General features: G+C 65.1%; 51 protein-coding genes and 4 tRNA genes (2 of these 55 running past the window's edge). 19 read left to right on the plus strand and 36 right to left on the minus strand.

Annotation, left to right across the window (positions count from 1 at the left end; all coding sequences use genetic code 11):
- Positions 1-468, plus strand: the end of a protein-coding gene (locus tag ITX31_RS14855; protein WP_194784148.1) for a metallophosphoesterase. 4056 nt of this gene lie to the left of the window's left edge; only the last 468 of its 4524 coding nucleotides appear in the window; its start codon lies beyond the left edge, outside the window; its stop codon occupies positions 466-468.
- 100 nt (positions 469-568) lie between these two features.
- Here the strand turns inward: ITX31_RS14855 and nrdF are convergent, their stop codons facing one another.
- The 4 genes from nrdF to nrdH form a co-directional block, all read right to left on the minus strand.
- Complete coding sequence (gene nrdF / locus ITX31_RS14860; protein ID WP_091604277.1) at positions 569-1543, minus strand: class 1b ribonucleoside-diphosphate reductase subunit beta; 975 nt, start codon at positions 1541-1543, stop codon at positions 569-571.
- Positions 1544-1582: 39 nt separating this feature from the next.
- Entirely contained in the window at positions 1583-3721 is a 2139-nt protein-coding gene (gene nrdE / locus ITX31_RS14865; RefSeq protein ID WP_194784340.1) for a class 1b ribonucleoside-diphosphate reductase subunit alpha, read from the minus strand.
- On the minus strand, positions 3718-4266 hold the full coding sequence (gene nrdI / locus ITX31_RS14870) for a class Ib ribonucleoside-diphosphate reductase assembly flavoprotein NrdI (RefSeq protein WP_194784149.1): 549 nt from the start codon (positions 4264-4266) through the stop codon (positions 3718-3720). The genes nrdE and nrdI overlap by 4 nt, the downstream gene beginning before the upstream one ends.
- A 172-nt stretch (positions 4267-4438) precedes the next feature.
- Positions 4439-4684 (minus strand): glutaredoxin-like protein NrdH, encoded by a 246-nt coding sequence (nrdH, locus tag ITX31_RS14875; protein ID WP_091605847.1) that lies wholly within the window; start codon positions 4682-4684, stop codon positions 4439-4441.
- A 345-nt stretch (positions 4685-5029) separates the two neighbouring features.
- On the opposite strand from nrdH, the gene ITX31_RS14880 reads away from it, so the two are divergent.
- Complete coding sequence (locus ITX31_RS14880) at positions 5030-5992, plus strand: LysR family transcriptional regulator (RefSeq protein ID WP_194784150.1); 963 nt, start codon at positions 5030-5032, stop codon at positions 5990-5992.
- A 63-nt stretch (positions 5993-6055) separates the two neighbouring features.
- On the plus strand, positions 6056-7150 hold the full coding sequence (locus tag ITX31_RS14885; protein ID WP_194784151.1) for an FUSC family protein: 1095 nt from the start codon (positions 6056-6058) through the stop codon (positions 7148-7150).
- Here the strand turns inward: ITX31_RS14885 and ITX31_RS14890 are convergent.
- A complete protein-coding gene (locus ITX31_RS14890) occupies positions 7147-8235 on the minus strand; it encodes an App1 family protein (RefSeq protein WP_228529369.1) in 1089 nt (362 codons plus the stop codon). The genes ITX31_RS14885 and ITX31_RS14890 overlap by 4 nt on opposite strands.
- Positions 8236-8370: 135 nt before the next feature.
- On the opposite strand from ITX31_RS14890, the gene ITX31_RS15935 reads away from it, so the two are divergent.
- Positions 8371-8859, plus strand: coding sequence for a helix-turn-helix domain-containing protein (locus tag ITX31_RS15935; protein ID WP_228529132.1), 489 nt, complete (start codon positions 8371-8373; stop codon positions 8857-8859).
- A gap of 44 nt (positions 8860-8903) precedes the next feature.
- Positions 8904-9710: an IS3 family transposase gene (locus ITX31_RS14895; protein WP_228529133.1), complete on the plus strand. Its 807-nt coding sequence runs from the start codon at positions 8904-8906 to the stop codon at positions 9708-9710.
- Between the two features lie 85 nt (positions 9711-9795).
- Here ITX31_RS14895 and ITX31_RS14900 read toward each other — a convergent pair whose 3' ends face one another.
- Positions 9796-10866 (minus strand): fatty acid desaturase family protein, encoded by a 1071-nt coding sequence (locus tag ITX31_RS14900; RefSeq protein WP_194784152.1) that lies wholly within the window; start codon positions 10864-10866, stop codon positions 9796-9798.
- A 226-nt stretch (positions 10867-11092) separates the two neighbouring features.
- Here ITX31_RS14900 and ITX31_RS14905 point away from each other — a divergent pair, with 226 nt between their 5' ends.
- From ITX31_RS14905 to ITX31_RS14920, 4 genes are read left to right on the plus strand one after another with little or no spacing between them, the layout of a single operon-like run.
- Entirely contained in the window at positions 11093-11431 is a 339-nt protein-coding gene (locus ITX31_RS14905) for a hypothetical protein (RefSeq protein WP_194784153.1), read from the plus strand.
- A 42-nt stretch (positions 11432-11473) separates the two neighbouring features.
- Positions 11474-12259: a MerR family transcriptional regulator gene (locus tag ITX31_RS14910; protein ID WP_194784154.1), complete on the plus strand. Its 786-nt coding sequence runs from the start codon at positions 11474-11476 to the stop codon at positions 12257-12259.
- A 28-nt stretch (positions 12260-12287) separates the two neighbouring features.
- Positions 12288-13574 carry an alanine racemase gene (locus tag ITX31_RS14915; protein WP_194784155.1) on the plus strand — a complete coding sequence of 429 codons (1287 nt, stop codon included), beginning with the start codon at positions 12288-12290 and terminating at the stop codon, positions 13572-13574.
- 32 nt (positions 13575-13606) lie between these two features.
- Positions 13607-14917 carry a D-arabinono-1,4-lactone oxidase gene (locus tag ITX31_RS14920; protein WP_228529473.1) on the plus strand — a complete coding sequence of 437 codons (1311 nt, stop codon included), beginning with the start codon at positions 13607-13609 and terminating at the stop codon, positions 14915-14917.
- Between the two features lie 4 nt (positions 14918-14921).
- Here ITX31_RS14920 and ITX31_RS14925 read toward each other — a convergent pair whose 3' ends face one another.
- Complete coding sequence (locus ITX31_RS14925; protein WP_194784156.1) at positions 14922-16409, minus strand: DHA2 family efflux MFS transporter permease subunit; 1488 nt, start codon at positions 16407-16409, stop codon at positions 14922-14924.
- Between the two features lie 30 nt (positions 16410-16439).
- Between ITX31_RS14925 and ITX31_RS14930 the strand changes: the two genes are divergently transcribed.
- A complete protein-coding gene (locus ITX31_RS14930) occupies positions 16440-16817 on the plus strand; it encodes a lysoplasmalogenase family protein (protein WP_194784157.1) in 378 nt (125 codons plus the stop codon).
- Here the strand turns inward: ITX31_RS14930 and ITX31_RS14935 are convergent.
- A complete protein-coding gene (locus tag ITX31_RS14935) occupies positions 16814-17980 on the minus strand; it encodes an NUDIX domain-containing protein (protein ID WP_323745707.1) in 1167 nt (388 codons plus the stop codon). The genes ITX31_RS14930 and ITX31_RS14935 overlap by 4 nt on opposite strands.
- Here ITX31_RS14935 and ITX31_RS14940 point away from each other — a divergent pair.
- Positions 17866-18960: a saccharopine dehydrogenase family protein gene (locus ITX31_RS14940; protein ID WP_194784159.1), complete on the plus strand. Its 1095-nt coding sequence runs from the start codon at positions 17866-17868 to the stop codon at positions 18958-18960. The two genes, ITX31_RS14935 and ITX31_RS14940, sit on opposite strands and share 115 nt — an antisense overlap.
- Before the next feature lie 55 nt (positions 18961-19015).
- Here ITX31_RS14940 and ITX31_RS14945 read toward each other — a convergent pair.
- The 12 genes from ITX31_RS14945 to ITX31_RS15000 all read right to left on the minus strand — a co-directional run bounded on the left by ITX31_RS14945 (position 19016) and on the right by ITX31_RS15000 (position 30902).
- A tRNA-Ala gene (locus ITX31_RS14945) sits at positions 19016-19091 on the minus strand.
- Positions 19092-19160: 69 nt separating this feature from the next.
- Positions 19161-19233, minus strand: a tRNA-Ala gene (locus ITX31_RS14950).
- A gap of 184 nt (positions 19234-19417) precedes the next feature.
- Positions 19418-19804, minus strand: a complete 387-nt coding sequence (rsfS, locus tag ITX31_RS14955; RefSeq protein WP_152227581.1) for a ribosome silencing factor — start codon at positions 19802-19804, stop codon at positions 19418-19420.
- 18 nt (positions 19805-19822) lie between these two features.
- On the minus strand, positions 19823-20623 hold the full coding sequence (locus ITX31_RS14960; RefSeq protein ID WP_194784160.1) for a hypothetical protein: 801 nt from the start codon (positions 20621-20623) through the stop codon (positions 19823-19825).
- Positions 20624-21218: 595 nt separating this feature from the next.
- Entirely contained in the window at positions 21219-21875 is a 657-nt protein-coding gene (nadD, locus tag ITX31_RS14965) for a nicotinate-nucleotide adenylyltransferase (RefSeq protein WP_194784161.1), read from the minus strand.
- Between the two features lie 31 nt (positions 21876-21906).
- Positions 21907-22140 carry a hypothetical protein gene (locus ITX31_RS14970; protein WP_152227573.1) on the minus strand — a complete coding sequence of 78 codons (234 nt, stop codon included), beginning with the start codon at positions 22138-22140 and terminating at the stop codon, positions 21907-21909.
- Between the two features lie 106 nt (positions 22141-22246).
- Positions 22247-23563 carry a glutamate-5-semialdehyde dehydrogenase gene (locus tag ITX31_RS14975; RefSeq protein ID WP_194784162.1) on the minus strand — a complete coding sequence of 439 codons (1317 nt, stop codon included), beginning with the start codon at positions 23561-23563 and terminating at the stop codon, positions 22247-22249.
- Positions 23560-24801, minus strand: a complete 1242-nt coding sequence (gene proB, locus ITX31_RS14980) for a glutamate 5-kinase (protein WP_416354826.1) — start codon at positions 24799-24801, stop codon at positions 23560-23562. The genes ITX31_RS14975 and proB overlap by 4 nt, the downstream gene beginning before the upstream one ends.
- Positions 24802-24853: 52 nt before the next feature.
- Complete coding sequence (gene obgE / locus ITX31_RS14985; RefSeq protein ID WP_194784163.1) at positions 24854-26425, minus strand: GTPase ObgE; 1572 nt, start codon at positions 26423-26425, stop codon at positions 24854-24856.
- A gap of 106 nt (positions 26426-26531) precedes the next feature.
- Positions 26532-26789 (minus strand): 50S ribosomal protein L27, encoded by a 258-nt coding sequence (gene rpmA, locus ITX31_RS14990; protein WP_055240884.1) that lies wholly within the window; start codon positions 26787-26789, stop codon positions 26532-26534.
- A 93-nt stretch (positions 26790-26882) separates the two neighbouring features.
- Entirely contained in the window at positions 26883-27194 is a 312-nt protein-coding gene (gene rplU / locus ITX31_RS14995) for a 50S ribosomal protein L21 (RefSeq protein ID WP_194784344.1), read from the minus strand.
- Positions 27195-27542: 348 nt separating this feature from the next.
- Positions 27543-30902 (minus strand): Rne/Rng family ribonuclease, encoded by a 3360-nt coding sequence (locus ITX31_RS15000; RefSeq protein WP_194784164.1) that lies wholly within the window; start codon positions 30900-30902, stop codon positions 27543-27545.
- Positions 30903-31323: 421 nt separating this feature from the next.
- Here ITX31_RS15000 and ITX31_RS15005 point away from each other — a divergent pair, with 421 nt between their 5' ends.
- A complete protein-coding gene (locus ITX31_RS15005; protein ID WP_416354827.1) occupies positions 31324-31974 on the plus strand; it encodes a vitamin K epoxide reductase family protein in 651 nt (216 codons plus the stop codon).
- Positions 31975-31992: 18 nt separating this feature from the next.
- On the opposite strand, the gene ITX31_RS15010 is transcribed toward ITX31_RS15005, so the two are convergent.
- The 7 genes from ITX31_RS15010 to ITX31_RS15040 all read right to left on the minus strand — a co-directional run bounded on the left by ITX31_RS15010 (position 31993) and on the right by ITX31_RS15040 (position 40513).
- Positions 31993-32634, minus strand: coding sequence for a CG0192-related protein (locus ITX31_RS15010; RefSeq protein WP_194784165.1), 642 nt, complete (start codon positions 32632-32634; stop codon positions 31993-31995).
- Positions 32635-32729: 95 nt separating this feature from the next.
- A complete protein-coding gene (ndk, locus tag ITX31_RS15015; RefSeq protein ID WP_194784166.1) occupies positions 32730-33149 on the minus strand; it encodes a nucleoside-diphosphate kinase in 420 nt (139 codons plus the stop codon).
- Between the two features lie 53 nt (positions 33150-33202).
- Positions 33203-33661: a DUF4233 domain-containing protein gene (locus ITX31_RS15020; protein ID WP_194784167.1), complete on the minus strand. Its 459-nt coding sequence runs from the start codon at positions 33659-33661 to the stop codon at positions 33203-33205.
- A gap of 4 nt (positions 33662-33665) precedes the next feature.
- Entirely contained in the window at positions 33666-35045 is a 1380-nt protein-coding gene (locus tag ITX31_RS15025) for a bifunctional folylpolyglutamate synthase/dihydrofolate synthase (protein WP_194784168.1), read from the minus strand.
- On the minus strand, positions 35045-38341 hold the full coding sequence (gene ileS, locus ITX31_RS15030) for an isoleucine--tRNA ligase (RefSeq protein WP_228529370.1): 3297 nt from the start codon (positions 38339-38341) through the stop codon (positions 35045-35047). Before ileS ends, ITX31_RS15025 begins: the two co-directional genes overlap by 1 nt.
- 309 nt (positions 38342-38650) lie before the next feature.
- Complete coding sequence (locus tag ITX31_RS15035; protein ID WP_194784170.1) at positions 38651-39394, minus strand: SDR family oxidoreductase; 744 nt, start codon at positions 39392-39394, stop codon at positions 38651-38653.
- A gap of 297 nt (positions 39395-39691) precedes the next feature.
- On the minus strand, positions 39692-40513 hold the full coding sequence (locus ITX31_RS15040; RefSeq protein WP_194784171.1) for an endonuclease domain-containing protein: 822 nt from the start codon (positions 40511-40513) through the stop codon (positions 39692-39694).
- A gap of 486 nt (positions 40514-40999) precedes the next feature.
- Between ITX31_RS15040 and ITX31_RS15045 the strand changes: the two genes are divergently transcribed.
- Positions 41000-41443: a PGPGW domain-containing protein gene (locus ITX31_RS15045; RefSeq protein WP_194784172.1), complete on the plus strand. Its 444-nt coding sequence runs from the start codon at positions 41000-41002 to the stop codon at positions 41441-41443.
- On the opposite strand, the gene ITX31_RS15050 is transcribed toward ITX31_RS15045, so the two are convergent.
- Complete coding sequence (locus ITX31_RS15050) at positions 41416-41772, minus strand: DUF488 domain-containing protein (RefSeq protein ID WP_228529371.1); 357 nt, start codon at positions 41770-41772, stop codon at positions 41416-41418. The two genes, ITX31_RS15045 and ITX31_RS15050, sit on opposite strands and share 28 nt — an antisense overlap.
- 114 nt (positions 41773-41886) lie before the next feature.
- On the opposite strand from ITX31_RS15050, the gene valS reads away from it, so the two are divergent.
- A complete protein-coding gene (gene valS / locus ITX31_RS15055; protein ID WP_194784173.1) occupies positions 41887-44502 on the plus strand; it encodes a valine--tRNA ligase in 2616 nt (871 codons plus the stop codon).
- A gap of 68 nt (positions 44503-44570) precedes the next feature.
- Here valS and ITX31_RS15060 read toward each other — a convergent pair whose 3' ends face one another.
- The 6 genes from ITX31_RS15060 to ITX31_RS15085 all read right to left on the minus strand — a co-directional run bounded on the left by ITX31_RS15060 (position 44571) and on the right by ITX31_RS15085 (position 49882).
- Positions 44571-45176, minus strand: a complete 606-nt coding sequence (locus ITX31_RS15060) for a disulfide bond formation protein DsbA (RefSeq protein WP_323745708.1) — start codon at positions 45174-45176, stop codon at positions 44571-44573.
- Positions 45177-45239: 63 nt separating this feature from the next.
- Positions 45240-46532, minus strand: coding sequence for an ATP-dependent Clp protease ATP-binding subunit ClpX (gene clpX / locus ITX31_RS15065; RefSeq protein WP_194784174.1), 1293 nt, complete (start codon positions 46530-46532; stop codon positions 45240-45242).
- Positions 46533-46766: 234 nt separating this feature from the next.
- The gene (locus tag ITX31_RS15070) at positions 46767-47438 is read right to left on the minus strand and encodes an ATP-dependent Clp protease proteolytic subunit (RefSeq protein ID WP_226802483.1); all 672 of its coding nucleotides are present in this window, start codon (positions 47436-47438) and stop codon (positions 46767-46769) included.
- A gap of 48 nt (positions 47439-47486) precedes the next feature.
- Complete coding sequence (locus ITX31_RS15075; RefSeq protein WP_091604185.1) at positions 47487-48101, minus strand: ATP-dependent Clp protease proteolytic subunit; 615 nt, start codon at positions 48099-48101, stop codon at positions 47487-47489.
- 305 nt (positions 48102-48406) lie between these two features.
- On the minus strand, positions 48407-49753 hold the full coding sequence (gene tig, locus ITX31_RS15080) for a trigger factor (protein WP_194784175.1): 1347 nt from the start codon (positions 49751-49753) through the stop codon (positions 48407-48409).
- A gap of 55 nt (positions 49754-49808) precedes the next feature.
- Positions 49809-49882 (minus strand) — tRNA-Pro (locus ITX31_RS15085).
- A 150-nt stretch (positions 49883-50032) separates the two neighbouring features.
- On the opposite strand from ITX31_RS15085, the gene ITX31_RS15090 reads away from it, so the two are divergent.
- Positions 50033-50106: transfer RNA gene (locus ITX31_RS15090), tRNA-Gly, on the plus strand.
- Between the two features lie 113 nt (positions 50107-50219).
- On the opposite strand, the gene ITX31_RS15095 is transcribed toward ITX31_RS15090, so the two are convergent.
- Complete coding sequence (locus ITX31_RS15095; RefSeq protein WP_194784176.1) at positions 50220-51110, minus strand: Fpg/Nei family DNA glycosylase; 891 nt, start codon at positions 51108-51110, stop codon at positions 50220-50222.
- Positions 51110-51586 (minus strand): ribose-5-phosphate isomerase, encoded by a 477-nt coding sequence (locus ITX31_RS15100; RefSeq protein WP_194784177.1) that lies wholly within the window; start codon positions 51584-51586, stop codon positions 51110-51112. The genes ITX31_RS15095 and ITX31_RS15100 overlap by 1 nt, the downstream gene beginning before the upstream one ends.
- Before the next feature lie 225 nt (positions 51587-51811).
- Between ITX31_RS15100 and ITX31_RS15105 the strand changes: the two genes are divergently transcribed.
- The 4 genes from ITX31_RS15105 to ITX31_RS15120 form a co-directional block, all read left to right on the plus strand.
- Complete coding sequence (locus ITX31_RS15105; RefSeq protein ID WP_194784178.1) at positions 51812-53947, plus strand: zinc-dependent metalloprotease family protein; 2136 nt, start codon at positions 51812-51814, stop codon at positions 53945-53947.
- 122 nt (positions 53948-54069) lie between these two features.
- Positions 54070-56622 carry an aminopeptidase N gene (gene pepN / locus ITX31_RS15110; protein ID WP_194784348.1) on the plus strand — a complete coding sequence of 851 codons (2553 nt, stop codon included), beginning with the start codon at positions 54070-54072 and terminating at the stop codon, positions 56620-56622.
- Between the two features lie 86 nt (positions 56623-56708).
- Positions 56709-57176, plus strand: coding sequence for an OsmC family protein (locus ITX31_RS15115; RefSeq protein ID WP_194784179.1), 468 nt, complete (start codon positions 56709-56711; stop codon positions 57174-57176).
- A 90-nt stretch (positions 57177-57266) separates the two neighbouring features.
- A protein-coding gene (locus ITX31_RS15120; protein ID WP_323745709.1) for a mechanosensitive ion channel family protein crosses the window boundary here: on the plus strand, positions 57267-57671 show its 5' portion. It continues 258 nt past the right edge of the window; 405 of the gene's 663 nt are visible here — the first part of the coding sequence; it begins with the start codon at positions 57267-57269; its stop codon lies beyond the right edge, outside the window.

The raw sequence follows: 57671 nt of genomic DNA on the forward strand, positions 1-57671 counted from the left end.
CGGGGCTGGTACGTCGAGACCCGCGACCCCCACGGTGCCGTGCATTACTCCCCGGTAAACCTCCTGGCGCTCAACCCCGGGCCGGTACCCGATCCCACCGATCCTGCTGATCCCCCCGTTCCCGGCGACGGGAACGGGACCGGCGACGGGAACGGCGGCGGCCAGACGCCCGGTACGGGCACTGGCGGTACTGGTACTGGCGGTACTGGTACTGGCGGTACGGGCCAGGCGCCTGGGACCTCCGGGCCCGGCACGGCGGGGGCTGGCACGGACTCCGGCAGCGGCGACTCCGGGCCGGCTGGCAGTAACCCGTCGGCTGCGGACCCGGACGCAGCGAACGGCAAGGGCACACTGGCCGCAACCGGGGTCCAGCGTGGCTGGATGCTTGCAGCCGGAGCAGGGGCACTGCTCATAGCCGCAGGCGTTGTCCTGCGGTTTGCCAAGCGGGGCCGCGCAGCTCAGCACTGACCGCCTCCGCAGGAAACCGCAAGGGCCGTCTATCCGGGAATTTCCCCGGATAGACGGCCCTTGCGGTTTGCCGAAAGGAACTCGCTCCAGCAGTGCCGGGCTAGAAGTCCCAGTCCTCGTCTTCGGTGTTCACGGCCTTGCCTATTACGTAGCTCGAGCCCGAGCCGGAGAAGAAGTCGTGGTTCTCATCCGCATTCGGTGACAGTGCCGAAAGGATAGCCGGGTTCACGTCCGTCAGGGTCGACGGGAACATGGCCTCGTAGCCCAGGTTCATCAGGGCCTTGTTGGCGTTGTAGTGCAGGAACTTCTTGACGTCCTCAGCCAGCCCGACGCCGTCGTACAGGTCGTGCGTGTACTGGACTTCGTTCTCGTACAGCTCGTACAGGAGCTCGTACGTGTAGTCCTTGAGCTCCTGGCGGCGCTCTTCGGAAACGGTCTCCAGTCCGCGCTGGAACTTATAGCCGATGTAGTAGCCATGCACGGCCTCATCACGGATGATCAGGCGGATCAGGTCTGCAGTGTTTGTGAGCTTGGCCCGGGAGGACCAGTACATCGGCAGGTAGAAGCCGGAGTAGAAGAGGAAGGACTCCAGCAGGGTGGAGGCCACCTTGCGCTTCAGGGGATCATCACCGCGGTAGTAGTCCGTGACGATGTGGGCCTTCTTCTGCAGGTTCTCGTTCTCCGTGGACCAGCGGAAGGCTTCTTCGATCTCCTTGGTGGAGCACAGGGTGGAGAAGATCGAGGAATAACTCTTGGCGTGGACGGACTCCATGAACGCGATGTTCGTGTAGACCGCTTCCTCGTGCGGGGTGAGCGCATCGGGGATCAGGGAGACGGCACCAACCGTTGCCTGCACGGTGTCCAGCAGGGTCAGGCCGGTGAAGACGCGCATGGTCAGCTGCTGCTCTTCAGGCGTCAGCGTGTTCCATGACTGGACGTCGTTGGACAGTGGCACCTTCTCAGGCAGCCAGAAGTTGTTCACCAGGCGGTTCCAGACTTCTACGTCCTTGTCATCCTGGATGCGGTTCCAGTTGATCGCCTGCACGTGGTCGATCAGCTTAAGCTTCTCGGTCATTGTTTTCCTTGTCTTGAAGAAGTCGAAGCGGGACGGCGGCTACAGCATGCAGCTGACGCAGCCCTCAACTTCGGTGCCTTCCAGGGCGAGCTGGCGCAGGCGGATGTAGTAGATGGTCTTGATGCCCTTGCGCCAGGCGTAGATCTGCGCCTTGTTGATGTCACGCGTGGTGGCGGTGTCCTTGAAGAACAGCGTCAGGGACAGGCCCTGGTCCACGTGCTGCGTGGCAGCGGCGTAGGTGTCGATGATCTTCTCGTAGCCGATTTCGTACGCATCCTGGTAGTACTCCAGGTTGTCGTTGGTCAGGTACGGAGCCGGGTAGTAGACACGCCCCAGCTTGCCTTCCTTGCGGATTTCGATCTTCGACGCCACCGGGTGGATGGAAGAGGTGGAGTTGTTGATGTAGGAAATCGAACCGGTCGGCGGAACAGCCTGCAGGTTCTGGTTGTAGATGCCGTGCTCCATGACCGAAGCGCGCAGCGCAGCCCAGTCGGCCTGGGTGGGGATGTGCACGCTCTCGAACAGTTCACGCACACGCTCGGTCTGCGGAACCCATTCGCCGTTCACGTACTTGTCGAAGAACTCGCCGGAGGCGTACTTGGACTTCTCGAAGCCTGCGAACGTGCGGCCGGTTTCGATGGCCAGCAGGTTCGAGGCGCGCACGGCGTGGTAAACCACCGTGTAGAAGTAGATATTCGTGAAGTCGATGCCTTCAACGGATCCGTAGTGGACCCGCTCGCGGGCAAGGTAGCCGTGGAGGTTCATCTGGCCCAGGCCGATGGCGTGCGACTGGTCGTTGCCCTTGGCGATGGACGGAACCGAACCGATGTGGCTCATGTCCGAGACAGCGGTCAGCGCACGGATAGCTGTCTCGATGGTGAGGCCGAAGTCCGGCGAATCCATGGTCTTCGCGATGTTCAGCGAGCCCAGGTTGCAGGAGATGTCCTTGCCGGTCTGGTCGTAGGACAGGTCATCGTTGTACGTGGTGGGCTGGGAAACCTGGAGGATTTCCGAGCACAGGTTGGACATGATGATCTTGCCGTCGATCGGGTTTTCCCGGTTCACCGTGTCCTCGAACATGATGTACGGGTAGCCGGATTCGAACTGGATTTCGGCCAGTGTCTGGAAGAACTCGCGGGCCTTGATCTTGGTCTTCTTGATCCGGGAGTCATCGACCATCTCGTAGTACTTCTCGGTGACCGAGACGTCGGAGAACGGCATGCCGTAGACCTTTTCGACGTCGTACGGGGAGAACAGGTACATGTCCTCGTCGCGCTTGGCCAGCTCGAAGGTGATGTCCGGAATAACGACGCCGAGGGAGAGGGTCTTGATGCGGATCTTCTCGTCCGCGTTCTCCCGCTTGGTGTCCAGGAACCGGTTGATGTCCGGGTGGTGGGCGTGCAGGTACACGGCACCGGCGCCCTGGCGGGCACCGAGCTGGTTCGCGTAGGAGAAGGAATCTTCCAGGAGCTTCATCACGGGGATGACGCCGGAGGACTGATTCTCGATCTGCTTGATCGGGGCACCCACCTCGCGGATGTTGGTCAGCGCGAAGGCAACACCGCCGCCGCGCTTGGAGAGCTGCAGTGCGGAGTTGATGGACCGGCCGATCGACTCCATGTTGTCTTCGATGCGCAGCAGGAAGCAGGAGACCAGCTCGCCGCGCTGCTTCTTGCCGGCGTTGAGGAAGGTGGGGGTGGCGGGCTGGAAACGGCCCTCGATGATCTCGTCCACCATCTGGGTAGCCAGCTGCTCGTTGCCGCGGGCCAGGTGCAGGGCAACCATGCAGACGCGGTCTTCGTAGCGCTCCAGGTAGCGCTTGCCGTCAAAGGTCTTCAGCGTGTAGGAGGTATAGAACTTGAAGGCGCCAAGGAAGGTTTCGAAGCGGAACTTCTTCTTGTAGGCGCGGTTGTAGAGCTCACGGATGAAGTTCATCGTGTACTGGTCAAGCGTCTCGCGCTCGTAGTAGTCGTTCTTGACCAGGTAGTCCAGCTTCTCTTCCAGGTCGTGGAAGAACACGGTGTTGTTGTTGACGTGCTGAAGGAAGTACTGGCGTGCAGCCGCGCGGTCGGCGTCGAACTGGATTTCACCGTCCTTGCCGTAGAGGTTCAGCATGGCGTTGAGCTCGTGATAGCCCAGGCCCTTGTAGGCTTCCGGCAGCTCCTTGGAGTCCGTCATGCCGGCTTCTGCGACTGATGTGTCCAAAACTCTTCCAATCCTTGGTTTACCGTGGCAGCGTCCTCCGACGTGCCCATGAGTTCAAATCGATACAAAACGGGGACCTGGCACTTGGCGGAAATGATGTCCGCCGCCAGGCAGTAGTTCTCGCCGAAGTTTGTGTTGCCCGCGCCGATCACACCCCGGATAAGTGCCCGGTTTGATTCGACGTTCAGAAATTTGATGACCTGCTTGGGAACCGCGCCCTTGGCTGCGGCTCCCGGCTGCGCTGCCGTTCCGCCGTAGGTGGGAAGCAACAGCACGTATGGCCTGCGTGCCAGCAGCGTCGGCGCTGAGGTCAGCAGCGGAATCCGTGCGGAAGGCCGGTCCAGCTTGGCCGCGAACCGTCCGGTGTAGCCGGATGCGGAGGTGAAGAACACCAGGTCTGCGTCGGTAACCGGATGGGACTCCGGGAAATCCGGGTCCCCGGCAGAATGGCCCGGGACATGCAGCGTACCGGAGCCTGAGGCGGCTCCGGCTCGCTGATTCACGGTTCCCAATGTCATTGCATCCTGCTTCTTTGACAGCGGTCTGGCTTCCTGGCTGCTGCGCCTGTACTGAATTGCCCGTACTTAATTGCTTGTACTGAGTTACCCGTACTGAGTTACCCGTACTGAGTTACGGCTGCCGTCCCTTATGCCTTCCTGGCCGGAACCGGCAGCGTGCGTCTAGTCCAGGCTAGGCGACGGAGGTGACGCTTGCCTGTGCCAGTTCCTCGATCTTGTCCGGGCGGAAGCCGGACCAGGAGTCCTGGTCCGTGATGACCACGGGAGCCTGCATGTAGCCCAGTGCCCGTACGCGCTCGAGAGCTTCCGGGTCCTGGGACATGTCAACACTCTGGTACGCGATGCCCTTCTTGTCGAGGGCGCGGTAGGTGGCGTTGCACTGTACGCACGAAGGCTTGGTGTAAACCGTAACGGTCATGGTGGTCTCCCCTAGGTAATGCTGAAGTCTGTCCATTGATACTACATCCAGCCACTACATCTAGTGCGACAGCCAGCGCCCTACCCCTAGATGATGTATTACAAGTATGTCATTCCACACGTCCGTCGTCCACAGTTTCTGCACAGGCAACGCCGTTGATTTACGTGGATTTCCGCTGGGAATCGGAGACTTCTCCACAGCCTGTGGAGGCCGGGTGCACAGGCTGTGGGGCCAGTTGAATGAGCGCGTGTCGCCCCTGCTGGGCGTGTCGCGCGTAGTAGCTGTCACCACTAGATATTGTGGTCGACGTCGATTCGACGCACCACAGAGGGGAAAACGACGGCCGTGGTCAACCCGATCCATCTCAAGACACTGCTGGAAGTCATGCGCCGGGGATCCTTCGCTGCGGCCGCAGTGCACCTGGGCTACACCGCCTCAGCCGTTTCGCAGCAGATGTCGGCACTGGAGCGCGAAACCGGAACCATTCTCTTCCAGCGGTCAGCGCGCGCAGCAGTACCGACGGAAGCCGCCGTCGTGATGTCCCGCCATGCCTCAAAGGTGCTGACTGATATGGATGCACTGCTGGCAGCCGCGGCCCGCGCCGAAGCGGGCACCGGACACGAACTGCGCCTGGGCATTTTTCCCAGCCTCGCTACGTTCGCCCTCCCCCGCCTGGTGGGGTCCCCGGATTGGAAGGACCTGGGGATCGACCTGAAGATCTTCGTTGCCGAACCCGGACAGACTATCCAGGGGCTCCGCAGCGGCGGGGAACTGGATGTTGCGCTGGTATTCCAGGTGGGACAGGGAGGCTTGGCCTGGCCCGGAACCGTGAGCCGGCAGTGGCTTGGGGATGACAACTTCCGGGTAGTTCTTCCGGAGGCGTGGGGAATCCGTCCGGGCGCCAAGGTCACCGCTGAACAGCTCTCTGACATGCCGTGGATCATGCATCATCCGGGCACTCCGGATGCGCTCGTCATCGAACGGCTGTTCGCCGGATGCAGCCTCCACCCGAGGGTCGCGGCCTACTGTGACGACTTCAACGCGAGCCTGGGGATGGCCGCGGCGGGCATAGGAGCTGCACTGGTTCCGGAACTTGCCATGCTTAACGGCAGCCGCGGCGTCGTTGTCCTTGATGTCCCGGAGATACGCCTTGCCCGCAGCATCTTTGCCCTGGTCATCAATGACCGGCAGGGCCCGCGCACCCGGGTCTTCCTGGACCGGCTGGCAGACGTGCTGGAGGGCATCAGCATCTCGCCCTCCCCCGGACCGCCGCCCGCGCCGCGAAACCGGGCTGCCGGCCCCGGATAGCCCCGGATAGTGGGACAGGTCGCATAAATCGACGGTCCGGCGGGCAGCAGGCATACTGGCCAAATGGCTCTGCGAGGCAAGACCCTGCCCAAACCCTCCCTGGCGGCTGTATCCAACCGGCTCACCGGAATGCTGCGGTACACCCGGTTCCAGCTGGCCGTTAAGGCGGCCGTAGCAGTCGGCATCGCCTGGAGCCTGGCCCCACTGGTGCCCGGGGTCGCCGCTGAGTATCCCTACTACGCCCCCCTTGGCGCGCTGGTCAGCATGTACCCCACGGTGGCCGGCACGGCGCGGGCCGGAATACAGACCCTGATCGGTCTCGTCAGCGGAATCGGCCTGGCCCTGATCGCCCTCTTCTTCGGCGGGCCCACGGTGTGGACCATCTCCCTGATTGTTGGCCTTGGCGTGCTCCTCGCCGGCATCCCCCGGCTCGGCGCAGGACGGGACTACCTGCCGGTCGCCGCTCTCTTTGTGCTGGTCCTGGGCGGAGACAACGCGGACGGTTACTCCTACGGCTACGCCGTGCAGATGCTCGTGGGGGTGCTGGTGGGACTGACCGTCAACGCAGTGCTGTATCCGCCGCTGCACCTCAACGGAGCCGTGGACGGGCTGGCCTCGCTTCGGCTGACCCTCGCCCGTCAGCTGCGGGAGATGGGCATGGCAGTTGGCGAGTCCTGGCCCCCGGAACACGAAGACTGGTCCAATCGCCGGACTGAGCTCATCTCCTTCAGCCGCGAAGTCCGCGAAGCGGTGCAGCTGGCCGATTCAAGCCGTCACGGCAACCTGCGGCGGCGGCGCCACCAGCGTGATCTCAATGCCGACTTCCGTGCACTGCGCGCCATGGAACGTGTCACGCTCTATGTGGAGGACATGACGGAGGTCCTCGCCACCGCGATCTGGAGCTCACCGGAGGAGACACCGGTTCCGGAAGCGGTTGCCGATGCACTTGAACGCGCCATGCTGGCCTCCGCAGAGGCCGTAGAAACCTGGGATGCGGATACCGAGGAATACACCGAGGCCGTCAACGCCGTCCAGGAGCTGGTTACCACTATGAACGGCCAGGCATCGCCGGATTCACCTATTGATGCCACGGCGTCGCTGGCGATGAGCCTTCGGCGGATTATGCGCACCATCCGCACCGAGGAAGACCAGCCCTAGCCGGCGTCGGGCAGCAGCCCCTGTTCCATCAGCTGGCGGGACATGCCCGCGCCGTCCGGAGCGTAGATCCATGGGATATCCCGGGGAGGTGCCCCCGGGCCGGAGGACCGTCCGCCGGCCAGGACGGCCTCGCTCGGGGAAAGCTGCCGGATGGCCACGGCCCGGACATTCTGCGGATGGGTTCGGCTGAACTCCGCGTAGATCGCCTCGTCGTGCTGGCCGTTATCTCCGATGAGCAACCAGCTGATGTCAGGGAATTCCCTGGCCAGGCGCTCAAGCTGGGTGCGCTTATGCTCCGGCCCGCTGCGGAACCAGCGGTCACGGGTGGGACCCCAGTCAGTGAGCAGCAGCGGTCCGGCCGGGTACAGGTTGCGGGTGATGAAGCGTGTCAGGGTCGCAGCAACGTTCCATGCCCCTGTGGAGAGGTAGAAGACCGGCCCGCCTTCGTTCTCCCGCGTCAGCCGGTCCATCAGCACTGCCATGCCCGGAGTTGGAGTCCTGGCATGCTCGTCAAGCACAAAGGTGTTCCATGCTGCCAGCAGGGGACGCGGCAGTGCCGTGACCATGATCGTGTCGTCAATATCGGATATGACACCGGTCTTGGCCGCTGGATCCACGATGTACACCGGCGAAGCAACCGGCACGGCGTCGGGCTCTGCCTCCGGACGCAGCGTGATGCTCTGCCAGCCCGGAGCAAGGGATGCAGGCAGCACCGTGTCGATGACTCCTCCGCGGTCCGCGGTGACCAGGTGTTTTTCCTCGCCGATCCCGACGCAGACCACGGCGTCGTTGACCGGCGGGCTGATGAAGTTGCGCCAGCCGCGCACCCCGTCCCGCAGTGCCTGGGCGGAACCGGTGCGGGCCGAGAGCTTGCCTGGCTTGGCCAGCACCACTCGTCCCAGCACCCGCACCCAGGACGTCGAGCCGTAACCCGTGAAGGACAGGACCGTCTGCACTCCCCCGCGTTTGCGGGCAGCGTTCATCCGGGTGGAGTGGATCCGGTCCTCGAGCCGGGCACCAATGTGCATTGCCTGGTCCTTGGTGCGTTTGACGGCGGGCAGTCCGGGTACAGAAGTTGAAGGCATGCCCCCAGTCTCGCAGACAGTCAGTGCACTTTATATCCGGCCTTGGCCGGGGATGACGCAAAAGGACGGCCCCGGTCCTGAACTGCTCCCCGAAAGTTGGACTGAGAAATCAGTTCACTCTCGGGGAGCAGTTCTATGCACAGCAGCAGTTCATTGTCGGAAGAGCAGCGTGAGGCAGCGGTAGCCTTATTTGAGCTGGGTTGGGGGTACAAGTCGGTAGCCATGAAGCTTGGCGTGAGCAAGAAGGCTGCAAACGGGTTATACGACCGCTGGAGAGTGCGCGGAGGGACAACACTATTGGCCAAGCCAACCAAGCGTAAGTTTTCGTTTGAGTTCAAGCTCATGGTTGTTCAGCGCTTTCTTGCAGGAGAAACGAAGGTCGCCTTGGCTCAGGAGTTCCAGCTGTCCTCACCCAATCTCATCAAGGCGTGGGTCAGTAAGTACCGCAGCGAAGGCGAAGAGGGCTTGCGTCCTAAACCGAAGGGCCGTCCGAAAGCGCTGACCGAAGCTCCTGCGCGGCCGGTGTCGGAGCTTGAACGGTTGCGTAGGGAGAACGAGCGGCTGCGGGCAGAAGTAGCCTTCCTGGGAAAAGTTCAGGCCTTGAGGGGAAAGGAACGGCGCTAAAAGTCCGCGCTGTCATCGCCCTCAAGGCCGAGCACCGTCTGGACTTGCTCCTTGACGTGGCCGGCTTGGCTCGGTCAACGTTTTTCTACCACCAAGCCCGCTTACAGAACCCGGACCCACAAGCTGAGCTCAAAGCCGCAGTCCGGGAAATCTTCGAGAAGAACCATGCCCGGTACGGTCACCGCCGCATCCACACGGTACTGGTCAAGCAGGGTTGGACCGTGGCGAAAAAGACCGTCTTGAAGCTGATGCGCTCTCTTCGGCTGGTCTGTAAAGTCCGGCGCAGGAAACGCTACGCCTCTTACCGCGGCGAGCAAGGTGTAGTGGCGCCGAACCTGTTGAACCGGGAATTCGAAGCTGCTGCACCAAACCAGAAATGGGTTACGGACGTGACTGAGTTCAGTGTCGGTGACCGCAAGCTCTATCTTTCACCGGTGATGGATCTCTACGACCGGCAGGTAGTGTCTTTTTCGGTCGGGGACTCCCCGAACCTGGAGCTCACGAATTCGTGCCTGCGCGATGCCCTGGCCAGCCTAAGGTCTGGTGAAGCGCCGATGGTTCATTCGGATCAGGGCTTCCAGTATCAGCACCGGTCCTGGCGTGCTCTGCTCAATGATGCCGGCGCAGTCCAGTCAATGTCGCGCAAAGGTAACTGCTACGACAACGCGGTGATGGAGAACTTCTTCGGTCATCTGAAGGAAGAGCTGTTCCACCGGGTCCGGTTCCTGAACACCGATGCCCTGGCAGCGCAGCTCCGCGAGTACATCGGCTGGTACAACAATGAACGCATCTCGACAAAGCTCGAGGGCCTGAGCCCGGTGCAATACCGTGCTCAGGCCCTCGCGGCCTAGGATCTTATTTGGCCAGTCCAACTTTCGGGGAGCAGTTCATCCCGGAGCCGTCCTTTGTTGCCTGTCTCTTCCGGCAGACGTTTGCCTAGCGGTACTGGGACCGCACCGGGCAGTCGAACGGATCGCGGGCGGAGAGGCCCACGCGGTTCAGGTAGCGGACCACGATGGCGTAGGACTGCGTGAGCGTTGCCTCCGTGTACGGAATCTTGTGCTTGGCGCAGTGCTCTTTCACGATTTCCGAAGCGCGGGCCAGGTGCGGGCGCGGCATGCTCGGGAACAGATGGTGCTCAACCTGGTAGTTCAGTCCGCCCATGAACGTGTTCATGCCGCGGCCGGTGATGTTGCGCGAGGTCAGGACCTGGCGGCTGAGGAAATCGACCTTGGAGTCACGCGGGATCAGCGGCATGCCCTTGTGGTTCGGCGCGAAGGACGCGCCCATGTAGACACCGAAAACGCCGAGCTGGACGCCCAGGAAGGCAAATGCCATGCCCACTGGCAGGAAGAAGAAGACCGCAGCCACGTAGAGGCCCAGGCGCAGGAAGACCATGGTGATTTCCGTGTAGCGTCCCTTGACCTTGTTCCTGGAGAACAGGTGCCGGATGGACGTGGCGTGCAGGTTGATGCCTTCAAGCAGCAGCAGCGGGAAGAACAGCCAGCCCTGGCGGCGGGTCAGCCAGGCCATCAAACCCTTCCGGGTCTCGGCCTGCTCAACCTGGAACGAGATGGCGTCCATCTCGATGTCCGGGTCCTTACCCACGGTGTTGGGGTTGGCATGGTGCCGGGTGTGCTTGTTCATCCACCACTGGTAGCTGATGCCCACGACGGCGTTGGCGAGGAATCGTCCGGCGCGGTCGTTCGCGGGGCCGGATTCGAAGACCTGGCGGTGGGAGGCTTCATGGGAAATAAAGGCAAGCTGCGTGAACAGGATGCCCAGGGCTGCCGCAATCAGCAGCTGGAACCAGCTCTCCCCGATCAGGAAGAAGCCGGTGCCGGCAGCGATGAGGCCGGCACAGAGGAACACGAAGGTCGTGATGTAGAAGGCACGGCGCCGCTTGAGCAGGCCTTCGTCGCGGATAATCTTCAGCAGCGCTGAGTAGCTGCTGGCGACAGCGTTCTCGCGGTTCCTGGTAGTACGTGGTTGTGCAGCAATGCTCATAAGCGCCTCTGAAGTCTCTTCGACTTCCCAGCCGCGAAGTAGAGCAAATGCCCTATGGATGTGGCAAGCGTAACCCGGAATACTGGTAGTTCGCTGTGACCGCTGCTTAACAATCAGCTTCCGGCCTTTGCCGGACCGTTCGGGCGCGCACCGTTGACCGCGGACTGACCAGGCGGCAAGCATGGCTTCCACGCACCGCCGCGCCAGTCACAAACCGGGAGCTGCAATGATCCGAGTCCTTTCCATTGACGGCGGCGGAATCCGCGGAATCCGCGGAATCCTCCTTGAATCCAACGCGGTCTCGCAGCTGGCTCACCCCGCCCAGCTCACTGCCATGGAACCGGTCATCGAGTCCCTGTACGGAGCACCCGGCCGCCTCACCCGGAACCTGCTGGGCCTTGCCCTGGGCGAGCGATACGTTCGTCTGCATACTCCGCTGCTTCCCGGCGTCGGCCACGCACTGGATGATGCCGGCCCCGCGAACATCGCCGGCCTGCTCCGAACCGCCAAGGCACTCGCGGCGACTGGCCGGCTTCGGAGCCTCGCGGAGCAGCTGGGCGGCTGAACCGTTTGACATTGACGCTGCGTCAACCCCTAGCGTTGCAGCATGAGCACGAACAACCGGGAACCGGCACGTGAGTTCAGCGTCCAGGACGTGGCGCGCCAGGCCGGCATCACCAGCCGGACCCTTCGCCACTATGACGCGATTGGCCTCCTGCCCCCTGCGCGGACCGGCAGCAACGGCCACCGCTACTACGGACGGGATTCGTTGGTACGGCTGCAGCGCATCCTGCTGCTGCGCGAACTCGGTCTGGGACTGCCCGGGATCGCGGGCATCCTGGAGCGCCGCGAAGACCCCGCTGAGGAGCTGCGGAACCACCTGTCGTGGCTGGAAAAGGAACAGGACCGGCTGCTGCGGCAGGCCGCGTCGGTCCGGAGAACCATCGCAGCACTGGAGAAAGGACTGCAGATCATGCCCGAGGAAACCTTCGACGGATTCGACCACACCCGGTACAGGGACGAGGTTGAAAGCAGATGGGGGAGCCAGGCTTACGCGCGCTCCGACGAATGGTGGAGGAACATGGACGACGGCGAGCGCACAGCCTGGCAGGAGCAAACCCAGGAGCTGGGACGCGCTTGGTCAGAGGCCGCTGAACAGGGAGCTGATCCCGCCGGCCCCGTGGCACACGGACTCGCGGAACGGCATATCGCGTGGCTGAAGAGCGTCCCGGGAGCTCCCACGGGTGCGGGCGAGCTGGATGGCTACGTCCGTTCCCTGGCGGAAATGTATGTGGCTGATCCGCGGTTCGCCGCGAACTACGGCGGGGCCGGTGGCGCGGCTTTCGTCCGGTCTGCCCTCCTTGCCTATTTGGGCAGCGAACCTCAGCCCTAAACGCGCTGCCCGCCGCTAGGATCCAGGCATGGAAGATACAGATTCCTCCCCCGACCTCCTGCGTTCCCGCCCGGACGGCACGGTGCTGGACCTGGCCGCCGTCACCGCCGCCGAACCGTGGCGGAACCCGGATGTCTACTGGGCGTCGCTGACCCGCGCGGTCGAGGAGATCCCAGCGCCGGCCGCGGTGCTGGAGCTCGATGCCCTCCGGTGGAATACCCGTGACCTGCTGCGCCGCGCCGGCGGTGTGCCCCTGCGGATCGCCAGCAAGTCCCTGCGGGTGCGCGGGGTACTGGAGTCGCTGCAGCAGGTGCCGGGAATTTCCGGAATCCTCGCCTTCACCCTCGAGGAAGCGCTGTGGCTCGCCAGGGACTTCGACGACGTGGTGGTGGGTTACCCGACGGCGGACCGGCAGGCACTGCGCCGCCTTGCCGGGGACGAACTGCTGGCCTCCCGGGTCACGCTGATGGTCGACGGCGAGGAGCAGCTGGACCTGATCGATGCTGTCCTGCCGCCGGGCAGCCGCTGCACGCTGCGGATCTGCCTGGACGCCGATGCGTCCTGGCGGTCACGGATGCTGGGGTTCATTGGTACCCGCCGCTCTCCCCTGCATACGCCTGCGCAGGCTGCAGTGCTTGGCAGCACGGTCGTTGCCCGTCCCGGCTTCCAGCTGGTGGGCCTGATGATGTATGAAGCCCAGGTGGCCGGCGTCGGGAATGCAGTTCCGGGCGCAGCGGTCCGCAACCGTCTGATGCGCCTGGTCCAGGGCCGGTCGATGGCAGAACTCACCGCCAGGCGCGCCCGGATCGTGCAGGCACTGGGCGAGCTGGCTGACCTTGAGTTCGTCAACGGCGGAGGCACGGGTTCAGTTGAAGCCACTGCAGCGGATGCGTCGGTCACTGAGATCACGGCCGGATCGGGGGTCTTCGCCGGGCACCTGTTCGGCACCTACCGTTCCTTCACTCCGGCGCCGGCAGCCGCAGTCGCGCTGGATGTGGTTCGCCGGCCGGACCCTGGGTTCGCCACGGTGCTGGGCGGAGGGTGGATCGCCTCCGGCCCTCCCGGTCCCAGCCGTGTCCCTCAGGTGGCGTGGCCCCGGGGCCTGCGCCTGCTGCCGCGGGAGGGGGCAGGCGAGGTACAGACGCCGCTGGCGGGACCGGCAGCGGCCGGTCTCCGGCCAGGGGACCGGATCTGGCTGCGGCACGCGAAGTCCGGAGAACTGTCCGAACGGGTGAATGAGTTCCACATCGTTAAGAACGGGCAGGTGGCAGCCGTCCTGCCCACCTACCGCGGCGAAGGCAAGGCATTCCTGTGAACCCGTTTTCGCGGGGAGTTGGCGGCCTCCGCCTGCCGGTGCGGAGACGGAGCTGGCAGAACTGGGCCCGGACCGTCCGGGTGCGTCCGAGCAGGATGGAACGTCCGACGTCGGTCGCTTCCCTCCAGCGGGCCGTTGCCGGCGCTGCGGCGGGAGGGCAGCGGGTCAAGGCCGTGGGCGCAGGTCATTCCTTTACCGGAATCGGGGCCGCTCCAGACGTTCTCCTGGACCTCTCCCGGCTGCAGGGCCTGGTGAGCGCCGATCCGGGAACGGGCCGGGTGACGCTGCTGGCCGGCACCCGGCTGCATGCGGTGCCGCGCCTGCTGGCCCCCTACGGGCTGGCGATGCCGAACCTGGGCGACATCGACCGGCAGTCGATCGCCGGCGCCATTTCCACCGGCACCCACGGCACCGGGGCTGGCTTCGGCGGACTGTCCACCCAGGTCTGCGGCTTGGTGCTCATTCAGCCCGACGGCGGGCGCCTTGCCTTGGCGGACGGGGACCCGCTCCTCCCGGCGACTGCACTGGGACTCGGGGCCCTGGGAGTTATTGCCGAGGTCACGCTGCAGTGCGTGCCGGCGTTCCTCCTGCGGGCCGAGGAACGTTCGGAGCCCCTCGAGTCAGTTCTGTCCGGCCTGGGGAACCGGGTGAAGGAAGCGGACCACTTCGAGTTCTATTGGTTTCCGCATACCGGCCGGGCGGCCACCAAGACCAACACGCGGCTTCCTGCAGCCTCTCCCCTGGCGCCGCTGCCTCCGCTGCGCCGATGGGTCGATGATTCGCTGCTCGCCAATACGGTGTTCCGGACTGCCTGTGCCGCCGGCACCGCGGTACCGGCAATGATTCCTGCCGTGAACCGGGTCGCTGCCGCCGCGCTCGGCGGCCGCGAGTACACGGACCGCTCCCCCCGGGTCTTCACGCAGCGCCGGACCGTGCGGTTTCGGGAAATGGAGTACGCGGTTCCGGCGCAGCTGCTGCCCTCGGCGTTTGCCGGGCTGCGGCAGCTGCTGGAGGACAGCCCGCACTGGCGGCTCTCCTTTCCGGTGGAAGTCCGCTGGGCGGCCGCCGATGACCGCTGGCTCTCCACGGCGTATGCCCAGGACACCGCGTACATTGCCGTGCACCGCTATTACCGCGAAGACCCCGGCGAATACTTTGCAGCTTTCGAAGCACTGATGCTGGCCCACGGAGGCCGGCCGCACTGGGGCAAGGAGCACAGCCTGGGTGCCGCCGGACTCTCCGAGCGCTACCCGCTCTTTGACCGGTTTATTCGGCTGCGCGACCGGATGGACCCGGGCCGGGTCTTCGCCAATGCCTATCTGGACCGGGTGCTCGGCCCCTGACCGCCTAGTGGCTTCCTGCCGGTTCAGCGGGGGCTGCGTTGTTCGGGCGGCGAACCAGGAAGGACACCGCCAGCGCGCCGACTGACACCACAGCACCCCAGAAGAAGGCAGTGTGTACGCCGGCGGCTGCGGCCTCAATGGCGTCCGCACCGTTGCTGAGCGCATCGGCGGTTCCAGTGGTCATGAGGGTGATGAAAACCGCCGTTCCGGCGCCGCCGGCCAGCTGCTGCAGCGTGTTGAGGATGGCGCTTCCGTGGGAGTAGAGGGAGCGGTCCAGGGACCCGAGGGAGGACGTGAACAGCGGCGTGAAGATGAACCCAAGTCCGGCGTTCAGCAGGCAGTGCAGGGCGATCACCAGTGCAACCGGGGTGGCCTGGTCCAGCATGGTCAGTCCCCACAGGGCGGTGGTCAGCACCAGGGCACCGGGAATCACCAGCGGACGGGGGCCAACGCGGTCATAGAGCCGGCCCACGATCGGTGACAGGACAGCCATGACGACGCCGCCGGGCAGCAGGAGCAGGCCGGTATCCAGGGCGGTCAGGCCCAGAACGTTCTGGAGGTAGAGGGGAAGGACGATCAGGGCGCCGAAGAGGGCCATCATGCTGATCAGGACCATTATGATCGCGACGACGAACGGCCGGCTGGCGAACGTGCGCAGGTCCATCAGGGCACGGTCGGTGCGCTGCAGGACGAGCTGCCGCGCCACGAAGGCGGCCAGGGAGAGGGCGCCCAGGGCCAGCGGAATCCACACCGGCACAGGTGCCTCGCCCGCTGCGGCCTCCCCGATGCTACTGAGGCCGAAGATCAAGCCGCCGAAGGCGACCGTGGACAGCAGGATGGAGAGCACGTCAAACGGCGTCCGCCTGGTCTCGGTCAGGTTCTGTACCTTCAGCGCCCCCAGTCCCAGCGCCAGCAGCGCGATGGGCAGGACGATCCAGAACATCCAGCGCCAGCCCAGCACGCTGAGGATAAGGCCTGACACGGTGGGCCCGATCGCCGGAGCCACGGCGATGACAATCGAGATGGTACCCATGACGGTGCCGCGCCGGTGGACCGGGACGGTGTTCAGCACGGTTGTCATCAGCAGCGGAATCATGATGGCGGTGCCGCTGGCCTGGATAATCCTGCCGCCCAGGAGTGCTCCGAAACCCGGGGCGAGGGCTGCCAGGAGCGTGCCTGCGCTGAAGAGGGACATGGCGGCCAGGAAGAGGGCCCGCATGGTGAAGCGCTGGAGCAGGTAGCCCGTAGCCGGAATGACCACAGCCATGGTCAGCATGAAGCCGGTGGTGAGCCACTGGGCGGTGGGGGCAGTGATCTGCAGGTCCGCCATGAGCCGGGGCAGCGCCACGCTCATGATGGTCTCGTTCAGAATCACCACGAAGGAGGAGACCAGCAGCAGTCCGATCACTGTCTTGGTTCTTGCATCCAGGCGGTCCGTGCCGGGGCTGCGGTCATTTGCCCGGCGCAGTGCCGGGCGGGTTTCGGTACTCAAGGGTGGAGATATCCTCTGCAGGGGTTCTGGATGCTGGCTAAGGCACCGGGGCACCTCAGGAGTAACGCACGTACCAGTGCTTTCATTCCTGCGGCGGAAAACCGGCTCCCCCAGCCGTCGTGGCGCAGCACGACACGGCAGCACCCGCACGCCCTGGCCGCCGCCGTCGCCCTTTACGGGGCAGTGCTGGGCGGAACGGCGGCAACCGCAGCGCGCTGCAGTCCGCTCATCGCCTCCGGCGGTGTGCTCTTCCTTGCCTCGGACACCATTCTTGCCTTCCGCATCTTCATGCCTGAATCGATGCCGGACATCACCAGCGCGCTGGTCATGCTGACCTACTGCGCCGGACAGGGCATGATCGTGGCGGGTTTCCTCCGCTCGTTGGGCGGCACGGGGAGCCGCGTCTAGGACTCAAGCCAGGCGCGCAGTTCCCCGGCATCGGTCACCCGGGCGCCCAGTGCCCGGCAGGTATCGGCCAGTGCCCGGTCACTGGTGGCGACGCTCACCGTCCGGCCCTCTGCCCGCAGGCTCCGTACGGCCCCCGCGACGGCGTCGTCCCCGGAGCCTTCGGCGCGGATGATCTCCATGCCGCCTGTGTCCCTGGCCGTGCGTGCCCGGCCCTCCAGCACCACGGTGATCGCCGGGTACCAGAGGTCCTCAGGGAACCCCAGCAGGTCTGCCGGAATCCCCGTTCCCGACCGTCGGGACAGCGAATCCAGGATCCGTTCGGCTGCCGCGCAGCGGTCCTCCCACCAGCCGTCGGGGACGGTTCCCATGACATTCGCCGCATCGACAACAAGCGCGGGCCGGAACCGAAGGAGCGGCCGCAGCCGCTCCCATGCCTCGGCAAATGCGGGATGGAGTGGAAGATCATTGACTTTGTCCGGCTCCACCCATGCCAGTTCCACGCTCTCCTGATCGCTGATCACCGGTTCAAACGGTGTTTCAACGTCGGCTATGAGCGTGGCATAGGACCAGATGCCCAGATCGAGGATGCTCATTAACCGGGGGCGCAGTGCGGCGGGAGGAACACCGGCTTCCTCAGCCGACTCCCGCAAAGCGGCATCAAGTGCTGACTCTCCCTGATGCCGGGCCCCGCCGGGCAGCGCCCAGGTACCGCCATGATGGCTCCACGAGACCCTATGCTGAAGCAGAACCCCGCGGCCCGGATCGCAGGCAAGCAGCCCTGCTGCACCAAACCTTCCCCAGTAACGCTGGCCGTCCGGGGCAACAACCCAGGCGTCGCCGGGGTCACGTGGTCCATGCGGGCGGCGCGGCTCGCCGGGAGCCGGGGGTTCAATCTTCACCCCACCCACCCTGCCACACCGGGCCCGGGCCCCGTTGAACCCGGCCGTTCCAGTCCCGCTGCGTGCCGGTGCGGCTAGACTTCGCCCGTGGGCTGCGCTGACCCGCCGGGTTGCCGCCCAGGGAGGACCCCCTGAGCCTGGAGGAACACATGACAGCCAAGATCGTCGTATTCGGAGCCTCCGGCTACACCGGCCGGCTGGTGGTCGCCTCGCTCCTGGCCCGCGGGGTGCAGCCCGTCCTCGCCGGGCGCCGCGCCGCGGCACTGCAGGCCCTTGCCGCCCCGCACGGCCTCGCCTGGTACACGGCCGATGTCACCGACCCCGCGACGGTCCGGGCCCTGGTGGAGACCGGAGACGTACTCGTCTCCACGGTTGGGCCGTTCACCAGGTTCGGCGAGGCCGCTGCAGCTGCCGCGGCGGACGCAGGCGCCCACTACGTGGATTCGACCGGTGAAGTCGACTTTGTCCAGCGTCTGCAGGAGCAGGTCTCCTCCAAGGCCGCCGGCAGCGGTGCCACCATGGTTCCGGCCTTTGGCTACGATTACGTGCCCGGATTCCTGGCCGGCGCCCTGGCTGCGCAGGCAGCGGGAACACCCGGCGGTCACCTGCGCATCGGTTATTTTGCCCTGGGATCGCTGCGGCGCGGTATCAGCGGGGGAACGCGGGCAACGCTCGCTGAAGCGCTGACCCGTCCGGCATCCGTCTACCACTCCGGCTCGCTGCGGACCCGCCGGATGGGCAGCGCGAGATACGAGTTCAGGGTCCAGGGCCGCGGGAGGCAGGCCTTCCTCGCGATGGGCACGGAGGTACTGTTCCTGCCGCAGACCTATCCCGGCCTCGCCGCCGTGGAAGTCTACAACGGCTGGTTTCCCGCACTTAGCCGCGTGGCTGGACCGCTCACGCGTGCCGCCGGTGCCCTGCAGCGGCTGCCGGGCGGCCGAAAGGCCCTGGCCAAGGCCGCGATGCTGGGCGGAGCGCCGGGCGGCGGACCGGACGAGGGTGAGCGGTCCGGATCCGGAAGCTACGCGGTGGCGAACCTCTCGGACAGCCGCGGCTACACCGCCGTCGAAGTCCATGTCCAGGGTCCCAACGTTTACACCCTGACCGGAGAACTGCTCGCCGAGGCTGCCGTTGCGCTGCGGGACGGACACGCCGCCGCGTCCGGAGTGCAGGGGCCGGTGGGCGCGTTCGGCCTTCCGGGGCTGACGGCCCTCAGTGCGCGGGCCGGCCTGCGGGTCGTCTGAGGGCCCCGCCGTAAAATTCACGATACCCCGGTCCGAGGACCGGGGTATCGTGAATTGGTGGAGCTGAGGGGACTCGAACCCCTGACCCCCTGCATGCCATGCAGGTGCGCTACCAGCTGCGCCACAGCCCCAATTCAGTTGAAAGTTCCACCGTATGCAATCATCCGGCCCTAGACCCCGGCTGCCCGGCGATCTATCGGTGGAGCTGAGGGGACTCGAACCCCTGACCCCCTGCATGCCATGCAGGTGCGCTACCAGCTGCGCCACAGCCCCGAAATTGCCGCACGATAAGTGCGGGCAGTTGTTCGGATGTTTTCCTCGGTCCGGTTCTTGCCCTCCGGGCCGAAGCAACTCCTCTACTTTAGTACAGATGCGCCACGGTGCAAAATCAAACTACACGGATGGAATTCAACCGGTGCGGAGCAGTTCCGGCGGTTCTGCTCCGCACCCGGGCGGACTATTCCTGCCCGGAAGCCGATTCGGTGTCGGGCAGCTGGAGGTCCACGGACGGGCAGTCCTTCCAAAGCCGCTCGAGCGCATAGAAGACGCGGTCTTCCTCGTGCTGCACATGCACCACGACGGTGGCGTAGTCAAGCAGTACCCAGCGGCCTTCGCTGCGGCCCTCCCGGCGGACGGGCTTCAGCCCTTCCTTGGCAAGTTCCTCTTCGATGCCGTCCACGATCGCGTTGACCTGGCGTTCGTTGGAGGCCGAGGCGATGAGGAAGATGTCCGTGATGGCCAGCCGCTCGCTCACGTCGATCGCTACGATGTCCTCGGCCAGCTTGTCCGAGGCCGCTTTGGCTGCGGTCCGGGCAATACTCATTGATGATTCGGTGGCGCTCACATGTCTCCTAGTTTGGTATCAGCTGCCAAAGCCGCCGACGATCATTAGTACTCCGAGGGTGAGGGCAATGAGCCCCGCGCCCACGATTCCCAGGGATACAAACCGTATTCTCCGGGTGCGGCCGAGGCCTGCAGTCATTACATCCAGGGGATCCAGTCCGAAGGCGCTGCGGGCACCCACGGGCTTGGCGCCCTGGTCAGCTTCCAGCGGTGCATTCAACAGTGCATCGGCACGGGCCAGGATCTTGGCATGGCGCACTTCGGCATGGGCAGCGGGGGCGGATTCCTCCAGCTTTGCGGGCCGGCGTTCGGTGCCTGGCCTCGTCTTCCCAGGGGACATCCGGCCTGCGGCGGGCACCTTGCGCGCTGCGGGGTTCGACGACGTGACGACGGGCACGTGCGAGGTGGCCGGCGGCCTCATCACCGGTCGTTCCAGGCCGGGAACCTCCACGAATTCGAGGGGCGTCACCATGGCCAGGTTGTGCGCAGTGGTGGGGTCCGAAGGTGATGAGCGGCGCTGCTCGTTCTCCTGGGCCAGCCGCTGGATATTCTGCGTCCTCCGGTTGAGCACCGCCGCGCGTTCAGCGAGTGCCCGCTGCTGTGCCAGCAGTTCAAGGTCCACAGCATGCGGGTCGGACTGCTGAATCGCTTCCATTGCCGCAACCTGGTTGCGCGCCTGGTGCTTCAGTGCTTCCCGGGCTGCCAGGGCCTGCTCAACCGTCATGTTGGCGACGTCTGCGTTCGGCTCGGAACCGGACGCTTCCCCTTCCCCCGGCTGCATACCCGTCGACGGCTCTTCCCGGACTGCAGGAGCACGCATCGGAGCGGGAGTGAGGGGTTTGACGACAGGCGCATGCTGAGCGGATGGCTCCGCAGCTTTTGGCTCGGCTGGGGCCGTTTTCCCGGCTGGGGCCTGATCGGACGATTCAGACCTCCCGGGGGCAGGCTGGCCGGCGGGCGCTTCCGGCTGGCGTGCAGGCTGTGCTGCTGCGGCGCGCCTGCGTTCCCGCCGGGTACCGGGCTGCGGCAGGGATTCACTGCCGGCAGCCGGTTGGTGCCTGCTGGCCTGCCGGGACGCTGAACCGTCTTGTCGCGGCCCTTCCGCAGACTGCTGCGGAGACGCCGGTTCCGCAGCAGGGGCATCGTTGCGGGCGGCTGCCTGCTGGGCAGCTGCCTGCTGCGCGAGGCGGAGCTGCCGGCGCGTCGGGGGGCTGGCATCTGCCGGCTCAGGCCGGGGCTGGCTGTCTGTCAGCGCCTTGTAGGCGCGCAGTGCTTCCCGGTCCCTGGCCCGCTGCTGGGACTCCCGTTCCTGCGCTCCGGCAGCTGACCCGGTGCCGGCCGAGCGGCGGCTGCGTCGGGGTGCGTCTGCGGACTCTGGACCGTTCGTCATTTCCTACCCATCAGGTGTTGATTGCTCAGGATACTGGCTCAGTGGTGGCGGGCCTCGTCTGCTGCTGAGCAGGGGTGTACAGGTTGTGCTTCGCGATGTACTGGACGACGCCGTCCGGCACCAGGTACCAGACGGGCTCCGACGCCGCCACGCGCGCCCGGCAGTCCGTCGAAGAGATGGCCATCGCCGGGACTTCCAAAAGGCTCACGTCGTCGCGGCCCATGTTCTGCAGTTCATGTCCTGGTCTCGTGACGCCCACGAAGTGGGCCAGGGACCACAGTTCCTGGACGTCCTTCCACGAAAGGATCTGCGCCATCGCATCAGCGCCGGTGATGAAGAACAACTCGGCATCCGGGCGCGCATGGCGCAGATCCCTCAGCGTATCAATCGTGTAGGTGGGACCCGGACGGTCGATGTCCACGCGGCTGACCTTAAAACGCGGATTCGACGCAGTGGCAATGACCGTCATGAGGTACCGGTGTTCAGCGGGCGTGACTTCCTGCGCCGATTTGTGCCACGGTTCGCCGGTGGGCACGAAGACAACCTCATCCAGGTCGAAGACCGAGGCCACTTCACTTGCGGCCACGAGGTGGCCGTGGTGGATGGGATCAAATGTCCCGCCCATCACACCCAGCCGGTAGGGGCGCGGGGTCTTCACCGGCTCCTGTTTTGCGCTTTCCATGGTCCCAGCCGGTTCCAGCAGCTCCCGATGCCTATTCGGGAATGCCCTGGCCGTGGTCGTGCTTGTTCGGGAACTGGCGCTGGGGATCAACATGTTCCGGCACAGCCTCGTGGCGGTGACCAAGGCTGGTGAAGGCCATGGTCGCGAACATCAGCACCATGAAAATCCCAAAGATAACTCCGCCGTACACGAACGGTGACGTTTCGGCGTGTTCTTCGGCAACTTCGGCCGCCATCAGAGCAGCACTCGAAAGCTGGATCAGCATGAATCTCCCTAAATCAACCGCCGGGCAGACCGGCGGAGCATCGTTTCTAGATCAATGGTACGCGTACGGGGCGATAACTCCGCAGTCAGCGCCCGTGCAGCATTGCCTAGCCGCGCACCTGGCCATCTCCCTGGATGATCCACTTGGTGGTGGTCAGTTCCTTCAGCCCCATGGGTCCGCGTGCATGCATCTTCTGGGTGGAAATGCCCACCTCAGCGCCGAGTCCCAGTTCACCGCCGTCGGTAAACCGGGTGGAGGCGTTGACGATCACGGCTGCCGAATCGATTTCCGCGATGAAACGCTCGGCGTTCGCGAGGTCATTGGTGATGATCGCCTCGGTGTGGCCGGTGGAGAAAGTCCTGATGTGCTCCAGGGCTTCGTCCATCGAGTCCACCATGGCGACCGCGAGGTCCAGATCCATGTATTCCCTGCCCCAGTCCTCCTCCGTCGCTTCGAACGCCTCCGTTCCTTCCGGAAGGATTCCGCGGATCCGCTCGTCCGTGTGCAGCCGGACGCCCGCGGCCGCCAGTGCTGACAGTACTTCGCGGGCAGCAGCAGAGTTGGCGTGCACCAGCAGTGTCTCCACGGTGTTGCAGACACTGGGCCGCTGGGTCTTGGCGTTCAGGAGAATGTCCACCGCCATCTCCTCGGGAGCGGTTGCGTCCAGATAGATGTGGACGTTGCCTTCTCCGGTTTCAATGACGGGCACCGCCGCGTTGGTCACCACGTTCTGGATCAGGTCGCGTCCACCGCGCGGAATCAGTACATCCACCTTGCCGCGGGCCTTCATCAGGAAGTTCGCTCCGGGGCGGCCGTAGTTGTCGATCGTCTGGACGGCGTCTGAGGGCAGGCCAACGGTGTCCAGGGAATCACGGATCAGGTTCACGAGCACGGTGTTCGTGGCTGCTGCCGCGCTGCCGCCGCGCAGGATCACCGCGTTGCCGCTCTTCAGTGCCAGTCCGGCGATATCCAGCGTGACGTTGGGACGGGCCTCGTAGATTGCGCCGACGACGCCGAGGGGCACGTGCACCTGGCGCATCCGCAGACCGTTGGGCAGGGTCTGGCCGCGTGCCACTGACCCAACGGGGTCAGGAAGTCCGGCGAGGTTGCGCAGGGCCGTAGCCAGGGCATCAATCCGTTCCGGAGTGAGCGTCAGGCGGTCCAGAAGCGCCTCTGACGTGCCGTTGGCGCGTCCGCGCTCCACGTCCTTGGCGTTGGCGGCCAGCACGGCGTCGCGGCGGGCCACCACGTCCTGTGCGATCTGCTCGAGGGCCAGGTCCTTCCACGCCCGGTTCGCGCGGGCCATCCGGCGGGAGGCGGCCCGGGCCCGGTCCGCGATGCGGTGGACTCCGGCTTCAACTTCCTCCTGCGAGGGCACGGTTTCAGCGTTGCGGTTCACGGAAGCGGTGTCTTGGACGGTCATGCTCCAAGTGTAGCGGCGGCGCCGTCGTCCTGAACGGTACGTGACGCTGCCGGAACCGCAGAGGAACCGTGCGGCTGGAGGAGGACGAGGTCATTGACGTGCACCACGGAACGTTCGTAGCCGCGGCCCAGTTCCTTTGCCAGCTCCCTGGTGGAACGGCCCAGCATCCGGGGCAGCTCATCGGAGGCATAGTTGGTCAGCCCGTGCGCCAGGACCCGGCCGGATGTATCAGCCAGCGCCACCGGATCCCCGGGTTCGAAATGGCCTTCAACGGCCACGATTCCGGCCGGGAGCAGGGACCTGCGCCGCTCCCCCACCGCGCGTGCTGCGCCGTCGTCCAGGACAAGCTTTCCCTGGATCCGGGCCAGGTGGGCCAGCCACAGCAGGCGGATGGGCTGGCGTACGCCGCGGGTGGTGAACCACGTGCCAACGTCTTCGCCTGCCAGCGCTGCTGCGGCGTTTTCGGTGGAGGTGACCAGGGCGGGGATACCGGACTGGGCTGCGATGGTGGCCGCCTCAACCTTGGTGACCATGCCTCCGGTACCGACGCCGGCCTTGCCAACCTTGCCAATCCGGACGTCTTCCAGGTCCTTCATCCCCGTGACCTCCGGGATTCGGCGGGCGCCGGCCGACGGCGGGCCGTCGTAGAGGGAATCGACGTCGGAGAGCAGGATCAGCGCATCCGCCTTGACCAGGTGCGCCACCAGCGCGGCCAGGCGGTCGTTGTCGCCAAAGCGGATTTCGTGGCTGGCCACGGTGTCATTTTCATTGACGATGGGCACCACGCCGAAGTTGAGGAGGCGTTCGAGTGCCCGGTGCGCGTTGGCGTGGTGCGTCCGCCGCATCAGGTCTTCGACGGTGAGGAGTACCTGGCTGACGGTGACGCCGTGGCGTCCGAAGGCTTCGGTGTATCGGGCCATCAGCAGGCCCTGCCCAACACTGGCAGCGGCCTGCTGGGTGGACAGCTGGGCCGGCCGTTTGGAAAGCCCCAGCGGCGCGAGTCCGGCGGAGATGGCGCCGGAGGACACGAGAATGATCTCCGTTCCCTGCCGTCGCCGCGCTGCGAGAACGTCCGCCAGGGAGGTCAGAGCCTCGTCGGAAATGCCGCCGGCCACGGAAGTCAGGGAGGAGGATCCCACCTTGACGACGACGCGGCGTGCACGGGCCAGCCCGGAACGGGACATCAGGGGGCGCTTGGGTGCGGTGGTGGTCTGTTCTACAGCGTTTTCTTTCCTCATGACAGATCCAGCCTATGCCCAGGCGGGTCCGTCCTCCGCGTCTGTGAAGCGATTAGTCGTCATCGCCCGCCGTGGGACGGGAGTGCTTGTAGTTCACCGACTCGGTCCAGATTCCGGCCTTGCGCTCGGCTTCCAGCTCCGCACGGGCGGCCGCACGGGCGTCCTTGCGCTGCTGGTGGTCCTCGCGCTTTTCGCTGCGGGTGGGGCGGGAGAACTCTTCGATGCGAATGTCCGAACCGCGAGGGGAGGCAGCCAGCAGTTCGGCGCCGCCGATCATGGTGGGTTCCCAGTCGAAGACGACGCCGTCTCCCTCGCCAATGACCACGGCATCGCCGGGCTTGGCACCTGCCTTGAAGAGCTGGTCTTCCACACCGAGCTTCGCCAGGCGGTCTGCCAGGTAGCCCACCGCTTCGTCATTGGTGAAGTCGGTCTGCTGGACCCAGCGCACGGGCTTCTCGCCCAGCACGCGGAACAGCGGCTCCAGGTTCCGCTCTTCCCGGCGGATGGTGAACCCGCCCTTGGCGTTGACGGAGCGCGGCCGGACAACGGGGGGTGCGATGCGCGGCGGGGCAGTCTCAACGGCCTTGCGGGCCTCGGCTACGATGGCAGCCATCGCGAAGCCGAGTTCGCGCAGCCCTTCGTGGCTGGCGGCGGAGACTTCGAAAACGCGGTAGCCGCGCGTCTCGAGTTCCGGCCTGACGAATTCAGCCATATCCCGGCCGTCGGGAACGTCCACCTTGTTCAGCGCCACCAGGCGGGGACGCTGGTTCAGCGGAACAACGTCGCCATCGGCGCCGGCGTAGCTCATGTCTACTTCATACTTCTCGAGTTCGGCCTCGATCACGTCGAGGTCGCCCAGCGGATCGCGGTCCGATTCGAGGGCAGCGCAGTCCAGTACGTGGACCAGTGCTGCACAGCGCTCAACGTGGCGCAGGAAGTGGTGTCCCAGTCCCTTGCCCTCCGAGGCGCCTTCAATCAGGCCCGGAACGTCGGCGACCGTGAAGCGGACATCTCCGGCCTGCACTACGCCAAGGTTCGGAATCAGCGTGGTGAAGGGGTAGTCGGCGATCTTCGGCCGGGCTGCGGACATAGCGGCGATCAGCGAAGACTTGCCCGCGGACGGGAAGCCAACCAGGGCGATGTCTGCAATCGACTTGAGCTCCAGGACAATGTCCCGCTCGTCGCCGGGGGTTCCCAGCAGGGCGAAGCCTGGGGCCTTGCGCTTCTGTGAAGAAAGCGAAGCGTTGCCCAGGCCGCCCTGTCCGCCTGCCGCGGCGATAAACTCGGCGCCCATGCCGACCAGGTCGGCGAGGACCTTGCCGTCCTTCGTCTTGACGACGGTGCCTTCCGGCACGGAAAGCACGAGTGTCTCCCCCGTCTTGCCGGCGCGCCAGTCGCCCATGCCCGGTCCGCCGTTGCCTGCGTGGCGGTGGGGTGCGTGGTGGTAGTCCAGCAGGGTGGTCGTCTGGCCGTCAACGCGCAGGATGACGTCGCCGCCGTCCCCGCCGTTGCCGCCGTCGGGACCGCCCAGGGGCTTGAACTTCTCACGCTTTACGGACACGCAACCATGGCCGCCGGCACCGCCTGAAACATGCAGTACAACACGGTCTACAAAGCTGGCCATGGTTCTCCTTGTTGAAAATCTGTGGATCAAGCCAATTCTACTCGGCTTAAAAAAGCGGTGGGGCGGGCCATCTGGCCCGCCCCACCGGAAAAGCTGTGTGCCGAAGTTACTCGGCGGCTGCGACGATGTTCACGACGCGGCGGCCACGACGGCTGCCGAACTCAACAGCGCCTGCCTCCAGGGCGAACAGCGTGTCGTCTCCACCGCGGCCAACGCCTGCGCCGGGGTGGAAGTGGGTGCCACGCTGGCGAACGATGATCTCGCCGGCCTTGACGACCTGGCCGCCAAAGCGCTTCACGCCCAGGAACTGAGCGTTGGAGTCGCGGCCGTTGCGAGTAGAGCTCGCACCTTTCTTATGTGCCATTTTCTAATCCTGCCTTTGCTATGACTGATTTTGATGCCTAGGTGCGGGCACAATTCCCGCGGTCTGGAACCGCGTGGTTCCAGACTTTAGGAATCAGGAGTTGATGGAGGTGACCTTGACCTTGGTCAGCGAGGAGCGGTAGCCCTGACGCTTCTTGTAACCGGTCTTGTTCTTGAACTTCTGGATGACAATCTTCGGACCCCGGAAGTTTTCGATAACTTCTGCCGTAACCGTAACCTTGGCCAGGTCCTCAGCGGCAGAGGTGACCTTGTCGCCATCAACCAAAAGCAGGGCAGGCAGCTCAAAGGTGCTACCGGCTCCACCGGGGACGCGGTCCAGGGTTACGAGGTCTCCGACGGAAACCTTTTCTTGGCGGCCGCCAGCGCGGACAATCGCGTACACCACTTGGGAACTCACTTCTCTCGACGTTTAATACTTGGATGCGCACTTCCCGGACAGACTAGGTGTCCGGCTTGCGCCATGCAGTCACGCCCTGTACCGAATAACGGCTTAGAAGGCGTTCGCACCGAATTTCAAGGCTACGCTAAGGGACCCATATGCCGCAAATGCACGGCAGGTACAGCGTGCCATCCTCCGGCCGTACTGGGGACGTCACTGCGCTTAGCACCATTCTATAGCACTCCCGGACCGGGGCTGACCGGTTCCCCTGCCGCCGGGCGGCAGCCCAGCAGCACCGGTAATGCAGTTCAGCTCCCGGCCGCACCGGCCGGGAGCTGAACTGTACGTGGACTGCTAGAGGTCCGACGCCGGAACACCGACGCCGAGAATCACCGGAGCCGAGGCCTCCGTGCGCGGGGCAGCGGGAGCAGCGGCGGCTGCGGTGGTGCTGCTGCCCTGCGCCCCTGATGCATCCTCGGGGCCTGCCTTGATGATCTGTGCGTCAGCCGAGCCCTGCGGGCTGCGGGCTGCACGGCGCCGGCGCGGCCTGCGGGCCGGCTCAGCGCCATTGGAACCGATTTCCCGGCAGTCCGGGATGCCGTGGCCCGCTGCAGGTTCGCTGCCGCCCTCGGGTGCTTCCGGCTCCCGGACCTCCGGTTCGGAAGCTTTCGGCGACACCTCGTTGAACGCCTCGGTGAGGCTTTCCAGCGTCAGCTGAACGTCCTGGCGGACCGGGCGGCGACGCTCGCGGCGCGGAACCACTACGGTCTCGCCCTGGATGCGCAGGACGGCGCCGGCCTCGGCCGGTACGTCGTCCTTGGGCTCGCGGATGAGCGGCTTATCTTCACCACCGGCACCAGCGCCGGCGCTGCCGTCTTCCCCTGCGGAGGGCGCGGCCTCCGTGGTGCCGCCCTCCGCGTGCGGTGCGTCGGCGTCGTGGGCCGCTGCGGTGGCTGCCGCGATGCTCGCGAGGGCAGCGCGGGCGGCCTCGGCCTTGGCGGCGCGCTCGGCGTCGTCCGCGTGCGGTTCTTCAACCTTGGACTGTTCCACCGGAGCGGCCGGAGGCTGCGGGTTCTGCTGCTGATTCTGGCCCTGGTTAGCTCCCCGGTTGCGGCGCTTGCGTTCCCCGCGGGAAGCCTTCTCCTGCTTCAGGTGCTGGGAATGGTTGTCATCAGAGACCGCGTGGCTCGTGCTGCGGCGGTGCTCCACGGGGATGTCGTGGGTGATCACGCCGCGTCCGGCGCAGTGCTCGCACTCTTCGCCGAAGACTTCCAGGAGGCCGGTGCCCATGCGCTTGCGGGTCATCTGTACCAGTCCAAGCGACGTGACCTCGGCAACCTGGTGCTTGGTGCGGTCCCGGCCCAGGCACTCGACCAGCCGGCGCAGCACAAGGTCACGGTTGGCCTCGAGCACCATGTCAATGAAGTCGATGACGATGATGCCGCCGATGTCCCGCAGACGCAGCTGGCGGACTACTTCCTCGGCCGCTTCAAGGTTGTTCTTGGTGACGGTCTCTTCGAGGTTGCCGCCGCTGCCGGTGAATTTGCCGGTATTGACGTCCACCACGGTCATGGCTTCGGTACGGTCAATGACCAGCGAGCCGCCGGAGGGCAGGAAGACCTTGCGGTCCAGCGCCTTGGCGATCTGCTCGTCGATGCGGCTGGCCGAGAAGATGTCCTCGTCCTTAGTCCACTTCTCCAGGCGTCCCACCAGGTCCGGAGCTACGTAAGTGACATACGCCTCGATGGTGTCCCACGCTTCCTCGCCGGAGACGATCAGCTTGGAGAAGTCTTCGTTGAAGACGTCGCGGACAACCTTGATGGTGAGGTCCGGCTCGCCGTAGAGCAGTTCGGGCGGAAGCGTCTTGGTGGACTTCGCCTTCGCTTCGATGTTTTCCCACTGGGCGCGGAGGCGGTTGATGTCATTCATCAGCTCCTCCTCCGAGGCACCTTCGGCTGCGGTGCGGACAATGACGCCGGCGTTCTGCGGAAGGTGGTCCTTGAGGATCTTCTTAAGCCGGTTGCGTTCCACGTCCGGGAGCTTGCGTGAGATGCCGGTCATGGAGCCGCCCGGCACGTAGACAAGGTAGCGGCCGGGAAGGGAGATCTGGCTGGTCAGCCGGGCGCCCTTGTGGCCCACGGGGTCCTTGGTGACCTGGACCAGCACGGAGTCCCCCGACTTCAGTGCAAGTTCAATGCGGCGCGGCTGGCCGTCCAGGCCTGCGGCATCCCAGTTGACTTCGCCGGCGTAGAGCACCGCGTTGCGGCCGCGGCCAATGTCGACGAACGCTGCTTCCATGCTGGGCAGCACGTTCTGGACCTTGCCGACGTAGACGTTGCCAATCAGAGAATCCTGCTGAGTGTTGGAAACGAAGTGCTCGGCCAGGACGCCGTCCTCGAGCACGCCGATCTGGATCCTGTCATCGCGCTGGCGAACAATCATCTGCCGGTCCACGGATTCGCGGCGGGCCAGGAACTCGGCCTCGGTGATGACGTGGCGGCGCCGGCCCGACTCACGGGATTCGCGGCGGCGCTGCTTCTTGGCCTCCAGGCGGGTGGAACCCTTTACGGAAGTAACGCGGTCACTCGCCGGCGCCTCTGCATGCGCCCGCGGGGCACGGACACGGGTCACGGTGTTGGGCGGATCGTCGTCGGACCCGCCGGTCAGCTCGAGGTCCGCGTCTCCGCGGCGCCGGCGCCGGCGCCGGCGGGAGGTCACGCCTTCGGGGTTCTCTTCGTCGGCGTCGCCCGACTCAGTGCCCTCGCGTTCGACTGCAACTTCGTCTTCGCTGCGGGTGCGTCCGCGGCTGCGGCGGCGACTGCGGCGGGACCGGTTGGTCTCCCGGCCTTCCTCCTCGGCACCTTCGTCCTCATCGCTCCCGGCGGCCGCGGCTGCGGTTGCGGCTGCCTGCACGGCAGTGAGGTCCGGTGCGTGGAAGAGCACGGAGGTGGGTGATTCAGGAATGGCGAACGGGTCAAGCACGGCAGACTGTGCGGGCTTGGTTTCTTCCTCCCCCGCGGTGTCCTGGCCTGGCTCAACGGCTTCGGTCTTGGCCTCACCGGAATCGGACGGTTCCGCGGCGGCGGGGCCGGCCTTGGATGTTGCGCGGCGGCGTGACCGGGTTTTGGCCGGGGCAGGGGCCGCTTCTTCCGCGGCAGTTGCTTCAGAGGCAGTTGCTTCAGCGGCAGCCTTTTCGGCGGGAGCAGCTTCGGCAACGGCTTCCTGTGCGGGCACAGCGTCGGGGCCTGCAGCGGCTTCGGCTCCTTCGGGTGCCGTCTTTTTCGCGGACACACGGCGGCGCCGGACAGTCTTGGCAGGCGCCTCAGCTTCGGCGGACGTTTCCGCAGCGGGGGCAGCCGCGGCCTCAGCCTTTTCGGGCACGCCGTCCGAGGGCGCCGTTTCCTCGGCCTTCGGCTCCGAAGTGGCCTTGCGGCGCGGAGCGCGGGTGCGCTTGGGCTCTGCTGCCGGCTCTGAAGCCGCTGCTTCGGCAGCTTCCTGTTCGGCCGGGGTCTCCGTCAGGGCCGGCTCCTGCGTATCGCCCGCGGGCGTTTCCACGGCTGCCGGCTTTCGGCGGGCGCGCGGTGCCCGCTTTGCGGGAGTCTTGGCCGGCGCTTCCGTTTCCGTTGCCTCGACGGCTGCCGAGACCGGCTCGACTGCAGCCTGGACCTCTGCGGCCGGTTCGACTGCTTCTTCTGTTGTGCGGTCAGTATTCATATACAGCTATGCTCCGGCCCCCGCGGCACTGGCCACATTCCAATGCCCGGAGGGCAATGTATCGGCTGTGCGGGGGCATCGGAGCCTGCGCCAGCCGGAAGTCGTCTAAATGTCTTCCAAGGTCGCACCATCGTGAGGGCACGGCATCACTTGCAAGACCAGCGGCGCTTTTCCTGCTACCTGCTCGGAACGGCTAGGCGTTTGGGCTGTGGTAGGGCTGTTCGGCGGATTCCCCTGCCCCATCCGGATTGATGGGCATTCCTTCTTGGGAAGCATCGCCAACAGCACCGGAAGCCTGTCGCTGGACCGGTGGCGGAATGTGGATCCGACACCAGCCACAGCCATTATCTCACACGGAGGTCATTTAGGTATCTGGAACACATAGAATCGGACCACCGATACCCGGCAAAAGGAGCAGCACGTGCCTTCCAGTTCCACCAGCACTACCAGCGGGGCCGATTTGGGCGGGAGGACCGGCGAAGCAGGACTTGCCCGCTCCCTTCAGCAGAAACCGTTCGCATGGCTGGTGCTCATCACCTCGGTCATCGGCTGGCTTGGCTCGGCAATCCTGGTCATGGAGCGTCTGAAGGTGTATGCCGATTCCAGCTATATTACGAGCTGCGACATCAGTCCGTGGGTTTCCTGCGGGACCGTCTTCCAGACCTGGCAGGCTTCGCTCTTCGGGTTCCCGAACCCGCTCATCGGCATAGTGGCCTTCGCCGTCATGATCACCGTAGCCATGTCCATGCTCGCGGGGGCCCGTTTCAGCCGCTGGTACTGGGCTGCGGTGCAGGCCGGCGTCACGCTGGGTATGGTGTTCGTGGTCTGGCTCTGGAGCCAGGCCCTGTTCGACATCTACGTCCTGTGCATCTACTGCATCGTTGTGTGGACTGCCATGATCCCGCTGTTCGTCTTCACCACAGTGCGTAACCTGGCGCACGGCGTGATTCCGGCGCCGGCGGGCCTCGTGCGGTTCGTATCAGAGTGGGCGTGGGCCATCACGGCCCTTATCTGGGTCGCGACGGCCGCCTCGATCTTCTTCCGGTTCATGAACGCATTCCTTGGCAGCTAGTTTCCCGCCGGGCCTTGCTCACCCCAGGGGCAGCCCCCAGCCGAGTACAGCAGGTTCGCGCTGTCCCTCCCACGTGCCCACCAGCGACGGCGGCGGCGCGGCCCGTCCGCCCAGGTCAAGCACCCGGACCAGGGACAACTCCCAGCCATCGCGGTGCATGAGGGTGGCAGTCCATCCCGCCGGTTCGCGATCGGGAGCTTCCACGAGTTCTTCGCCGTCGGGCATGCCGCTGGTTTCAAGCTCCATTGACTGGGGCAGTTCGCGGCGCACCCCGTCTTCCTCGACGTAGAGCGGGGCCTGGTCCATGCCGTCGACCACCGCCGCAGCGAAAGCACTGACATACACCGGATCCCCGCACCCGTCGTACACCCAGCGGCGGCCCAGGACAGAATGCTCCATGGTGCCCACCAGGTAGCCCTCACCGCCCTCCAGCGGCTCAGCCCGGTAGGTCAGCGGAACCTGCACCGTGAGGTCCCCGCTGCGCACAATGTGCGTTTCCATGCCCACCTGGCCTTCGGGATCATCGAAACGGTACGCCGCCAGCGGCTCAGCCTGGTTCCCCATGCCGCCCGCTGCGGTGAACCAGGGCGCCGTTGGAAGCCAGCCGGAGATCAGTTCCATCTTGGTCGGTTTCAGGTCTGCCTTATGGATGAGTGCCATGAGCCCCAGCCTAGCCAGCGAGCCCCGAATGTACAGGAGGCCGGCACCCGTGGCGGGTGCCGGCCTCCTGCGGAACTGCTGCGGGTCCAGTGGTCTTAGTTGCCGAACCAGATGCCGATCTCGCGCGCGGCGGACTCGGCCGAATCCGAGCCGTGGACGAGGTTCTGCTGCACCTTGGTGCCCCAGTCGCGGCCGAAGTCGCCGCGGATGGTTCCGGGCGCCGCGGTGGTGGGTTCGGTGGCGCCGGCCAGGGACCGGAAACCTTCGATGACGCGCTGGCCTTCAAAGACCGCCGCGACGATCGGACCGCTGAGCATGAACTCAACCAACGGCTCGTAGAACGGCTTGCCGACGTGCTCCGCGTAGTGCTCTTCGAGCAGTTCCCGGGTGGCGTCCATCTTCTTCAGCTCGGCCAGGGCGTAGCCCTTGGCTTCGATGCGGGCCAGGATGGCGCCGGTCAGGTTCCGCTTGACGCCGTCCGGCTTGATCAGGACGAGAGTGCGCTCGGTGCTCACGCTTGGTTTCTCCTTGGAGGTTGGATGGGAATGCGGTTCAGCTGTTCCTAAGCCTAACTGCTGGTTTCGCCGGAGTCCGTACCGGCCGGGTGGGCTGCTTCCCACTCCGCCTGTTCACGGTCCCTCTGCCGGTTCTCCCTATCGAGGCGGGCACCGGCACGCAGTCCGTACCACCAGGTTCCAGCGAACAGGACTCCCACCAGGAACATCATGGGTTCCAGGAAGCCGGTGGCAATGATGGCCAGCTGCAGGATCCAGCCGATCGCCGGGCCTGCGGGCTTGGACAGAAACGCGCAGGTCGCTATCAGGGCGGCCGCCAGGACGATCCCGCCAGCCAGGATGGCCACGGGCGCCACGCGGTCCCGCTGCAGGCCAAAGACAGCGAGCGTGCCAAAGAGCACCACGAAGGCTTCCAGGCTCAGGACAGTGGATGCGAACATCACGCGGATGGACCGGCGTTTCTTGGGCATGCCCGGACGCCATTCGCGCTGGGCCTTGGTCATTCGTGCCATGTGCTTACTTTCCGAGAAGGGTGCGCGCTTCCGCGACCACCGTGATGGAGCCAATCACCAGGACACCGCCGCCGAGGTCGTTGTTTTCCTCGGCCTTGGCCACGGCCCACTCAATGGCATCATCGAGGGCCGGTTCAACCTGGATGTCCTCATCTGCGAAGCCTGCGTCCACCGCGTCCTGCACCAGTTCGCCGGCCGGAATGGCGCGCGGGGAACTGGACTGGGTGAGGCATACACCGGAGACAATGTCGCCGAGCACTTCACGCAGCTCAGCCAGGATGCCGACGGCGTCCTTCTCGCCCAGGATGCCCACCACCAGCACCAGGGAGGACAGATTGAACGCTTCAAGCACCGCCTGGGCGCTTGCCTTCGCTCCGGCCGGGTTATGCGCCGCGTCCACGATGATAGTGGGGGCGGTGCGCACCACCTCCAGGCGTCCCGGCGAGGTGACGGTCTGGAAACCGGTACGCAGCAGCTTCGCGTCCAGTTCCTTGGCCCCTCCTCCAATGAAGGCTTCCAGCGCCGCGACGGCGACGGCCGCGTTCTGTGCCTGGTGTTCGCCGTGCAGCGGAACTAGGAGGTCCTCGTAGCGTCCGGCGAGTCCGTTGACGGTCACCATCTGCCCCCCGACAGCCATGGTGCGGGATTCGACGCCGAATTCAATGCCTTCGAAACGGAACGGAACTCCTGCTTCGGTGGCCTTCTCCAGCAGCACCTGTGCGGCCTCGACTGGCTGCGCAGCGCTGACCAGGAAGCCGTTTTCCTTGATAATTCCGGCTTTCTCAAAGGCGATGTCGGCGACGTCGTCTCCCAGCAGCTCGGTGTGGTCCAGCGAAATCGGGGTCACCACGGAGACGGTCCCGTCCCCCACGTTGGTAGCATCGGTGATGCCGCCAAGGCCCACCTCGATCACGGCCACATCCACTGGTTCATCCGCGAAGACCGCGAACGCCAGGATGGTCACACACTCAAAATACGTCAGGCGCGGTTCCCCCGCAGCGTCGAGTTCGGCGTCGACCATTTCAAGGTAGGGGCGGATTTCGTCCCAGATGCGAACAAACGTCTCATCAGCAACGGGTTCACCGTCGATGCTGATCCGTTCAGTCACCTTGCTCAGGTGCGGGCTGGTGTAGCGGCCGGTGCGCAGCCCGTAGGCGCGCAGGCCGCCTTCGATCAGCCGCGCCGTCGAGGTTTTGCCGTTGGTACCGGTGATGTGGATGATCGGGAATGCCTTGTTGGGCTCGCCCAGGATTTCCATGGCACGGAAGAGCGGAGCCATGCGCGGCTCCATCTTGTTTTCCGGGGCCCGGCTGAGCAGTTCGGCGTAGACGCTCTCCACGGAGAAGCCGTCGATTGACCCCGAGGGGCCGTCTTGGGTGCTCATCAGATCTTCTCCACGGTCACGGTGAAAGCTTCGGTGTCATTGTCCGGGGTTTCCGGGGAAACCGTAACCACCAGCTCGCCGGTCAGTGTCTCGGCCTTGACCAGGTCCGCGTTGGTCTCCAACGCGGCAGCTTCCCCGGCCCCGGTGCTCACCGTGGTGCGGATACGGTCACTGATGTGCAGGTCTGCGTCGCGGCGCGCCTGCTGGATGGCGCGGATCGCATCGCGGGCAGTGCCCTCTGCGGCCAGCTCCGCGGTGACCTCCGTGTTCAGGACCAGGAAGCCGCCGCCGGGCAGGACCGCGACTGCCTTCGCGGACTCACCCTCGCGGGATTCGACGACGGTCTCCAGGGTGTATTCATGCGGTTCCAGATCCAGGCCGCCGGCCGTTACCGTGCCGTCCTCCGCTACGGACCAGTCCCCCGTTTTGGAGGCCTTGATGGCCGTCTGCACGTTCTTGCCCAGCCGCGGACCGGCGGCCCGGGCGTTGACGACAAGCTTCTGAGTGATTCCGAACTCGGCGGGGTCAGCGGAGCCCGCCTCAACCAGGCGCACGGACTTCAGGTTCAGTTCATCCGCGATGATCGCCGCGAACTGGCCCTGCAGAGCCTCGGCGTCAGGTGCCACCACGGTCATCTCGGACAGCGGCAGCCGCACCCGGAGGTTGGCGGCCTTGCGCAGCGAAGACCCGACGGACGCGATCTTCCGGGTCAGGTCCATGCGGGCCACCAGGTCCGGAACCCGGGGGAAGGCGCCGGCTTCGGGCCAGTCCGTCAGGTGCACGGAGCGCCCGCCAGTCAGCCCGCGCCAGATCTCCTCCGTGACCAGAGGCAGCAGCGGGGCAGCGACGCGGCAGAGCGCTTCGAGGCAGGTGTAAAGGACGTCGAAGGCCTGGGTGTCTTCTTCGAAGAAGCGGGTGCGGCTGCGGCGGACGTACCAGTTGGTGAGCGTGTCCATGTAGGCGCGCAGCATTTCGCAGGCGACGGACACGTCATAGGTGTCCAGCGCCGTCGTCATGTTCCGGATGAGGTCGCCGGTGGCGGCCAGCATGTAGGTGTCCAGCGGTTCGGTGGATTCGTGCCGGAGGGTTGCCTCGTAACCGGTGCCGCTGTTCGCGGCGTTGGTGTAGAGCGTGAAGAAGTGCCACACGTTCCACAGCGGCAGGATGACCTGGCGGACGCCGTCGCGGATTCCCTGTTCGGTGACAACCAGGTTGCCTCCGCGCAGGATCGGCGAAGCCATCAGGAACCAGCGCATGGCGTCGGAACCGTCACGGTCCAGGACTTCGGACACGTCCGGGTAGTTCTGCAGCGACTTGGACATCTTCTGTCCGTCCGAGCCGAGGACGATCCCGTGGCTGATGACATTACGGAACGCCGGGCGGTCGAAGAGCGCCGTGGCAAGGATGTGCAGGGTGTAGAACCAGCCGCGGGTCTGGCCGATGTACTCCACGATGAAGTCGCCCGGGTTGTGGTGCTCGAACCAGTCGGCGTTCTCATGCGGGTAGTGCACCTGGGCGTACGGCATCGAGCCGGAGTCGAACCAGACGTCCAGCACGTCCTCGACGCGGCGCATGGTGGACTTGCCGGTCGGGTCATCCGGGTTGGGGCGCGTCAGCTCATCGATGAACGGGCGGTGCAGGTCCGGCTGGCCTTCCTTGTTCAGCGGCAGCCGGCCAAAGTCCGCTTCCATCTCCGCGAGGGAACCGTAGACATCCGTGCGCGGATACTTGGGGTCATCCGAAATCCATACCGGGATGGGGCTGCCCCAGTACCGGTTGCGGCTGATCGACCAGTCACGGGCGTTCTCCAGCCACTTGCCGAACTGGCCGTCCTTGACGTTCTCCGGGATCCAGTTGATCTCCTGGTTCAGCTCGATCATGCGGTCCTTGATCTTGGTGACCTCGACGAACCAGGAGGAAACAGCCTTGTAGATCAGCGGGTTCCGGCAGCGCCAGCAGTGCGGGTAGGAGTGCTCATAGCTGGCCTGGCGCAGCAGGCGGCCCTCGGACTTCAGCTCGCGGGTGATCGGCTTGTTGGCATCGAAGACCTGCAGTCCGGCGATTTCAGAGAGCGGTCCCTCACCGAACATGGGCAGGAACTTGCCGCCCTCATCCACGGAGAGGATGACGGGGATGCCGTTGGCTTCGCAGACCTTCTGGTCATCCTCACCGTAGGCCGGAGCCTGGTGGACGATGCCGGTGCCGTCGGTGGTGGTCACGTAGTCGGCCACGACGATCCGCCAGGCATTCGCGGTGCCCCACTTGTCGGCGTCGGCGTAGTAGTCCCAGAGCGGAACGTAGCGCAGGCCTTCGAGTTCCTTGCCGGTGTGCACGGCAGTGACAGCGGCACGCGCGGCATCGGCGTCGGCGTACCCCAGGTCCTTGGCGTAGGAGGCAACCAGGTCCTCAGCCAGCAGGAAGCGGCCTCCGGCGGCCGTTCCCTGATCCAGCAGGGTGCCGTTGGGTCCGGCGGGCACGACGGAGTAGCGAACGTCCGGCCCGACGGCGAGGGCCATGTTGGTGGGCAGGGTCCACGGGGTGGTGGTCCAGGCGATCGCGTTGACGCCCTCGAGCTCGGCGGAGAGCACGTTGTCCCCGGCGATGATCGGGAAGGTTACCGTGACGGTCTGGTCCTGGCGCATCTTGTAGACGTCGTCGTCCATGCGCAGCTCGTGGTTGGACAGGGGCGTCTCGTCCTTCCAGCAGTACGGGAGCACCCGGAAGCCGCTGTAGGTGAGGCCCTTTTCATGCAGGGTCTTGAACGCCCAGATGACCGACTCCATGTACTCGACGTTGAGCGTCTTGTAGTCATTCTCGAAGTCCACCCAGCGGGCCTGGCGGGTCACGTAGTCCTGCCACTCGCCGGCGTACTTCATGACCGAGGCGCGGCAGGCATCGTTGAACTTGTCGATGCCCATCTTCTCGATCTGGACCTTGTCGCTCATGCCGAGCTGCTTCATGGCCTCAAGTTCGGCGGGCAGGCCGTGGGTGTCCCAGCCAAACCGGCGCTCGACGCGGTGTCCGCGCTGGGTCTGGTAGCGGGCCACCAGGTCCTTGACGTAGCCGGTCAGCAGGTGGCCGTAGTGCGGCAGGCCGTTGGCGAAGGGAGGGCCGTCGTAGAAGACGAACTCGTTGGAGCCGTCTTCGCCCGCGGGCCGGGCATCGATGGAGGCCTGGAAGGTGCCGTCCTGATCCCAGTACTTCAGGACCCGCTCTTCGATCTCGGGGAACCTGGGTGAGGAGGCTGCTGCTTCGGCGGAATCGCCCGTGGAGGCCTTGGGGTAGATCTGTGGCATGTTCGTCATCCTGGTAGCGGCAAGTGAATCTGGCTGTAAAGACAGGATGCAAGGGCGAACTTTTCCTGCGCGAACGCCGGGGATAAGCCGCGGTACCACCTCGCTTGCCGCCGTCGTACTCCCGTTGCTGGCGGGTGGGCGACGGCTGCCGCTCATTGACTGCTGTGACGGGCTTACCCGTCCGGTTCTACTGGGCGCCGGGATCGGCACTGTTCTTCCGGAAGCTCACCGGTGATGGCCGGGTCAAAGCTGCTTGGGCCAGTTTAGGCCACGGCCGGGGCGTCTGTCGAAGCCCCGGCCCGCCGCGGCCTAGCGGCGGATGACCTTGTGCTGCGCGGCCTGTGCCACCGGGCGGATGACTACCTGGTCAAGGTTGACGTGGTGCGGCGCGTTCAGGGCGTAGGCCATGACGTCCGCGACATCCCCGGCCGTGAGCGGCTTTGCGACGCCGGCGTAGATCTTCTCGGCCGCAGCGGGGTCGCCGAGCCGGTTCAGGGAGAACTCTTCGGTCTTGACCATGCCGGGCAGAATCTCGATGACGCGCACGTTGTGCTGGGCCTCTTCCAGCCGCAGTGCCTGGGTCAGTGCTTCTTCTCCGGCCTTGGCAGCACAGTAGCCCGCTCCGCCTTCGTAGGCTGCGAGAGCGGCGGTGGAGGTCAGCATGAGGATGGATCCTTCGCCGTTTTTCCGCAGCGCGGGCAGGAAGGCCTGCGTGACGTTCAGCGCGCCAAGGACGTTGACGTTGTACATCCGGACCCAGTCCTCCGGATTGCCGGTGGCCACCGGGTCCATTCCGAATGCGCCGCCTGCGTTGTTCACGATGGCGTCCACTCCCCCGTCGGCCAGCACGGTCTGGGCCATGGCATCCACGGACTCACGGTCGGTGACGTCGCAGGCGATGACCCGGGCGCCGGTTTCCTCTGCGAGGTCTTTCAGCCGGTCTTCCCGCCGGGCGACGGCGACTACGTCCCAGCCTGTCTGCCGCAGGGCACGGACCGCTGCCGCACCGATTCCCGAGCTTGCTCCGGTTACTACCACGCGCTTGTTTGTCATGACGGCTACCCTAGCGAACCGCCGTCCCGTTGACGTGGCTGCGCGTCGTGCTGTGTCGCGGCCGAGGTGTTCTGCGTGGCACGGTTTCCCAGCCACCGTTGCTGGTGTGGCCGCCGGGGTCCGCGCCCGCGCGGTTTCCCAGCCACCGTTGCTGGTGTGGCCGCCGGGGTCCGCGCCCGCGCGGTTTCCCAGCCTCCGTTGCTGGTGTGGCCCTCGGGGGTCCCATCCGTAGCCATGCTTAACGACGGTTGGGATTCAGTGCGCGCTGTGGGTCCGCGCGACTCAGGAACTGAGGATTCAGGCTCGGGCCAAGGCGGCACGGACCAGACGGATGAACTCTTCCGGGCTGCGCAGGATCATCTCCGCTGTGATGCGCAGGGTTTTGTATCCACGGGCGGTGGCCTGGTTCCATCGGGCCCGGTCATTCCGGTACTCAGTACGGCCGCTGTGGAACTCGTACCCGTCCAGCTCGATGATGAGCCGGCCTCCGACCAGGAAATCCACACGTCCTACGCCGTCGACCAACACCTCTCTCTGGACCGGGAACCCCGCTGCGCACAGATGGTAGCGGGCACAAACTTCCAGCGGAGAGGCCGTCTTCCGGCTTATTCCCTCCAGAAGTGCACGAACCCGCCAGTCCTGAGGCCGGTCGAAGGCATGGATGAGGGCGGCCTTCGAGACAGCGTTACGGGCGACGGCTGATTCGGCTATCACCAGGGCCTGCAGCGGAGGAAGACACCGAAAGGCGTCCAGGACGACGGCCGTCGGTAAACACACCAGTCTCGCCGCCGACCTTCTACCCCGATGCAGCCGGATTTCGGGAACGTCGACCATCTTGTCTGCCCGCAGGTGGAGCACCTCCGGCGGTTCCAGAACCCACCAGCCTTGAAGTTGCGCAGCGGAGACACAGGTCAGGGAGGTACCCAGCGAGGCGGCGGCAACCAGCTCAGCCGGTGCGCCTTCTAGCCTGTAGTACCCGCGGCCAGCGCGCTGCAGGACGCCACCGCGATGTACAGCCGCAACCTTCGAACGGCCAAACCCGTTGGCTGCGAGCGCACCGACGCTGACTACCCCGTAGTGCGCCCGGCACACTGCTTCTATCGGATCTACCGTTTCCATCGCCTGCACCGTCCCAGCCTGACCGACTGAACGGTCCCGTGCGCCGTCGGGCGGCCTTGTGTGGATTGCCAGGGCATTCCGGCCCGAAGGAGACCGTCTGTGCAGGGACGGAGGACGCCGATACGGGGCTCAAACTTCACGGTTTCCCACCGCTGGTTACGTGTGCCGGCAGGCGGGACCCCATCCGTCCCGGCCGCAACGAGGACGGGGAACCTGCGCAAGCCTGCTTGGAAGCCAGCATGGTCACCCCGTGCCCTCGGCCGCAGGACGCCCTGACCGGACACCGGCACCGGACCGGACCGGACCGGACCGGCACCGGACCGGACCGGCACCGGACCGGCACCGGCACCGGCACTGGACCGGACACCGGCGCCGGACCACGGGGAACCTGCGCCCGCCGGCACGGGTCCCCCTCACAGTCGGCTCGGGACGCCGGAACCGGACCCCGGAACCGGACCAGGGAGAACGCTGTGCGAAGCTTGTTCCATGCCGCGCGCCGACAAAATCCCAGCCTGGGCCCGCCGCACGGGCATTGAAGTTTCCGGCTGGACCCTGATCGCTCTCGGCGCTGCCGCTCTGGTCTTGCCTGGTCCCGGCCTGCTGATGCTCGTCGCCGGGCTTGCGATCCTTTCCCTGCGTTACGCCTGGGCTGACAGGTGGCTGCACCCGGTGAAGGTCCAGGCCTACCGCGCTGCTGAACAGGGCGTGCGGTCCTGGGTCCGGATCGTGATCGCGCTCGCCGGTGCCCTGACCCTGATCGCCGCCGGCATCACCTGGGGCCTCTGGCGCAGTGTTCCCGCCTGGTGGCCGCTGGAAGAGCGCTGGTGGCTCCCGGGCGGCTGGACCACCGGCACCGCCCTCATCCTCTCCGGCTGCATCGCCATTGCCCTAGTGGGCTACAGCTATGTGAGGTTCAGGCCCAGCAAATAGCTCCTCAGCACCAGTGCCTGATTTTCCTGCTCATTCCGGGCGCCGAAGAGAAGCACGGTATCCGGCCGGGAAGCGCAGGCGGCAGCGAAGCCGACTACCGCACCGTTGCCTTCCAACTCCCGGACATACCGCCCGGTGAAGCCTTGCCAGCGCTCGGGCCGGTGCCCGAACCATTCCCGCAGCCCGGTACTCGGGGCCGCATCCTTGAACCACTCGTCAAGCTCCGCCCGTTCCTTGGAGACCCCGCGGGGCCAGAGCCTGTCCACCAGCACCCGGAAGCCGCCGTCGGGCTCTGCGTAGATGCGCCGCGCGCGCCTGGGACGGATCAATTTCAGCCATGTAACGGACGCTAGGCCGTCCCGCCAGCACCCGGAAGGGAAGCAGACTTCCGCCGCCCGCGACACAGACGACGGCGGCACCGGCACCCATGGGAGAATGGCACCATGGCTGACAATATCCCGGGCACAGACACGCCCGCTGCGACCGTTTCCGTACCTGACAAACCCGCCCTGGAGGGGCTGGAAGAGACCCTGAGCCGCCGCTGGCGCGAGGAAGGCACCTACGCCTTCAACCCGGACACCGTCCGGGACGAGGTCTACTCGATCGACACGCCCCCACCGACCGCTTCCGGTTCACTGCACGTGGGACACATGTTCTCCTACACCCAGACCGACGTCCTGGCCCGCTACCAGCGCATGAAGGGAAAGAACGTCTTCTACCCCATGGGGTGGGATGACAACGGCCTGCCCACCGAACGCCGGGTGCAGAACTACTACGGCGTGCGCTGCGATCCCACGAAGTCGTACAACCCGGACTACCGTCCCCCGGCAACGGCACCGAAGAACCAGCGCGACTTCGATGTCATCTCCCGCCGCAACTTCATTGAGCTCTGCGAAGAGCTGGCCGTCGAGGACGAGAAAGTCTTCGAGAACCTGTTCAGCACCCTCGGACTGTCCGTGGACTGGACCCGCACCTACCGCACCATCGATGACCACTCGCGTGCCGTCAGCCAGCGGGCCTTCCTGGAAAACCTGAAGGCCGGCGACGCCTACATGGCCGAAGCCCCCACCCTGTGGGACGTCACCTTCCGCACCGCCGTTGCCCAGGCCGAGCTCGAAGACCGCGAACAGCCCGGCGCGTACCACCGGGTCAGCTTCCACGCGCCCGACGGCGAGAAGATCTTTATCGAGACCACCCGCCCGGAACTCCTGCCTGCCTGTGTGGCACTCGTGGCCCACCCCGACGACGAGCGCTACCAGCGCCTGTTTGGCACCACGGTGAAGTCCCCGCTGTTCGACGTCGAGGTCGAGGTCAAGGCGCACCCCCTGGCCAAACCGGACAAGGGCTCCGGCATCGCGATGATCTGCACCTTCGGTGACCTCACCGACGTCACCTGGTGGCGCGAGCTGAACCTGCCCACCCGCGCCGTGATTGGCCGTGACGGCCGCATCCTCGGCGACACCCCGGAGTGGATCACGGCTCCGTCCGCGCAGGAAAACTACGCAGCCGTCGCCGGTAAGACAGTCTTCAGCGCCAAGGAAGCGGTCGTGGAACTCCTCCGCGAGAGCGGCGACCTGGACGGCGAGCCGAAGAAGATCACCCACCCGGTCAACTTCTTCGAAAAGGGCGACAAGCCTCTCGAGGTTGTCACCAGCCGCCAGTGGTACATCCGCAACGGCGGCCGCGACGCCGACCGCCGTGACCGGCTGATTGCCCGCGGCAAGGAAATCGATTTCCATCCGGCGTTCATGCGTTCCCGCTACGAGAACTGGATCGAAGGCCTCAACGGCGACTGGCTGGTTTCCCGCCAGCGCTTCTTCGGCGTTCCGGTTCCGGTTTGGTACCCGCTGGATGCTTCCGGCAACCCGGACTACGACAACCCGATCCTGCCGTCGTTCGAGTCGCTGCCGGCGGATCCCGCTGCCGATCCGGCACCGGGTTACGAGGAGTCCCAGCGCAACCAGCCCGGCGGCTTCATCGGCGACGCCGACGTGCTGGATACCTGGGCCACTTCATCCCTGACTCCGCAGATCGTAGGCGGCTGGGGTGTGGACGAGGACCTCTTCGCCAAGGTGTTCCCGTTCGACCTGCGCCCGCAGGGCCATGACATCATCCGGACCTGGCTGTTCTCCTCCGTGGTCCGCGCCGACGCGCTGCAGCACGCCGCTCCGTGGAAGCACGCCGCTATCTCCGGCTGGATCCTTGACCCCGACCGCAAGAAGATGTCCAAGTCCAAGGGCAACGTGGTGGTCCCCACCGATGTGCTCAACGAGTACGGGTCCGACGCCGTCCGGTACTGGGCTGCCTCAGCGCGCCTGGGCGCGGATACGGCTTACGAGATCGCGCAGATGAAGATTGGCCGCCGCCTGGCGATCAAGCTGCTCAACGCCTCCAAGTTCGTCCTGAACCTGGGTGCCACCGAAGCCAACGTCGTCCGCGCTGATACCGCGGTGATCACCAACCCGCTGGACCAGTCGCTGCTGGTACAGCTCGTTGACGTGGTCAACAACGCCACCAAGGCGTTCGAGAGCTACGACTACGCACGGGCGCTGCAGATCACCGAGTCCTTCTTCTGGTCCTTCACGGATGACTACGTGGAACTGATCAAGGACCGCGCCTACGGTGCTGCCGGCGATGCCGAGCAGGCCTCGGTGCTGGCCACCCTGGCCACCACCCTGGATTCCCTGCTTCGGCTGTTCGCTCCGTTCCTGCCCTTCGCCACCGAAGAGGTCTGGGGCTGGTGGCGGACCGGATCTGTCCACCGCGCACCCTGGCCCACCGTTGACGGCCTGGCCGCCGGCGTCTCCAGCGCCGATGCAGCGATTCTCGGAACGGTTGCCCAGGCTCTGGGGGGTATCCGCAAGGCCAAGTCGGAGGCCAAGGTCAAGCAGCGCACCGAGGTGCTCAACGCAGCTGTTACGGCCCCGGCGGCCCAGGTCGAGCGGCTGCGTGCGGGCCTGCCGGACCTGCTGGCCGCGGGCAACGTGCGCAACCTTGAGTTGGTAGCCGGCGACGGCGAGCTGTCCGTCAGCGGCGTCGAGCTGGCTCCGGCGGAGTAGCCGGCACAAGCACAAAGTGCCCGGCCGGATTCAATCCGGCCGGGCACTTTTGTGTTCAGCTGTTCCGGTTAGTCGAAGTGCGGGTTCTCGGTGCGGCTGCGCTTGATCTCGAAGAAGTACGGGTTGGACGCCAGCGCCAGTGCGCCGTCGAACATCTTTCCGGCTTCCTCGCCGCGCGGGATCCGGGTTAGGACCGGGCCGAAGAACGCGGTGCCGTTAAAGGCGACGACAGGAGTGCCGACGTCGTCGCCCACCTTGTCGATGGCCTCCTGGTGGGAGGCACGAAGCTGGGTATCGAACTTGTCGGTGGAGGCAATCTCGGCCAGGTCCGCCGGCAGGCCCGCTTCGGCGAGGGACTCGGCGATGACGGCGTCGTAGTCCTTCATGCCCTGCACATGGATGCGGGTGCCCATCGCGTCATAGAGCCTCTTGATGTTCTGCGAACCGTGCAGCTCGGCTGCCGCGGTGATGACGCGCACCGGTCCCCAGGCCTTGTCGATCCGGGCGCGGTAATCCTCGGGAAGGTCGCGGCCTTCGTTGAGCACGGCGAGGGACATGACGTGCCATTCGGTACGCACGTCACGCACCTGCTCCACTTCGCCCATCCAGCGTGAGGTGACCCAGGCGAACGGGCAGGTGGGATCGAACCAGAAATCGGCAACAGCGGTATTCACGGGCTTGCTCCTCAGGAAAAATTAGGGCGGACGGAATCATGTCCCACTTGCGCCAGCGCGCAGTCAGGCCGACTTATTCCGCCGTTTCGCAATGACGTCGTGGGAAATGAGCGTCGGTTCGGCCTTCTCGGTGACCGCCTCAGGCGTGATCACCACGCGGGCTACGTCCTCCCGGCTGGGAAGGTCGAACATCACCGGCAGCAGCACTTCCTCCAGGATGGCGCGCAGTCCGCGGGCGCCCGTGCCGCGGCCCAGCGCCTGGTCGGCAATGGCGTCCAGGGCCTCCGGCTCGAAGACCAGCTCTACGCCGTCGAGCTGGAACATCTTCTGGAACTGCTTGACCAGGGCGTTCCTGGGCTCGGTGAGGATCTGGATCAGTGCCTTGCGGTCCAGGTTGGAAACCGTGGTGATGACGGGGAGGCGGCCGATGAATTCCGGGATGAGGCCGAACTTCAGCAGGTCCTCAGGCATGACGTCCGCGTAGGAGTCGGTGTCCTTGCTGGTCTCGTTCAGCGGAGCGCCGAAGCCGATGCCCTTGCGGCCTGAGCGGGACCCGATGATTTCCTCGAGTCCGGCGAACGCTCCGGCCACGATGAACAGGACGTTCGTCGTGTCGATCTGGATGAATTCCTGGTGCGGGTGCTTCCGCCCGCCCTGCGGCGGAACGGACGCTACGGTGCCTTCAAGAATTTTCAGCAGGGCCTGCTGGACGCCCTCACCCGAAACGTCGCGGGTGATTGAGGGGTTCTCGCTCTTGCGGGAGATCTTGTCGATCTCGTCGATGTAGATGATGCCCTGTTCGGCCTTCTTGACGTCGTAGTCCGCAGCCTGGATGAGCTTGAGCAGGATGTTCTCAACGTCCTCGCCAACGTAGCCTGCCTCGGTCAGCGCCGTGGCGTCGGCGACGGCGAACGGTACGTTCAGCCGGCGGGCCAGGGTCTGCGCGAGGTAGGTCTTACCGCAGCCGGTGGGGCCGATCAGCAGGATGTTGGACTTGCCGATTTCCACGTCCTCGGTGCCGACGGCGTCGCTGAGGTTGGCCGTCGAACGGCTGGCGTGGCCGGACTGGATGCGCTTGTAATGGTTGTAGACGGCCACGGCGAGGGAACGCTTCGCGGGTTCCTGGCCGATGACATATTCCTGCAGGGAATCGAAGATCTCCCGCGGCTTCGGCAGGACGAAGGAATCGCCCTCCGTCGTCTCCGAAAGCTCCTCTTCGATGATCTCATTGCAGAGTTCGATGCACTCGTCGCAGATGTAGACGCCGGGACCGGCGATCAGCTTGCGCACCTGCTTCTGGCTCTTTCCGCAGAAAGAGCACTTAAGCAGATCTGTGCTCTCACCAATGCGAGCCATAATTCAGTCCCCTTTAGATGGTCCTCGTCAGGCGGGCGCCGTGCCGAAGGAAAAACGTGCCGGAAGGAAAACCATGCCAGTCAACCATGTTCCACTCTAGGACACTTGGAGGGCGTAATCAGCAATTTCGGGCACGTGGTGCGGCTTTTTAGCTGCCGGCGGGCACGCGCCGCCGCCGGAGAAAGAACAGCCGCCCCCGTCCGTTGCTGGGCGGGGGCGGCTGGAATGATGCTGCTAGCCCTTGTTGATTGCCGGCGTCTTGATCTTGCGGGAGTCAAGAACCTGGTCAATCAGCCCGTACTCAAGGGCGGAGGCCGCGGTGAGGATCTTGTCCCGCTCGATGTCCCGGTTAACTTCCTCGGAGGTCTTGTTCGAGTGAAGAGCCAGGGTGTCCTCGAGCCAGGTACGCATGCGCATCACTTCGGCGGCCTGGATTTCCAGGTCGGACGCCTGTCCGCGCTCTCCGCCGCCGAGGGCGGGCTGGTGGATCAGCACCCGGGCGTTCGGCAGGGCAAGACGCTTGCCGGGGGTGCCGGCTGCCAGCAGGACGGCAGCCGCGCTGGCGGCCTGGCCCAGGCAGACGGTCTGAATCTCGGGGCGGATGTACTGCATGGTGTCGTAGATTGCAGTCATGGCCGTGAAGGAACCGCCGGGCGAGTTGATGTACAGCGTGATGTCGCGGTCCGGATCGGTGGATTCGAGGACCAGCAGCTGGGCCATGATGTCATCCGCGGACGCGTCATCCACCTGCACGCCGAGGAAGATGATGCGGTCCTCGAAGAGCTTGGTGTACGGGTCCTGGCGCTTGAAGCCGTAGGGCGTACGCTCTTCGAACTGCGGCAGTACGTAGCGGCTGGACGGCATCTGCGGTGCCATGCTGCCCGGGGTTCCAAAGTTGTGGTTCATTGCTCTACTCCTGAAGTCTGTGGTGCGCTGGCCGGCTGGAGGGCTGGACTAGTCCTGCTCGCCGTCCTGGTCCTGGTTGGTTCCGCCGCCGCCGGTGACGCCGCCGGCGTGAGCGGAGATCTTGTCGAAGAAGCCGTAGGCCAGGCCCTCTTCTGCGGTGAACCACTTGTCGCGGTCGTTGTCCTTCAGGATCTGCTCAACGGTTTGTCCGGTCTGCTCGGCGGTGAGCTCGGCCATGACCTGCTTCATGTGCAGGATCAGTTCAGCCTGGATCCGGATGTCCGAGGCGGTGCCGCCGATGCCGCCGGAAGGCTGGTGCATCAGGATGCGGGCGTGCGGCGTGGCGTAGCGCTTGCCCTTGGTGCCGGAGGAGAGCAGGAACTGTCCCATGGAGGCGGCCAGGCCGGTCGCAACGGTAACGACGTCGTTCGGGATAAACTGCATGGTGTCGTAGATCGCCATGCCGGCCGTGACGGAACCGCCGGGAGAGTTGATGTAGAGGAAGATGTCCTTCTCCGGATCCTCGGCCGAGAGGAGGAGGAGCTGGGAGCAGATTGCATTGGCGTTGTCGTCACGGACTTCCGAGCCGAGCCAGATGATCCGTTCCTTCAGCAGCCGGTTGTAGATGTAGTCATCCCGGCTGGCCGGGTCCACAGTAGCCATAGTGGGTGTGCTGGGTGCATTTGCCATACTGAGTGACCTCTCGCTCTGGCAGGAAACCTGGCTGGATGCGTCTGTGTGCGCCTCAAGCCGGCTCCCGCCGTTTATCTCTTCTTGGACACTAACCGTTCCTGCGGTCCTTTTGCTCCCGTTACACGCACTGTTCGCTGACGGCGCACGTTGCGCGTGTGCCGGATGCTGCGACGGGATTCGCCTCAGGAACGGGCCTAAACAAAAAGGAAGCACCGCAGCGTACTGCGGTGCTTCCTACTGCCTGCGCCCCGGAACGAATCCGGGGCTGGTTGAGGCTAAGCCTTTTCTTCGCCGGCTTCCTCGGCCGTTTCGGCAGCTGCTTCTTCACCTTCCGGGCGAACGAAGGCGGACAGGTCCACCTCGGCACCGGTGGTGTCGGTAACCTTGGCCAGCTCCAGCACCTTGGCAAGGGCCTTGCGGCGGCGGACTTCGCCAACCATCATCGGAACCTGGCCGCCCTGGTCGATCAGCTGGGCGAACTGGTTCGGATCCATGCCGTACTGGCCGGCCATGGAGACGATGTAGTCGATGAGCTCGTTCTGGTTGACGCCGACTTCTTCCTTGTCAGCGACAGCGTCCAGGATGATCTCGTTCTTGAACGCCTGCTCGGTGTTCTCGCGGATCTCGGCACGGTGCTCTTCGGTGTCGTGGTCTTCACCGGCGGTGTGTGCCGACTCGGAGTTGAAGTGCTGCTCCAGCTGCTCTTCAATGACGGACTCCGGTACCGGAACCTCGATCATTTCCAGAAGCTTCTCGAGGACCTTGTCTCGGGCTTCGACGCCCTGCTCCATGACCTTGGCTTCAGCGGCGCGCATGGTAAGGTCTTCGCGCAGTTCGGCGATGGTGTCGAACTCGCTGGCCAGCTGGGCGAAGTCGTCGTTGGCTTCGGGGAGCTCGCGCTCCTTGACGGCCTTGACGGTGACGGTGACCTCGGCGTCGGCTCCTGCGTGCTCGCCGCCGGCCAGCTTCGTGGTGAAGGTGGCGGACTCGTCGGTGGAAAGACCGGTCACGGCCTCGTCCATTCCTTCAAGCATGGTGCCGGCGCCAACCTGGTAGGACAGGTCCGCGGCGGAGTCGACCTCTTCGCCGTCAACCCTGGCCACCAGGTCCATGGTCAGGAAATCGTTCTCCGCGGCGGGACGGTCAACGCTCTTCAGCGTTCCGAAGCGGCCGCGCAGTTCGTCCAGTGCCTTCTCGACGTCGGCGTCGCCGGCCTCGGCGGGCTCAACGGTGACCTCGATGCCGGCGTAATCCGGCAGTTCGATCTCGGGGCGGATGTCCAACTCTACGTTGAAGACCAGCTGGCCCTCATCGGAGGTGGGGTCCGGAACTTCACTGATCTCGACCTCGGGGCGGCTGAGCGGACGGATGCCCGTCTCCTGGACTGCTGCCTGGTAGAAACCGTTCAGGCCGTCGTTGATGGCGGTTTCGAGGACGTAACCGCGGCCAACGCGCTGATCGATGAGCTTGTTGGGGACCTTGCCCTTGCGGAAGCCCGGGACCTGCACCTGGGTGGCGATGGTCTTGTAGGCCTCGTCGATGCTCGGCTTCAATTCCTCAAGCGGAACTTCTACGTTGAGCTTTACCCGCGTGGGTGTGAGGTTTTCTACAGCGCTCTTCACAGCGTTAGTTCTCCTGAGGGTTCTGGGGTTGGTCTGCACCGTCGTTTATACAGAGTCGGGGTGACAGGATTTGAACCTGCGACTTCCTGCTCCCAAAGCAGGCGCTCTTCCAAGCTGAGCTACACCCCGTCAGTGCACCTGACAGCCTACCGGCATTGACTTCCACATGCACAATTCCGAGGCGCCGGGACCCTCCGTTGCTGTCTCGGGATGGAGGGAAGCCGCCGATTATTCATCCGCCGATTTACCGTGCTAAGGTAAATCCTGCCTTACGGCGCCGGGGATGTAGCTCAATGGTAGAGCCTCAGTCTTCCAAACTGATTACGCGGGTTCGATTCCCGTCATCCCCTCCACGGAATTGTTCCGGACAGGCCCCTGTCCCACTCGGTGAAACCAACGGTTTCCGCAGGTGGGCAGGGGCTTTTTCGTGTCCGCTTATAGTTTCCCGTCAGCTTATAGTTTCCCGTCAGCCGGCCTGGCAGGAGGGGCACCAGTAGAGTTTCCGGGCCGCCATCTCTGTCAGGGCAACGCCCGTACCGCAGATCCGGCACGGCAAGCCTTGCCGCTTGTACACATAGTGGGCTTCCGGGACGGGGACCGGCTCGGTTTGATCGCTGCGGTGTTCGGGAAGGGTCGTCACAATGCGGCCCCGTGCAACGCCGTCGGCCATGACCTCGACGACGTCGTTCCAGAGTGCGTACGCCTGGTGCGGCTGCACAGACTTTCCCGCCGTCCACGGAGAGATGCGCTGCCGGAAGATCACCTCGGCCCGGTAGACATTACCCACCCCGGCCAGCACTTCCTGGTTCATCAGCAGCGCCGCTACGGGCGAGCCGCGGCTCGTCAGGCGGCGGGCGAAGTCACCGGCGCCGTCGTTTGCCCGCTGCAGCGGATCAGGCCCCAGCCGTGCCAGCACCACCTGCCGTTCCGCGTCCGTAATGACCTCACACGCCGTCGGGCCGCGCAGGTCCGCCCAGCCATGGTCCGAAACCAGGCGCACCCGGACGGCCCCTTTGGGCGGCGGCGGTCCCGTGTAGGTGCCCGCACCGCCGTCGTCAGGGGCTTCCTGCTCCCCCACCCGGCGCGGGGCACCGATGCTCGAGGCACCGCGGAAGGACTCATCCCCGCCGAAATCGAAAGCCCCGTACAGCCCCAGGTGGATCCGCAGGAACAGGTCGTTGTCGAACTCCAGGAAAAGCTGCTTGCCGTGCGCCTGTGCACCCGTCAGGACGCGGCCGTCGAGCTGGGCAGCTCCTGCAGCGAACCGCCCCTGGGGGCTGGAAACCTCCAGCGCCTGCCCGGCGAACACCGAGGTGAACTGCCGGGCAAGGCGGTGGATTGAATGCCCCTCAGGCATTAGCGCGCTGCGATGGTGCCGCTGGCTTCAAATTCGGCGATTTGCGCGATCCGCCGCACATGCCGCTCGGCGCCGCTGAACGGTTCGGAGAGGAACGCATCGATGATTCCAGTTGCTTCGGCGAGTGAATGCTGCCGCCCGCCGACGGCGACGACGTTGGCATCGTTGTGCTGGCGTGCCAGCCGCGCAGTGTCCAGGTTCCAGGCCAGGGCGGCACGGATGCCGCGGACCTTGTTCGCTGCGATCTGTTCTCCGTTGCCGGATCCGCCCAGGACGATGCCCAGGGCGTCGATCCCGGCTTTCTGGTCGGACACCACAGCCTGCGCTGCGTCGATGCAGAACCCGGGGTAGTCGTCCTCGGCGTCGTATCCCCTGGGCCCGTGATCTATGACGTCGTAGCCCTCGGCTGCAAGATGCTCCTGAAGGTGGGCACTGAGTTCAAGTCCGGCATGGTCGGTGGCGATGTGGACGCGCATGATTTCCGTTCATTAGATGTGGGGGGCCTTGCTGCCAGCACAAGCTTAACTTTTTTGCCTTCATGGAACGCAAACCGGTAACGGCGCGCGAACTCCGGTCGATAGCAGGGAGTGCAAGTGGTTTCGCTGGGAACGGGCTCGCCCGTCGGCAGGTCCGGCATTGGAGGGTTTCCAGCGAAACCACGTCCAATGCCCCGCGCCGTTTAGCTATGCAAGGATTCACCATTGAAAACCGGAAAACTCGCCCTTCTGGCAGCGCTGACGGGGGCCTTGGTCTTTGGCGGACTGACACCCGCGGGCGCCGTGAGCGGGGAGCCGCCCGTATCCTCGCCGGCAGTGGAAGCAACTCCGCCGGCAGCTGAGCCGGCCCCGTCGCCCGCCGAACTCCCCGCCCCGACCCCCGCAGCCACCGAACCCGCTCCGGAACCGAGCGACCCGGAGCCGTCCGAATCGGGTTCGCCCTCCCCGGGCACCGGAACAACGGACGATCCTGAGGAACTGGACGCAGAGGACGACGGCTACAAGTACGTCGAGGTTGGTGAAGGCCACGTTGTTCCCGGACCGGAAACTCCCCTCATCACCGAAGCGGACGGCAGCATCCGTTCAGCAGTAGACACCGAACACGAACACGTTGAGCCAATGCTGGCACGCGGCGGTGCAGCGAGCATGCTGGGTGCACCTGCCAGGGCCGGAAACATCAAGGTGACGCTGGTTCGCTCCACCGTCAACGGCAACGGGAACCTGGTCAATCTCGGTGCGGCTCGAAACTCCATTTACAGCGCCAACAACTACTGGCGCTCGATGTCCGACAATCGCCTGTCATTGTCCATTGCGTCGGAGCGGGTCCACTACAGTGCTTCCGCGAATGCCAGTGACGACTACGCGACCATGATGAACAAGATCGCCAGAGAACTGAAGTGGGTGGACAATCCGTACACGGCACTGGTGGTCTTCGTACCCACGGCGGACCTTAAGTCCGGAGGATACGGCGGCATCCTTGGCGGCGGATGGACAGTGGGGGGAACCGCCGGCAGGATTCTGATGCCCGCTCCTTCCTCATTCACCAACAACGTCGTTACGCATGAGGTTGGACACGTCCTGGGTCTCCTGCACGCAAATAGCCTGCAGTGCACCAATGGACGTTCAGACGTCGGCGCTGGATCTAGCGGCCGGTGGGCTGACGGCGCCTGCTCCAGCCGGGAGTACGGCGACACCACCGACCTCATGGGTTCGGCTCAGTACAACCAGCCCGTCATCAACTCTTATTTTTGGGACGCCGGCAATTTCGGGCGCGGTAATGAGGTTCTCAACGCGGGCCAGGCGGGTCTGCCCCGCACCTTCAACCTGAGTCCCTGGGGTGGAACGGCAGCGAACCGTGCAGTGAAATTTACTGACCCTCAATCCGGAGATGTGTACTACTTGGAACTTCGTCAGCCGGCGGGTTATGACGGGTACCTTCAGTCCGGCCCCTCGGGGAACCGCGGGGTAAAAATAGTGCGAGCAGACAAAGCCAATGCATGGGCCGTGAACTCCCTCATCATCCCTCCATCTACCCGCCCCTTCGCCGGTTACTACAACGGCAATCACGCTTGGCAGGCCGGCCAGACTTTCACGACCCACACCGGAACCACAGTGAAGATCAACTCGGTCAGTTCCGGTTCTGCTTCGGTCACCATTCAGGCGAAATCCGCCGAATGGCATATGAAGGGTGCGAGTCAGTCCGGGACGAAATTCGGCGTAGGAGCCGAGCACTACCTAACATGTGACTGGGACGGCGACGGAATTGCTACTCCGGCAATCTTCAGTCGCGGAAAGTGGACGATCCGCAACACTCTCTCAGCGACATCAGGGACCACCACTTTTTACTTCGGTGACACTGGCGACCAGGCGATATGCGGGGACTGGGATGGCGACGGCAAAGACACCCCCGGGGTCTACCGGCAGGGCAAGGTTTTTCTTAGGAACTCGAACAGCAGCGGCCCGGTTGACGGCTCCTTCTATTTTGGACAGCGTGGGGATATCGCGATTACAGGTGACTGGGACGGTGATGGGTGTGACACCTTGGGTGTCACCAGGCCCGAGGGCTGGAGTAACCGCTTTTACCTCACCAACAGCAACATTCGCCCTGCTACCCACGGCACATTCATATACGGGAACGCCGGAGACGTTCCTGTCGCCGGTGACTGGAACGGTGACGGCTTCTCTTCCGTTGGAGTACGCCGCTCGAACGTCTGGTACCTGAGCAACAGCAACCTGAGGCCCGTCGCCCAGCAAGTCTTTGCCTACGGCAATCCGGGAGACCTCCCCGTAACCGGCTCCTGGAAGCGCGGCCTGCCAGAAGGGGCAGGCATAGTTCGCTAGCCCCACTTGGCAGAACGGCCCCAAGTGAGAGATTGTTGCAATTGTTACTTTTGACGCCGGTGCCCTGAACCCGAGGGCACCGGCGCTCTATCTCTCCTTCGAAAGGCTCTTCCTTGCCAGGTATGAATCTCACCCGCGCTGAAGCGCGTGAACGGGCGGAACTGATCAGTGTCGATTCGTACGACATCAATCTGGACCTGACCCGCGGCGACGAAGTCTTCGGCAGCACCACCGTAGTGCGCTTTGCCGCAAAGCCGGGAGCCTCCACCTTCATCGATTCCGTGACAGCCAAGGTGCACCGCGTCACTCTCAACGGCGTGGGCCTGGACCCCGAGGAAGTCTCCGACGGCGTCCGCATCCAGCTCCCGAACCTGGCCGCCAGCAACGAGCTGGTGGTGGAAGCGGATGCGCTGTACATGAACACCGGCGAGGGCCTGCACCGGTTCGTAGACCCGGTGGACAACGAGGTTTACCTCTATTCCCAGTTCGAGGTTCCGGATTCCCGGCGGATGTTCGCCGTCTTCGAGCAGCCGGACCTGAAGGCCGCCTTCCGCTTCACGGTCACCGCTCCGGAGCACTGGGACGTCATCTCCAACTCCCCCACGCCCGAACCGGTCCGCGCCAGCGCGGAGGATGCCGAGAAGCCCGCAGCTACCTGGTCCTTCGAACCGACCCCGCGGATCTCTTCTTACATCACCGCCCTTATCGCCGGCCCCTACCAGTCCGTCCGCTCCGAGCTCACCAGTTCGGACGGCCGAACCATTCCGCTGGGTGTTTTTGCCCGCAAGTCCCTCATGGAGTATCTGGACGCGGAGAATATCTTCGAACTCACCCGCCAGGGCTTCGAGTTCTATGAAGCCCAGTTCGGCACGCCGTACCCGTTCGAAAAGTACGACCAGCTCTTCGTGCCCGAGTTCAATGCCGGCGCCATGGAGAACGCCGGCGCCGTGACGTTCCTGGAAAGCTACGTTTTCCGCGGCCGCGTCCCGGATGCCACCGTTGAACGCCGGGCCATCACCGTCCTGCACGAACTGGCCCACATGTGGTTCGGGGACCTGGTCACCATGCGCTGGTGGAACGACCTCTGGCTGAATGAATCCTTCGCCGAGTTCATGTCTGCCCTTGCAGCCGCCGAAGCCACCGAGTTCAAGCAGGCCTGGACCACGTTCGCATCCATGGAGAAGGCCTGGGCCTACCGCCAGGACCAGCTCCCAACCACCCATCCGATCGTCGCCGAAATCCGGGACCTGGAAGATGTCCAGGTCAACTTCGACGGCATCACCTATGCCAAGGGCGCATCGGTGCTGAAGCAGCTGGTGGCATGGGTTGGCCAGGACAAGTTCATGCACGGCGTCCGGGAGTACTTCGGCAAGCACTCCTGGGGCAACACCGAGCTCTCCGACCTCCTTTCCGAGCTGGAAGCCGCCAGCGGCCGCGACCTTGGCCAGTGGTCTGCACAGTGGCTGGAGACAGCCGGTGTCAACACGCTGCGTCCAGTCATCGAGACGGACGACGACGGCGCCGTCACCTCGTTCGCCGTCGCGCAGTCAGCGGTGGCCGAGTACCCGACGCTGCGCCCGCACCGGCTCGCCGTCGGTTTCTACAACACCGGTGAAGACGGGAAGCTTCGGCGCACGCACCGGGTGGAACTGGACGTTGACGGTGAGCTGACGCCGGTTCCCGAGCTGGAAGGCCAGAAACGGCCGGAGCTGATCCTGCTCAACGACGACGACCTTGCGTACGCCAAGATCCGCCTCGATGACGTTTCCTGGCGCCTGGCCACCCGGCGCCTGCGGGACATCGCCGATTCGCTGCCGCGCACCCTCGTCTGGGCTTCGGCTTGGGACGCTACCCGCGACGGTGAGATTCCGGCACGCAACTACGTTGAACTGGTGCTGCAGAACATTGCCTCGGAATCGGATTCCTCCGTGGTGCAGGTCCTGCTTCGCCAGCTGGCGACGACGCTGACCTTCTACGTCGCACCGCAGGACCGTGAGCCCATGACCGCTGCTGCTGCTGACAGCCTCTGGGACCTGGCCCGGGCCGCCGCTCCGGGCTCCGATTCCCAGCTGCAGTTCGTCAAGGCATTTGCCGCGCACGCCCAGACACCCGGGCAACTGGACGCAGTGGCTGCGCTGCTCTCGGCTGACCTGGTCCTGGAAGACCTGGAAGTCGGCTCCGACCTGCGCTGGGAGCTCCTCACCGCGCTCGTAGCCGGTGGACGGATGGGCGAGGCAGAGATCGCCGCCGAACTGGACCGCGACGCAACGGCCACCGGCCAGCTCGCAGCCGCCGGCGCACGGGCTGCCCTTCCGACGGCCGATGCCAAGGCCGCGGCATGGGACGCAATCGTGGTGCGTTCGGACCTGCCCAACGCCGCACAGCGTGCAGCAATCGGCGGATTCAGCCGGGTCCACGACACGACGCTTCTCGAGCCGTATTCTCAGCGTTACTTCGATTCGCTGCGTGACGTGTGGGCATCGCGAACCCACGAAATCGCACAGCAGATCGTCGTCGGTCTCTATCCGGCGCGGCTCACCACCCAGGAGACCGTCGACCGCACCGATGCTTTCCTGGATTCGCTCGGAGATGAAGCACCGGCACTGCGCCGGCTGCTGCTGGAAAACCGCGACGGCGTCGTCCGGGCCCTGAAGGCCCAGGCGGCGGACCGCTAGGCGGTTCGTTCTCTGCATTCCGCGTTTCCGTGCCGTACCCCGGGCCCAGCTGCTGGGGTCGGGGTCCGGCACGGTAGCTTAAAGCTGTGAACCTCTCAGAACACCGCTACGGCGTATCCCTGGAATGGACCGGCAACCGGGGTACCGGCACGCAGACCTACCGCGGTTACGGCCGCGACCACGTGCTCCGCGCACCGGGCCTGCCGGACCTGCCCGGAACAGCGGATCCGACCTTCCACGGCGACCGTGACCGCTGGAACCCGGAGCAGCTCCTGCTCTCCGCACTCGCCCAGTGCCACATGCTTTCCTACCTCCACGTGGCGGTGAAGAACGGGATCAGCGTCGTGTCCTACTCGGACGACGCCGAGGGGACGCTGCGCCTGAACCGGGACGGCAGCGGCGAGTTTACTTCCGTGCTGCTGCGTCCCGCAGTCCGTATCTCCGAGGGCTCGCCGGAGCTTGCCACTGCTCTGCATGAGGAAGCACACCGGCTGTGCTTCATTGCCCGCAGCGTGAACTTTCCGGTGGAACACCTGGCCCGCACGATCTCCTGACGGCCACCGCCGGCAGCCATTCGGCGCGCGGTCCGGCAGTAGGCTATAGACAGGACACCTCCCCCACAAACCAAAGGACATCCAGCACCCGTGCAGCTATCGGCAACGACTGACACCCCACGCATTGAAGTGAGCGAGTTCGACTTTAGCGGACTCCTCGAAGGCGGGATCATCATCCTGGCCGCCATGATTCTGTGGCTGGTGGCCCGCTTCCTGATTTCGAAAGTAGTAGCCCGCGCCCAGAAAGGCTCCACCCTTCTGCGGTCCCAGCGCCTGCGCTGGGCACAGCCGGTGATGCGCAACCTTGACAACAAGAGGCGCGCACAGCGTGCGGACACCATTGGTGCCCTGCTGCGCAGCTCTGTGAGCGTGGCGATCTGGACGGTTGCGTCCATCATGGTGCTGGGCGCCATTGGCATCAACATTGCACCGCTGATCGCCAGCGTCGGCATCGTGGGCATCGCCCTGGGCTTCGGCGCCCGCGAAGTTATCCGT

Source organism: Arthrobacter gandavensis (assembly GCF_015355785.1).
Classification (GTDB): Bacteria; Actinomycetota; Actinomycetes; order Actinomycetales; family Micrococcaceae; genus Arthrobacter_B; species Arthrobacter_B gandavensis_A.

Bases quoted from the DNA above. Each gene is read 5' to 3' on its own strand.
- ileS (WP_228529370.1), bottom strand. From the start codon at position 38,341: ATGCCACAGATCTACCCCAAGGCCTCCACGGGCGATTCCGCCGAAGCA.
- ITX31_RS15035 (WP_194784170.1), bottom strand. From the start codon at position 39,394: ATGACAAACAAGCGCGTGGTAGTAACCGGAGCAAGCTCGGGAATCGGT.
- clpX (WP_194784174.1), bottom strand. From the start codon at position 46,532: ATGGCTCGCATTGGTGAGAGCACAGATCTGCTTAAGTGCTCTTTCTGC.
- nrdH (WP_091605847.1), bottom strand. From the start codon at position 4,684: ATGACCGTTACGGTTTACACCAAGCCTTCGTGCGTACAGTGCAACGCC.
- ITX31_RS14975 (WP_194784162.1), bottom strand. From the start codon at position 23,563: ATGACCGTCCAAGACACCGCTTCCGTGAACCGCAACGCTGAAACCGTG.
- ITX31_RS14890 (WP_228529369.1), bottom strand. From the start codon at position 8,235: ATGCCTTCAACTTCTGTACCCGGACTGCCCGCCGTCAAACGCACCAAG.
- ITX31_RS14960 (WP_194784160.1), bottom strand. From the start codon at position 20,623: ATGCGTGCTCCTGCAGTCCGGGAAGAGCCGTCGACGGGTATGCAGCCG.
- ITX31_RS15040 (WP_194784171.1), bottom strand. From the start codon at position 40,513: ATGGAAACGGTAGATCCGATAGAAGCAGTGTGCCGGGCGCACTACGGG.
- nrdI (WP_194784149.1), bottom strand. From the start codon at position 4,266: ATGACATTGGGAACCGTGAATCAGCGAGCCGGAGCCGCCTCAGGCTCC.
- proB (WP_416354826.1), bottom strand. From the start codon at position 24,801: ATGAGGAAAGAAAACGCTGTAGAACAGACCACCACCGCACCCAAGCGC.
- ITX31_RS14905 (WP_194784153.1), top strand. From the start codon at position 11,093: ATGATCCGAGTCCTTTCCATTGACGGCGGCGGAATCCGCGGAATCCGC.
- nrdE (WP_194784340.1), bottom strand. From the start codon at position 3,721: ATGACGGACTCCAAGGAGCTGCCGGAAGCCTACAAGGGCCTGGGCTAT.
- ITX31_RS14885 (WP_194784151.1), top strand. From the start codon at position 6,056: ATGGCTCTGCGAGGCAAGACCCTGCCCAAACCCTCCCTGGCGGCTGTA.
- ITX31_RS14910 (WP_194784154.1), top strand. From the start codon at position 11,474: ATGAGCACGAACAACCGGGAACCGGCACGTGAGTTCAGCGTCCAGGAC.
- ITX31_RS15100 (WP_194784177.1), bottom strand. From the start codon at position 51,586: ATGCGCGTCCACATCGCCACCGACCATGCCGGACTTGAACTCAGTGCC.
- ITX31_RS15070 (WP_226802483.1), bottom strand. From the start codon at position 47,438: ATGAACCACAACTTTGGAACCCCGGGCAGCATGGCACCGCAGATGCCG.
- rpmA (WP_055240884.1), bottom strand. From the start codon at position 26,789: ATGGCACATAAGAAAGGTGCGAGCTCTACTCGCAACGGCCGCGACTCC.
- pepN (WP_194784348.1), top strand. From the start codon at position 54,070: ATGAATCTCACCCGCGCTGAAGCGCGTGAACGGGCGGAACTGATCAGT.
- ITX31_RS15075 (WP_091604185.1), bottom strand. From the start codon at position 48,101: ATGGCTACTGTGGACCCGGCCAGCCGGGATGACTACATCTACAACCGG.
- ITX31_RS14940 (WP_194784159.1), top strand. From the start codon at position 17,866: ATGACAGCCAAGATCGTCGTATTCGGAGCCTCCGGCTACACCGGCCGG.
- nadD (WP_194784161.1), bottom strand. From the start codon at position 21,875: ATGGAAAGCGCAAAACAGGAGCCGGTGAAGACCCCGCGCCCCTACCGG.
- ITX31_RS14970 (WP_152227573.1), bottom strand. From the start codon at position 22,140: ATGCTGATCCAGCTTTCGAGTGCTGCTCTGATGGCGGCCGAAGTTGCC.
- ITX31_RS14915 (WP_194784155.1), top strand. From the start codon at position 12,288: ATGGAAGATACAGATTCCTCCCCCGACCTCCTGCGTTCCCGCCCGGAC.
- ITX31_RS15045 (WP_194784172.1), top strand. From the start codon at position 41,000: ATGCCGCGCGCCGACAAAATCCCAGCCTGGGCCCGCCGCACGGGCATT.
- ITX31_RS15010 (WP_194784165.1), bottom strand. From the start codon at position 32,634: ATGGCACTCATCCATAAGGCAGACCTGAAACCGACCAAGATGGAACTG.
- ITX31_RS15020 (WP_194784167.1), bottom strand. From the start codon at position 33,661: ATGGCACGAATGACCAAGGCCCAGCGCGAATGGCGTCCGGGCATGCCC.
- ITX31_RS14900 (WP_194784152.1), bottom strand. From the start codon at position 10,866: ATGAGCATTGCTGCACAACCACGTACTACCAGGAACCGCGAGAACGCT.
- valS (WP_194784173.1), top strand. From the start codon at position 41,887: ATGGCTGACAATATCCCGGGCACAGACACGCCCGCTGCGACCGTTTCC.
- ITX31_RS14930 (WP_194784157.1), top strand. From the start codon at position 16,440: ATGCTGGCTAAGGCACCGGGGCACCTCAGGAGTAACGCACGTACCAGT.
- ITX31_RS15095 (WP_194784176.1), bottom strand. From the start codon at position 51,110: ATGCCTGAGGGGCATTCAATCCACCGCCTTGCCCGGCAGTTCACCTCG.
- nrdF (WP_091604277.1), bottom strand. From the start codon at position 1,543: ATGACCGAGAAGCTTAAGCTGATCGACCACGTGCAGGCGATCAACTGG.
- obgE (WP_194784163.1), bottom strand. From the start codon at position 26,425: ATGGCCAGCTTTGTAGACCGTGTTGTACTGCATGTTTCAGGCGGTGCC.
- ITX31_RS15025 (WP_194784168.1), bottom strand. From the start codon at position 35,045: ATGAGCACCCAAGACGGCCCCTCGGGGTCAATCGACGGCTTCTCCGTG.
- ITX31_RS15935 (WP_228529132.1), top strand. From the start codon at position 8,371: ATGCACAGCAGCAGTTCATTGTCGGAAGAGCAGCGTGAGGCAGCGGTA.
- ITX31_RS15000 (WP_194784164.1), bottom strand. From the start codon at position 30,902: ATGAATACTGACCGCACAACAGAAGAAGCAGTCGAACCGGCCGCAGAG.